General features: G+C 71.6%; 48 protein-coding genes and 2 pseudogenes (2 of these 50 cut by a window edge). 32 read left to right on the top strand and 18 right to left on the bottom strand.

Annotation, left to right across the window (positions count from 1 at the left end; translation table 11 throughout):
- The 6 genes and pseudogenes from ACWCXB_RS14750 to ACWCXB_RS14725 form a co-directional block, all read left to right on the top strand.
- Positions 1–144 carry the end of an indole-3-glycerol phosphate synthase gene (locus ACWCXB_RS14750; protein WP_450722700.1) on the top strand. 327 nt of this gene lie to the left of the window's left edge, so only the last 144 of its 471 coding nucleotides appear in the window; the start codon falls outside the window, past its left edge; the stop codon is at positions 142–144.
- A 155-nt stretch (positions 145–299) separates the two neighbouring features.
- Complete coding sequence (gene murC / locus ACWCXB_RS14745) at positions 300–1694, top strand: UDP-N-acetylmuramate--L-alanine ligase (protein WP_450722698.1); 1395 nt, start codon at positions 300–302, stop codon at positions 1692–1694.
- Positions 1695–1706: 12 nt separating this feature from the next.
- The gene (gene msrB / locus ACWCXB_RS14740) at positions 1707–2114 is read left to right on the top strand and encodes a peptide-methionine (R)-S-oxide reductase MsrB (RefSeq protein ID WP_450722696.1); all 408 of its coding nucleotides are present in this window, start codon (positions 1707–1709) and stop codon (positions 2112–2114) included.
- A 284-nt stretch (positions 2115–2398) separates the two neighbouring features.
- The gene (locus ACWCXB_RS14735) at positions 2399–2725 is read left to right on the top strand and encodes an RHS repeat domain-containing protein (protein ID WP_450722694.1); all 327 of its coding nucleotides are present in this window, start codon (positions 2399–2401) and stop codon (positions 2723–2725) included.
- A 37-nt stretch (positions 2726–2762) separates the two neighbouring features.
- Positions 2763–3299, top strand: a complete 537-nt coding sequence (locus tag ACWCXB_RS14730) for an SMI1/KNR4 family protein (RefSeq protein ID WP_450722692.1) — start codon at positions 2763–2765, stop codon at positions 3297–3299.
- Positions 3300–3400: 101 nt separating this feature from the next.
- A pseudogene (locus tag ACWCXB_RS14725) lies at positions 3401–3610 on the top strand (peptide-methionine (R)-S-oxide reductase); the annotation flags it as partial.
- 61 nt (positions 3611–3671) lie between these two features.
- Here the strand turns inward: ACWCXB_RS14725 and ACWCXB_RS14720 are convergent.
- Positions 3672–4655, bottom strand: coding sequence for an intradiol ring-cleavage dioxygenase (locus tag ACWCXB_RS14720; protein WP_450722690.1), 984 nt, complete (start codon positions 4653–4655; stop codon positions 3672–3674).
- Positions 4656–4793: 138 nt separating this feature from the next.
- Between ACWCXB_RS14720 and ACWCXB_RS14715 the strand changes: the two genes are divergently transcribed.
- A complete protein-coding gene (locus ACWCXB_RS14715; protein ID WP_450722688.1) occupies positions 4794–5024 on the top strand; it encodes a FitA-like ribbon-helix-helix domain-containing protein in 231 nt (76 codons plus the stop codon).
- A 5-nt stretch (positions 5025–5029) separates the two neighbouring features.
- Entirely contained in the window at positions 5030–5434 is a 405-nt protein-coding gene (locus ACWCXB_RS14710) for a type II toxin-antitoxin system VapC family toxin (RefSeq protein ID WP_450722770.1), read from the top strand.
- A gap of 41 nt (positions 5435–5475) precedes the next feature.
- On the opposite strand, the gene ACWCXB_RS14705 is transcribed toward ACWCXB_RS14710, so the two are convergent.
- The 3 genes from ACWCXB_RS14705 to ACWCXB_RS14695 all read right to left on the bottom strand — a co-directional run bounded on the left by ACWCXB_RS14705 (position 5476) and on the right by ACWCXB_RS14695 (position 8881).
- Positions 5476–7812, bottom strand: a complete 2337-nt coding sequence (locus ACWCXB_RS14705; protein ID WP_450722686.1) for a helicase-associated domain-containing protein — start codon at positions 7810–7812, stop codon at positions 5476–5478.
- A 62-nt stretch (positions 7813–7874) separates the two neighbouring features.
- A complete protein-coding gene (locus tag ACWCXB_RS14700; protein WP_450722684.1) occupies positions 7875–8063 on the bottom strand; it encodes a DUF397 domain-containing protein in 189 nt (62 codons plus the stop codon).
- Complete coding sequence (locus tag ACWCXB_RS14695) at positions 8060–8881, bottom strand: helix-turn-helix domain-containing protein (RefSeq protein WP_450722768.1); 822 nt, start codon at positions 8879–8881, stop codon at positions 8060–8062. Before ACWCXB_RS14695 ends, ACWCXB_RS14700 begins: the two co-directional genes overlap by 4 nt.
- A gap of 156 nt (positions 8882–9037) precedes the next feature.
- Between ACWCXB_RS14695 and ACWCXB_RS14690 the strand changes: the two are divergent.
- Positions 9038–9478 (top strand): annotated as a pseudogene (locus ACWCXB_RS14690) (ATP-binding protein); the annotation flags it as partial.
- A gap of 83 nt (positions 9479–9561) precedes the next feature.
- Here ACWCXB_RS14690 and ACWCXB_RS14685 read toward each other — a convergent pair.
- Positions 9562–12285 carry an AMP-binding protein gene (locus tag ACWCXB_RS14685; RefSeq protein ID WP_450722682.1) on the bottom strand — a complete coding sequence of 908 codons (2724 nt, stop codon included), beginning with the start codon at positions 12283–12285 and terminating at the stop codon, positions 9562–9564.
- Between the two features lie 312 nt (positions 12286–12597).
- Between ACWCXB_RS14685 and ACWCXB_RS14680 the strand changes: the two genes are divergently transcribed.
- The 3 genes from ACWCXB_RS14680 to ACWCXB_RS14670 are packed head-to-tail and all read left to right on the top strand — an operon-like array spanning position 12598 to position 16255.
- Positions 12598–13611 (top strand): iron ABC transporter substrate-binding protein, encoded by a 1014-nt coding sequence (locus tag ACWCXB_RS14680; protein ID WP_450722680.1) that lies wholly within the window; start codon positions 12598–12600, stop codon positions 13609–13611.
- Positions 13612–13613: 2 nt separating this feature from the next.
- A complete protein-coding gene (locus tag ACWCXB_RS14675) occupies positions 13614–15212 on the top strand; it encodes an ABC transporter permease (protein ID WP_450722678.1) in 1599 nt (532 codons plus the stop codon).
- Positions 15209–16255 carry an ABC transporter ATP-binding protein gene (locus ACWCXB_RS14670; RefSeq protein WP_450722676.1) on the top strand — a complete coding sequence of 349 codons (1047 nt, stop codon included), beginning with the start codon at positions 15209–15211 and terminating at the stop codon, positions 16253–16255. The genes ACWCXB_RS14675 and ACWCXB_RS14670 overlap by 4 nt, the downstream gene beginning before the upstream one ends.
- Positions 16256–16394: 139 nt before the next feature.
- Here ACWCXB_RS14670 and ACWCXB_RS14665 read toward each other — a convergent pair whose 3' ends face one another.
- The 3 genes from ACWCXB_RS14665 to ACWCXB_RS14655 all read right to left on the bottom strand — a co-directional run bounded on the left by ACWCXB_RS14665 (position 16395) and on the right by ACWCXB_RS14655 (position 19257).
- Positions 16395–17963 (bottom strand): hypothetical protein, encoded by a 1569-nt coding sequence (locus tag ACWCXB_RS14665; protein WP_450722674.1) that lies wholly within the window; start codon positions 17961–17963, stop codon positions 16395–16397.
- A gap of 76 nt (positions 17964–18039) precedes the next feature.
- Positions 18040–18582 (bottom strand): hypothetical protein, encoded by a 543-nt coding sequence (locus ACWCXB_RS14660; RefSeq protein WP_450722672.1) that lies wholly within the window; start codon positions 18580–18582, stop codon positions 18040–18042.
- A gap of 252 nt (positions 18583–18834) precedes the next feature.
- Positions 18835–19257, bottom strand: coding sequence for a VOC family protein (locus ACWCXB_RS14655; RefSeq protein ID WP_450722766.1), 423 nt, complete (start codon positions 19255–19257; stop codon positions 18835–18837).
- Between the two features lie 81 nt (positions 19258–19338).
- Between ACWCXB_RS14655 and ACWCXB_RS14650 the strand changes: the two genes are divergently transcribed.
- Together ACWCXB_RS14650 and ACWCXB_RS14645 are read left to right on the top strand one after the other, a co-directional pair.
- A complete protein-coding gene (locus ACWCXB_RS14650; protein WP_450722670.1) occupies positions 19339–19962 on the top strand; it encodes a nucleoside/nucleotide kinase family protein in 624 nt (207 codons plus the stop codon).
- 74 nt (positions 19963–20036) lie between these two features.
- A complete protein-coding gene (locus ACWCXB_RS14645; RefSeq protein ID WP_450722668.1) occupies positions 20037–20507 on the top strand; it encodes a GNAT family N-acetyltransferase in 471 nt (156 codons plus the stop codon).
- A 95-nt stretch (positions 20508–20602) separates the two neighbouring features.
- On the opposite strand, the gene ACWCXB_RS14640 is transcribed toward ACWCXB_RS14645, so the two are convergent.
- On the bottom strand, positions 20603–21091 hold the full coding sequence (locus ACWCXB_RS14640) for an SAM-dependent methyltransferase (protein ID WP_450722666.1): 489 nt from the start codon (positions 21089–21091) through the stop codon (positions 20603–20605).
- A gap of 153 nt (positions 21092–21244) precedes the next feature.
- Between ACWCXB_RS14640 and ACWCXB_RS14635 the strand changes: the two genes are divergently transcribed.
- Entirely contained in the window at positions 21245–21715 is a 471-nt protein-coding gene (locus ACWCXB_RS14635) for a GNAT family N-acetyltransferase (RefSeq protein ID WP_450722664.1), read from the top strand.
- A gap of 134 nt (positions 21716–21849) precedes the next feature.
- On the opposite strand, the gene ACWCXB_RS14630 is transcribed toward ACWCXB_RS14635, so the two are convergent.
- Complete coding sequence (locus tag ACWCXB_RS14630) at positions 21850–22656, bottom strand: CTP synthase C-terminal region-related (seleno)protein (RefSeq protein ID WP_450722662.1); 807 nt, start codon at positions 22654–22656, stop codon at positions 21850–21852.
- A gap of 76 nt (positions 22657–22732) precedes the next feature.
- Here ACWCXB_RS14630 and ACWCXB_RS14625 point away from each other — a divergent pair, with 76 nt between their 5' ends.
- The 3 genes from ACWCXB_RS14625 to ACWCXB_RS14615 all read left to right on the top strand — a co-directional run bounded on the left by ACWCXB_RS14625 (position 22733) and on the right by ACWCXB_RS14615 (position 25886).
- Positions 22733–23659: a LysR family transcriptional regulator gene (locus ACWCXB_RS14625; RefSeq protein WP_450722660.1), complete on the top strand. Its 927-nt coding sequence runs from the start codon at positions 22733–22735 to the stop codon at positions 23657–23659.
- 15 nt (positions 23660–23674) lie between these two features.
- Positions 23675–24652, top strand: a complete 978-nt coding sequence (locus ACWCXB_RS14620) for a hypothetical protein (RefSeq protein ID WP_450722658.1) — start codon at positions 23675–23677, stop codon at positions 24650–24652.
- A 103-nt stretch (positions 24653–24755) separates the two neighbouring features.
- Complete coding sequence (locus tag ACWCXB_RS14615; RefSeq protein WP_450722656.1) at positions 24756–25886, top strand: aminopeptidase P family protein; 1131 nt, start codon at positions 24756–24758, stop codon at positions 25884–25886.
- 191 nt (positions 25887–26077) lie between these two features.
- Here ACWCXB_RS14615 and treZ read toward each other — a convergent pair whose 3' ends face one another.
- The gene (gene treZ / locus ACWCXB_RS14610) at positions 26078–27826 is read right to left on the bottom strand and encodes a malto-oligosyltrehalose trehalohydrolase (RefSeq protein ID WP_450722764.1); all 1749 of its coding nucleotides are present in this window, start codon (positions 27824–27826) and stop codon (positions 26078–26080) included.
- Positions 27827–27926: 100 nt separating this feature from the next.
- Between treZ and ACWCXB_RS14605 the strand changes: the two genes are divergently transcribed.
- Positions 27927–29306, top strand: coding sequence for a GH1 family beta-glucosidase (locus tag ACWCXB_RS14605; RefSeq protein WP_450722654.1), 1380 nt, complete (start codon positions 27927–27929; stop codon positions 29304–29306).
- Here ACWCXB_RS14605 and ACWCXB_RS14600 read toward each other — a convergent pair.
- Positions 29295–30575, bottom strand: coding sequence for an MFS transporter (locus ACWCXB_RS14600; RefSeq protein ID WP_450722652.1), 1281 nt, complete (start codon positions 30573–30575; stop codon positions 29295–29297). The genes ACWCXB_RS14605 and ACWCXB_RS14600 overlap by 12 nt on opposite strands.
- Before the next feature lie 94 nt (positions 30576–30669).
- The gene (locus ACWCXB_RS14595) at positions 30670–31554 is read right to left on the bottom strand and encodes a GNAT family N-acetyltransferase (protein WP_450722650.1); all 885 of its coding nucleotides are present in this window, start codon (positions 31552–31554) and stop codon (positions 30670–30672) included.
- Positions 31555–31859: 305 nt separating this feature from the next.
- Between ACWCXB_RS14595 and ACWCXB_RS14590 the strand changes: the two genes are divergently transcribed.
- The gene (locus ACWCXB_RS14590) at positions 31860–32408 is read left to right on the top strand and encodes a DUF1707 and FHA domain-containing protein (RefSeq protein ID WP_450722648.1); all 549 of its coding nucleotides are present in this window, start codon (positions 31860–31862) and stop codon (positions 32406–32408) included.
- A 113-nt stretch (positions 32409–32521) separates the two neighbouring features.
- Here ACWCXB_RS14590 and lpdA read toward each other — a convergent pair whose 3' ends face one another.
- The gene (gene lpdA, locus ACWCXB_RS14585) at positions 32522–33934 is read right to left on the bottom strand and encodes a dihydrolipoyl dehydrogenase (protein ID WP_450722646.1); all 1413 of its coding nucleotides are present in this window, start codon (positions 33932–33934) and stop codon (positions 32522–32524) included.
- 85 nt (positions 33935–34019) lie between these two features.
- On the opposite strand from lpdA, the gene ACWCXB_RS14580 reads away from it, so the two are divergent.
- The 5 genes from ACWCXB_RS14580 to ACWCXB_RS14560 all read left to right on the top strand — a co-directional run bounded on the left by ACWCXB_RS14580 (position 34020) and on the right by ACWCXB_RS14560 (position 40738).
- Positions 34020–34955, top strand: coding sequence for a LysR family transcriptional regulator (locus ACWCXB_RS14580; protein ID WP_450722644.1), 936 nt, complete (start codon positions 34020–34022; stop codon positions 34953–34955).
- A gap of 73 nt (positions 34956–35028) precedes the next feature.
- Positions 35029–36060 (top strand): phosphogluconate dehydrogenase (NAD(+)-dependent, decarboxylating), encoded by a 1032-nt coding sequence (gene gnd / locus ACWCXB_RS14575; RefSeq protein WP_450722642.1) that lies wholly within the window; start codon positions 35029–35031, stop codon positions 36058–36060.
- A 111-nt stretch (positions 36061–36171) separates the two neighbouring features.
- A complete protein-coding gene (gene zwf / locus ACWCXB_RS14570; RefSeq protein ID WP_450722762.1) occupies positions 36172–37575 on the top strand; it encodes a glucose-6-phosphate dehydrogenase in 1404 nt (467 codons plus the stop codon).
- A 20-nt stretch (positions 37576–37595) separates the two neighbouring features.
- Positions 37596–38339: an HAD family hydrolase gene (locus tag ACWCXB_RS14565; protein WP_450722638.1), complete on the top strand. Its 744-nt coding sequence runs from the start codon at positions 37596–37598 to the stop codon at positions 38337–38339.
- Positions 38336–40738, top strand: coding sequence for a glycoside hydrolase family 65 protein (locus ACWCXB_RS14560; protein ID WP_450722636.1), 2403 nt, complete (start codon positions 38336–38338; stop codon positions 40736–40738). Before ACWCXB_RS14565 ends, ACWCXB_RS14560 begins: the two co-directional genes overlap by 4 nt.
- A 3-nt stretch (positions 40739–40741) precedes the next feature.
- Here the strand turns inward: ACWCXB_RS14560 and treY are convergent, their stop codons facing one another.
- Together treY and glgX are read right to left on the bottom strand one after the other, a co-directional pair.
- Entirely contained in the window at positions 40742–43072 is a 2331-nt protein-coding gene (gene treY, locus ACWCXB_RS14555) for a malto-oligosyltrehalose synthase (protein ID WP_450722634.1), read from the bottom strand.
- Positions 43073–43214: 142 nt separating this feature from the next.
- Complete coding sequence (gene glgX / locus ACWCXB_RS14550) at positions 43215–45335, bottom strand: glycogen debranching protein GlgX (protein ID WP_450722632.1); 2121 nt, start codon at positions 45333–45335, stop codon at positions 43215–43217.
- 128 nt (positions 45336–45463) lie between these two features.
- On the opposite strand from glgX, the gene ACWCXB_RS14545 reads away from it, so the two are divergent.
- The 4 genes from ACWCXB_RS14545 to ACWCXB_RS14530 all read left to right on the top strand — a co-directional run bounded on the left by ACWCXB_RS14545 (position 45464) and on the right by ACWCXB_RS14530 (position 49895).
- Complete coding sequence (locus ACWCXB_RS14545) at positions 45464–46288, top strand: Tat pathway signal sequence domain protein (protein WP_450722630.1); 825 nt, start codon at positions 45464–45466, stop codon at positions 46286–46288.
- 168 nt (positions 46289–46456) lie between these two features.
- Positions 46457–47782, top strand: coding sequence for a copper amine oxidase (locus ACWCXB_RS14540; protein ID WP_450722628.1), 1326 nt, complete (start codon positions 46457–46459; stop codon positions 47780–47782).
- A 101-nt stretch (positions 47783–47883) separates the two neighbouring features.
- The gene (locus ACWCXB_RS14535) at positions 47884–49116 is read left to right on the top strand and encodes an SAV2148 family HEPN domain-containing protein (RefSeq protein WP_450722626.1); all 1233 of its coding nucleotides are present in this window, start codon (positions 47884–47886) and stop codon (positions 49114–49116) included.
- 56 nt (positions 49117–49172) lie between these two features.
- The gene (locus tag ACWCXB_RS14530; protein WP_450722624.1) at positions 49173–49895 is read left to right on the top strand and encodes an exonuclease domain-containing protein; all 723 of its coding nucleotides are present in this window, start codon (positions 49173–49175) and stop codon (positions 49893–49895) included.
- A gap of 166 nt (positions 49896–50061) precedes the next feature.
- Here ACWCXB_RS14530 and ACWCXB_RS14525 read toward each other — a convergent pair whose 3' ends face one another.
- A complete protein-coding gene (locus ACWCXB_RS14525; protein WP_450722622.1) occupies positions 50062–52992 on the bottom strand; it encodes an ATP-binding protein in 2931 nt (976 codons plus the stop codon).
- 326 nt (positions 52993–53318) lie between these two features.
- Here ACWCXB_RS14525 and ACWCXB_RS14520 point away from each other — a divergent pair, with 326 nt between their 5' ends.
- Entirely contained in the window at positions 53319–54491 is a 1173-nt protein-coding gene (locus ACWCXB_RS14520) for an isoafricanol synthase (RefSeq protein WP_450722620.1), read from the top strand.
- Positions 54492–54493: 2 nt separating this feature from the next.
- Here the strand turns inward: ACWCXB_RS14520 and ACWCXB_RS14515 are convergent, their stop codons facing one another.
- Positions 54494–55345, bottom strand: a complete 852-nt coding sequence (locus tag ACWCXB_RS14515; protein WP_450722618.1) for a phosphotransferase enzyme family protein — start codon at positions 55343–55345, stop codon at positions 54494–54496.
- Between the two features lie 116 nt (positions 55346–55461).
- On the opposite strand from ACWCXB_RS14515, the gene ACWCXB_RS14510 reads away from it, so the two are divergent.
- Together ACWCXB_RS14510 and ACWCXB_RS14505 are read left to right on the top strand one after the other, a co-directional pair.
- Complete coding sequence (locus ACWCXB_RS14510) at positions 55462–56403, top strand: carbohydrate ABC transporter permease (protein WP_450722760.1); 942 nt, start codon at positions 55462–55464, stop codon at positions 56401–56403.
- 2 nt (positions 56404–56405) lie between these two features.
- Positions 56406–56892, top strand: partial view of a carbohydrate ABC transporter permease gene (locus ACWCXB_RS14505; protein WP_450722616.1) — the 5' portion only. 347 nt of this gene lie beyond the right edge of the window; only the first 487 of its 834 coding nucleotides appear in the window; it begins with the start codon at positions 56406–56408; its stop codon lies off the right edge, out of view.

Here is a 56892-nt window from a genome sequence, read left to right as displayed (position 1 = left end):
GTCGTCGAGGAGTCGGGCGCCGACGAGGTCATCGTGCTCACCGCGCCCCACTACGTGGAGGAGTTCTTCCACCGCGACTGGGCCTCCCGGGCCCGGCACAAGGTCGGCGTACCGGTGCTCAAGCTCTTCGCGCACAGCGAGTGAGCGCGTAGGCGTACCGGAGCATCTCCGGCACGACCCGGCACGGCGTGGGGCACGACCCCTCCGGGATCCACCGAGCCGTGAGCAAGGAATTAGGCTGGGGGCTTCGTACGAGCACGACGTCGCATCACGCCCCTCGCACCCTGGGAGACACAGACATGGCATCCGGCATCCCCCACGCCATGGAACGGCCGCACTTCATCGGCATCGGCGGCGCCGGAATGTCCGGGATCGCGAAGATCCTCGCCCAGCGGGGCGCCAAGGTCGCGGGCAGCGATTCCAAGGAGTCCGCCACCGCCGAGGCGCTGCGAGCGCTCGGTGTGACCGTTCACATCGGACACGCCACCGAGCACCTCGCGGACGACGCCTCCTGCGTCGTCGTCTCCAGCGCGATCCGCGCCGACAACCCCGAGCTGGCCCGCGCCGCCGAGCTGGGCGTGCCCGTCGTGCACCGCTCCGACGCGCTCGCGGCGCTGATGCGGAGCGCACGCACGATCGCCGTCGCCGGCACGCACGGCAAGACCACGACGACGTCGATGCTCGCCGTCGCCCTGACCGAGCTCGGCCTCGACCCCTCGTACGCGATCGGCGGCGACCTCGCCGGACCGGGGACGAACGCCCGCCACGGCGAGGGCGAGATCTTCGTCGCCGAGGCCGACGAGAGCGACCGCAGCTTCCAGAAGTACGACCCGGACGTGGCGATCGTCCTCAACGTCGAACTCGACCACCACGCCAACTACGCGTCGATGGACGAGATCTACGAGTCGTTCCAGGCCTTCGTCGCCAAGATCCCGGCGGGCGGCACGCTGGTCGTCGGCGAGCACGCGGGCGCCCGGGAGCTGGCGTCCCGCGTCGGTGCCCGCGAGGACCTGACCGTGGTCCGTGTCGGCGAGTCCGCGGACTCCGACGTCCGGATCCTCGGGATCACCCCGAACGGCATGACCAGCGAGGTCACCGTCGCCCTTCCGGACGACAGCGAGCTCACCTTCACCGTCTCGGTCCCCGGCCGCCACTACGCCCACAACGCCGCCGCCGCCCTCGCCGCCGGCGTCCGCATGGGCATCGACCCGGCCGACCTGGCCCGCGCCCTCACCGCGTACACCGGCGTCGGCCGCCGCCTCCAGCTCAAGGGCGAGGCGAAGGGCGTCCAGGTCATCGACTCGTACGCGCACCACCCCACCGAGATGACCGCCGACCTGGAGGCCATGCGAGCCGCGGCGGGCGACCGGCGCCTGCTGGTCGTCTTCCAGCCCCACCTCTTCTCCCGCACCCAGGAGCTCGGCACCGAGATGGGTCAGGCCCTCGCCCTCGCCGACTCCTCCGTGGTCCTCGACATCTACCCGGCCCGCGAGGACCCGATCCCGGGCGTCACCAGCGCACTCATCACCGACGCGGCCACCGCGGCGGGGGCCCGGGTTACCCCGGTCCACGACAAGGCGACCGTCCCGGACGTGATCGCGGGAATGGCCGCACCCGGTGATCTCGTTCTCACCATGGGCGCGGGCGACGTGACGGATCTCGGACCGGAGATCCTGGCCCGCCTCGCCGACTGAGGGAGAGCGAGCATGGCGTACGACGTCGACAAGCCGGACGAGCAGTGGCGCGCGGAGCTGACCCCCGCGGAGTACCAGGTCCTGCGTCAGGCCGGCACCGAGCCCGCCTTCCGCGGTGAGTACACGGACACCAGGACAAAGGGCGTCTACTCCTGCCGGGCCTGCGGCGCCGAGCTCTTCACCTCGAACGAGAAGTTCGAGTCCCACTGCGGCTGGCCGTCCTTCTACGACCCGAAGGACACGGACGCGGTGGAGCTGATCGAGGACCGCTCCCACGGCATGGTCCGCACGGAGGTGCGGTGCGCCAGGTGCGGCTCGCACCTCGGGCACGTCTTCGAGGGCGAGGGCTACGCGACCCCGACGGACCAGCGGTACTGCATCAACTCGATCTCGCTGCGGCTGACGCCGGACGAGGGCTGAAGCGGCAGCCCGCTCCGATCGGGAGGTGCCGGGGCTGGCAGTGGGCTTGGGTCCTCAATGGGAGCCGTATTTCAAGGCCGGTCATGCCGTACCCGGCGTACAGCCCGACTCGTCTGTCATGGTGGCCCTGACCAGGGAAGACATCCTGGCCAGGGCCACCATGCATCCCGACGCCGACATCATCGCCTCCTGCAAGCAGCGGATGGCGGCCTTCGGGAAGCGACGGAGTCCCGGGATTCCCGCGGATCGGTGACCCGCAGTGACGCGACAAGCTCGGACGCCCTGTGGCCGTCACCTTGCCCGACTACACGCCGCCGGGCGGCTCGAAGATCACCGCCGTCTCGCGGACTGAGTACGACGCACTCGGCCGGATGACCGCTGCCACTGATCCGCTGGGCCGCACGAGCCGCTTCGTCTATGACCAGTTCGGCAACCTTGTGCAGCAGACCGTCCCTGTGGCCGGCGGTACGCCCAGCCTCGAAGGGCCCAGGGGACGCTACGTGGGCGTCGACGTCAACCTCATTTACGCTGCCGGCCAGGGCTGGAAGAACCTGGGCACCGCGATCGACAGTCGCACCGGTGCCGACGTTCCCCTGCCGGGGCAGCCGTGAGCCCGGCCCTCCCCCCAGTACCCGAAGGGAACCCCGCATGCCCCACCCCGCTGTCGCCCGCCTGCGCGAGCTGCTCCCGCCGCCCGTCTCTGGCGGCGACGCGGTGGATTGGGAAGAGATCGAGCGGACGACGCGCCTAGCGTTCCCGGCCGACTATCGCGAGTTCGTGGAGTCGTACGGCGGCGGCGAGATCGACGAGTACCTGTCCGTCGGCACGCCGCCGGTCTCCGGCTCGGCGTACGGGGATCTCCTGGACAGAGTCGATCCCTCCCTCTCGGACCGGGACCGTGAAGAGTTGGGTGCCCTCTTGCCGGGAGGCGCGCTGCCGCCACTGCTGCCCTTCGCGGACTCGGCGAGCAGCGATGTTGCGTTCTGGCTGCGCGAGGGCGCTCCCGACGACTGGCGGGTGGCCGTCTTTCGGAGGCAGGCGCCATACGGGATGAACCGCTGGACCGTGTTCGACGGTGGTATGGCGTCGTTCTGCGTGGCGGTTCTGACCGGCGAGGTGAACCCGTTCAGCGAACGGCTCTCGGCGGGGGACCGGCATGAGTTCATGAGCTGGCGCGGGGTGTAGGGCCCTGGCCGGTAAAGGCGGATCACGCCGATGACGCGCTCGCTCATCTCACCATCCCTGGTGTTGTGGCTGTGGCCGTGGAATGTGCTTCCACGAAGCAAGGATGGCCGTCCTTCTACGACCCGAAGGACACGGACGCGGTGGAGCTGATCGAGGACCGGTCCCACGGCATGGTCCGCACGGAGGTGCGGTGCGCCAGGTGCGGCTCGCATCTCGGGCACGTCTTTGAGGGCGAGGGGTACGCGACCCCGACGGACCAGCGGTACTGCATCAACTCGATCTCGCTGCGGCTGACGCCGGACGAGGGCTGAGACAGGGTAGGGCCCGGAAGCGAACGGCTTCCGGGCCCTTCCGTATGTCGTACGGCGCGGCTCAGGAGGCCGGAGCCGATGCGCCGGGCTGGACGCCGGCGTCCGTGCCGTCGTGGGTCGCGTCCGGCTCGACGCCCATGGTGATCGTGCCGACGACACCCCGGTCGATGTGCCCCTTGCGGTACTTCAGTTTCAGCAGACCGCCCGTGACCCCGCTCTGGTCGTAGATGGTGTCGTCCTGGAGCTTCGTGCGCTCGGTCGTGCTGGTGCTGTACGGGGCGACCTCGGCGGAGGCCAGGACCGACTCCTCGTCGAAGAAGAACTGGCCGGTGTGGCAGGTGTGGCCGCCCTCGTAGCCGGAGTCCGTGAGCGTGCCGCCCACGTGCACCTTGGTGTGGATGTGCACGGTACGGCCGCGGTACCAGCCGGGGAAGATCGTCCGGACCTCGACGAAGCCGCCGCGGTCGGTGAGCTGGGTGCCGCGCAGGTAGCGCTTGTCGTCGGTGGGCTCCTCATGCCCGCCTCCGCCTCCGCCACCGCCGGGGCCTCCGGACGGGGGCGCGCCGGTAGGCGCACCGGTCGGTGCGCCGGTGGGGGGTTCGCCGGTCGGCGTGCCCTCGGGAGGTGTGCCGCCGCCACCGCCGCCACCCGTACTGAGGCTCTCGTAACCCGAGTAGATGCCCAGCGCATCGCAATGCCAGATGTCAACGGCGGCATTGCGCAGTGGCTTGCAGGTCTCGGCGTCGATCACCTTGAGCCGCAGGGTGAGCGGGATGCCCTCCTTGCCCTCGGTGATGTCCTTGCGGATCTTGTCCGCGTCGATGTAGTACGGGCCCTCGGTCGTCTCCGACGTGAGCTTGTAGCACGCCTCACCGGTGGCTTCGGCGCCCTTGCTTTCCTCTCCTGCGGACGCCGTCGTCACGGCCACAGCGCCGATTCCGGCTGCCGCGACTGCTGCCCCGCCCGCCAGGAGTACCCGGCGCCGCGACATGGTTCGCTTGTGAGCCGGTCCCGGTCCCTGTCCCTGTCCCTGTGTTTCTGTCATGTGCAGGGACGTTAGGCAGCGGAGCTGAGAGGGGCGTGGGCGCGAGCTGTGAGTTCCTGTGAGCCCAGCCCGCGCCAGGGCCCGAGGCGGCGCCGGGCTTCGCTAGCAGAATGCTGGCAATGCGACTAGTCTTGTTGCATGGCCACTCTCTATGTGCGGGACTTGTCCGAGGAAGCGCTCACCGAGCTGAAGATAAGGGCTGCTCGTAACCGGCAGTCCCTGCAGGCGTACGCGCGGACCTTGCTGGAGCAGGAAGCGGCCACCCCGGCGCTTGAGGACGTCATCGCGCGCATCCGCGCCCGGGTGACCGCTCGTCTCTCCACGGATGACGTGCTGCGGGACGTCGACGAGGGAAGGCGCCACGAGTGATCGTCATGGACGCGGGCGCGCTGGTGATGCTGCTCGCAGACGCCGGACCCGTGGGGGAGGCGGTACGGGACCGAGTGGTGGGCGAGCGGTTGCTCGCCCCTCACCTCGTCGATGTCGAGGTGGCCTCCGTGCTCCTCGGTCGGCATCGCGCGGGCAAACTGACCGATGCGGAACTGGACGACGCGTTGTCCGCATTCGCGGCTCTGCCGATCCGGCGGCAGGAGCATCTGCCCTTCCTGCCACGTGTGCGTGAACTCCGCACCAATCTGACCGCCTACGACGCCACTTACGTCGCTCTGGCAGAAGGCTTCGGAGTCCCACTTGTGACCAGCGACGGGCGGATCAAGGACGGAGTCCGGGCCGCGCGGGCGAAGTGTGTGGTCGAGGTTTTCAACGAGAAGACCGTCTGAGCCGAGCGCTCGAGCGCCGAGAGCGGGCCCGGGGCGCCCGGCTACGCGGGCAGGACCGCCTGGATGCCGGAGAGGGTGAAGACCCGCTCGTCCTCGCGCAGATGGCAGTACGCGTAGAGGTGGGGCGGGTCGAAGTCCATGCCGCTCACCGTACGGACGGTGCGGCTGCCCGAGGCTGCGATGTACTCGATCGTGATGGGTTCGCCCTCGTGGATGGCGTGGGCGAGCTGCCGGATGTCCGTGAGGGTGAGTGCCTTTGCGCAGCCCGCCAGGATTTCCTCGGTGTCGCTGCCGAAGGGGATGCCGCGGCCCGGGTCGGGGTGCGGTTCGCGGTCCGGGGCCAGGAGCAGGCGGTCGGGGAGGTCGGAGGCCGGGGCGAAGGGGTGGGTGGCCTTTCGCGGGCGGGGGAGGGGGTGCGTGGCGCGGAGCTGCTGGGGGCGTTCGATGCGGACCGAGCCGTCGTCCGCCTCGGCCACGGGTGCGTATCCCTCTTTGCGCAGGGCGTCGAGGGCCTTGGGCAGCGGGGTGCGGCAGAGCAGCACGGTGGGGGCCAGTGCGCGCAGGCCCAGGGGCGCGAGCCCCCGGTGGACGGCGATCTCGGCGAGCAACGCCGCGTCGTCACTGTGGATCACACATGCCGCGGGTGCGAGACGGAGCTGCCCGTGCCGGCGTGCGGTGTCGGCGATCAGGTACGTGAGGGCCTGGGGCAGCGGGCCGTCCGAGGCGTCCGCGAGGTCCGCCTCGATGTCGGCCGGTGTGCGGCCCGCGTCCAGCGCGCGGCGCAGCGACGACGGGCCGAAGCGCCAGACGGAGGCCGTGCCGTGGGCCTCCCGGTCGGCGAGCGAGTCCAGGAGCGCGGCGAGCCGGGCCGTGGGGGTGCCGGTCACCACCGCGGTGAGGTCGGCCCCCATGCGGACCTTCCCGGAGGCGCCCGGCAGCAGATCCGCGGCACGCCGGTCCAGCAGCGCGAGGTCGTCGTCCAGCAGTGCTGTCCCGAACGGCGACAGGGCGCCGCGGGCGAGGACGCCCAGCAGCCCGGCCTCGTGGATCAGTGCGGCGAACGGTGTGCTGTCCTGCGGAAGTTCATGGGCGAACGGCCGGTACCAGGCCACGAGCGCGCCCAGGGAAGCCGTATTCCGTACGCCATGTGAGCCGGGAAGGCCGGCCGCGGCGGTCAGCAGTCCCTGACGGGCGACCAGACAGCCGGAACAGGGTGCCTTCCGCGCCACGGCGGGAAGGGCCTTGCCCTCGTCGTTCCGTGCAGCGGAGGGCGTGGAGCCGAGCGGCCACCAGGCCCGGAGCAGTTCGCCGTACCGGTGGGCGGGTTCCTGTACCGCCCAGTCGTCGTAGGCATCGGTGACGAGCAGGTTCCGGTCCTCGTACGCCAGCAGCCCGGCCGCGTACGCACACTCCAGCACCAGCCGCACCACCGGCTCCTCGGCCTGAACCGCCTTGCCGATACGGCCGAGTTCACGCGCCCCGATCCCGCCGGACTTCAACGCGGCCGCAGGCCGGGCCGCGCACTCGGCGAGCACCGCTGCGGCCTGCCCGGCGAAGGCGGTGGCCGCTGCGGTGGCCTCGCGCTCCACCTCGGCCGTGGTGAGCGCCACGAGCGGAGGGTCGGAGGGCACCGGGTCGAAGGGTGCGTGCCAGTCGGGGCCCCGGAGCGCCCGCGTGACCTCGGCGGGCACCCTCGCGGGCTCCGGTGGCCAGTCCAGGCCCACGAGCAACGCCCGCTCCAGCAGCCAGCGTTCGGCGACGTCGTCCGACGTGCGGGAGGAGCTGTACATGATGAGAGGCTGATCCGGGGCCGAGCCTCGTTCCAGCAGCTCGCGGGCGCCCGGCGGTGCGGAGTCGATCAGCGCCCGCAGTCTGTCCGCATCGGCATGGTGATCCAGTACGGCGTCGATGCGCTGCTGCTTCGTTGTGCCCGGTGCCAGGCCGAGAGCCCTCGCGATCCCGCGGAGGTCCTCGGACGACAGGGCGGGCAGCAGTTCGTCGAGCCCGGGACCGAGGCCGAGGGGCGCTTCCCAGGCCCGGCGCAGAGCGGGCGCCATGTGCAGCTCACCGGTGGGTCCAGGCCAGACCAGCGCGTGATCGGCGAGGGCGCGGAGAACGGGCTCGAGTTCGCCCGCGTCCGTGTCGAGCAGGCGGTCCAGCTCGGTACGGGCGACGGGGGCGGGCAGGGCCGCGAGCGCCTGGGCGACCTGCAGGCAGGGCAGCGGCAGCCGGGCCAGGGCCTGTACGACCGAGCCCGGCCGCTGCAACCGATCGGCCAGCTCACCGAGGGTGCGCGGCTCCGGCGCCCGCGTACTGTCGGGTCGTGCGTCCAGCACACGGCGCAGCCCGTCGGTGTCGAGGGTGCGGAGCCAACGCATCAGCGTCGAGCCACGAGAACTACCGATGGGAATCACCTGTGGTGCGGTGGTGGCGTACGGGGTCAGTCCTGGGTCGCGTAGGCGACGAAGCCGATCCACGCGGCGGAGGAGAGGGCGAGCTGGGGGCCTTGCTCGTCCTTGGAGTCGCGGACGTGGACGTTGGTGGGGGAGAGGGCGACCTCGACGCAGGCGTCCCCGTCGGAGCCGCTGTAGCTGCTTTTGAACCAGGCCAGCTCGGTGGTGGTGCTCATAGCGCTCCTCGCATTCGCCTCAGCAGGCTCCGGGAGTCCTCCAGGGAGAGAGCCTGTGAGCGCAGTTTTGCATACCGCTGGAGCATGATGCTGACCTCCTTGGGCTCGGAGATCAGCGTCCCGCCGCGTTGACCCTCGGCGTAGCCGAACCACTTGTTGTCTGGCGTCTCCAGCGTCATCAGAGGCCCGTCGAAACCTGCATGTTCGGGCTGCCGCAGAGGCATGAGCTGGAACTCCACGTTGAATTGGCCCGATCGTTCCAGCAGGTGGTCGATCAGCTCTCGCGTCACGTCCACACCGCCCGTGCACCGCTCGATCAGTGCCTGTTCGACGATGAAGCTGAACGCGATCGGCGGCCGCCGCCGGAAGAGCTCCTGACGCTCGAGCCGAGCTGCGACTTGGCGGTTCACCTGCTCCTCGTCCTTGACGGGCGGAACGCTGGCGGTGACCGCCCGGGCGTATGCCTCGGTCTGCAACAGTCCTGGCACGACCCGGCATTCGTAGGTACACAAACTGATCGCCGTCGCCTCCAGCCTCGCCCAGCGCCGGAACCACGCCGCCAGCCCCGGCTGCCGCGACAGATGCAGCGCCGCCTTTCGCAGCGCCCCCGTGTTGCCCAGGGCGGCCTCCGCGAGCTCCACGAACTCGTCGTCCGGCATGCGGCGCCCCAGTTCGACCGACGCCACCGTGTGCTTGGAGAACCGCACCATCGGCGCGAACTGCTCCCGGCTGAGCCCAGCGTGCTCGCGCAGCGCCTGAACCACCGCGCCGAACGTCCTCAGACTGTCCGAGGATTCCGGCTCCACACCGTCCGTCATGTCGGCCACCTTCCGCACTCCTGCCCCGCCGCCACTCTCAACCGGCCCATCGTCACGGTCAGTTACGCGTACTGTCCACCCCGCGTGCGCGTACGCTGACGCAGCGTACGCGGCTCCTGCCTGGAGAAAGGCCTGCGCACAGGCCACATTGGGGCCATGACGTCCCCCATCACTCATCAACCGCCGGTGACCGTACGTGTGTTCACGCAGCGATTCAGCTCGACCCCGCGCGGCGCGCGGCTCGCCCGGCATCTCGCGCTCCATCAGCTGGACAGCTGGGGCATCCCGCACGGGACCGAGGCCTCCGACATCCTCGCCGTGCTCGTCGCCGAGCTGGCGGCGAACGCCGTGACCCACGGCCGCGTACCGGGCCGGGACTTCGAGCTGCGGATCGCCCGCACTCCCGGAACCGTCCGCATCGAGGTCTCGGACACCCGCGGCGAGCGCCGTCCGCCGGGGCCCGGGGAGGTCGCCCTGCCGTCTCCGGGCTCGGAGAGCGGCCGGGGGCTGGTGCTCGTGGCCGCGCTCGCCGACCGGTGGACGGTGCTCGACCGCGTACCCGTCGGGAAGACGGTCCGCGCGGAACTGGACCTGCCGTGCCAGGGCCTGTTCCCCCGTTCCGGTCCTGAGGCAGGAGGGCAGGGGCTGGACACGCCCCTCCGAGGACCGGGCGCCACCCGTCAGTCGACCGCGCGCCGCGGGGCCGGCGCGGAGGCCGGCTCCCGCGGCGGCGTGGGAGACGGCGCGAAGGCCAGCGAGGACAGGAAGGACAGGGACCTCAGCGAGGACAGGGAAGTCCGCGCAGGCAAGAGCGGTAGGCCCCGCATCAGCCGTACCACCGCGGTCCCGTAGGCGATGCCGAAGACCAGCGAGACGAGCAGGGCCAGGTGCTTCGAGAGCCCGTCGATGAGCGGGTAGATCTGCCAGTGCGTCAGATAGATGTACATCGAGCTGGTCGCCATGAGACCGGCGACCTGGTTGACGCGCTCCCGGCTGGGGAGCGTGGGCACCCACACCAGCAGCGTGAACCCGGCGACGACGATCGCCTCGCGCCAGGGCTCGCCGGGGAAGAACCCCGGCACGGTGGCGATCGCGGCCGCCGTGACCAGCAGCCGCTGCGGCACCGTGCGGGACTTCGCCGCCGCCCAGCCGAGCGCGAACAGCCAGAAGACGGTGACCGCGTCCGTCATCTGGGAGCGCTGCGGGAGGCCGACGAGTTCGTAACGGGTGAGCAGGCCGAGGCCCGCGAGCGCCACGGGAAGGCCGTACGGGAAGCGCCGCTCGGCCCGGTCCACGGCGGGGACGCAGAGGACGGCGACGACGGCGATCAGGATGTAGACCAGGGCCTCGATGAACCAGGTGTGGATGCCCGACCCCATGTCCTGCGGCCTCAGGGCGTTGTGCAGGAGGAAGAGGTTGTCCCACGTGTAGTCGTCGCTGATGAGGAGGGCGAAACCGATCCAGGCCATGCTGGGCAGGGCGATGCGGGTGATGCTGCGGCGGACGCGGCGGAAGCGTTCGCGCCGTCCGGCGTCGGTGAGGTGGAAGCGGGCGAAGTTGTACCCGGCGACCGCGAGCAGCAGATGGGCTCCGCCCCTGATCGTGAAGACGCCGATGTGCGAGCCGACGACGCAGAAGATCGCGGCGGCGCGCAGGGCGACGCCGGTCTCCAGCGTGCGTCTTCGGGAACGGGAGGACCGGGAGCGGGACCGTGCGGAGGGGGGCTTCTGCTCGGGCGGCCTCACCAGATCGCGGATCGACGTCGTGTGCCAGTCGTGCGGCAGATGGCCGAGCCGGTCCTCCAGGTGGATGGACATCTCCACGTACGACAGCGAGTCGCCCCCGAGGCCGACGAAGGTGCTGTCCTCCGTCACGTCCGTCCGGTCGAGGATCTGCGCGTACAGCTCGCACAGGGCCTCAGCGGCGTCGCCGGTGGAGGGGGTGTTCGGGATGCCGTCGCAGTCGGGGTGGTGGGCGAGCGCGAGTACCGCCCGGTAGTCGGGCTTGCCGGTGGGCAGGCGGGGCAGCTCGTCCACGACCTGGACGTGGACTGCGCCTGTCGGCAGGCCGCACTCGTCCGCGACCAGCCGTCGTATGCGCCGTTCGTCGAAGGCGCCGGGGTCGCGCGAGTCGCCCGTGTCGCCCGTGTCGCCCGACGCGACGACCGCGACGGCGAGGGCGTCGTCGTCGCCGGTGCACAGAGCCGCGACCCCGTGCCGTTCGAGCATCGCCTCGACGCGCTGCGGGTCGATCCGCAGGCCGAGGATCTTCACGAACCGGCTGCGGCGCCCGACGATCTCGTACAGCCCCTCGGGGGTGCGCCGTGCGATGTCACCGGTGCGCAGTTCGTCGACGGTCCGGCCGAGCGAGAGGTCGTCCGGGGTGCGGGCGTAGCCCAGCATGACGTTCGGCCCGGAGTACACAAGCTCCCCGGTGTCCGCGCCGGGGTGGTCCTCGACCGGTTCGAGGCGGAACGAGCCGCCGGGGACCGGCACGCCGATCGACGCGGGGTGCGCGGCCGCGAGATCGGGCGGCAGATAGGCCATGCGGGCGGTCGCCTCGGTCTGGCCGTACATGACGAACAGGTCCCACCCGCGGCGTTCGCCCAGTGCGGCGAAGCGCGCCACACGGTCGGGCGCCAGCCGGCCGCCGGCCTGGGTCACGTACCGCAGATGCGGCAGGTCCATGTCGGCGAAGCCGACCCGGTCGAGCAGGTCGAAGGTGTACGGGACGCCGGCGAGGGAGGTGCCGCGAGCCCGGCGGAAGAGGTCCCAGAAGCAGGAGTCCGCCACCGACAGCCCGGTGAGGACGAGGCCCGCGCCGCGCAGCAGATGGCTGTGGACGACGGAGAGTCCGTAGCAGTAGTGCATCGGCAGGGTCGTCGCGGCCCGGTCGGTGTCGCGGATGCCGAGATACGTGGCGATCGCCTCGGCGTTCGACTGGAGGTTGTCGTGCGAGAGCCGGACCAGCTTCGGCGACCCGGTCGAACCGGACGTGCTGAGCAGCAGGGCGAGGTCCGGGTGCAGGTCGTGGGTGGAGACCGCGCGCCGCTCCTCGATCTCCCACGCTCCGGGCGCCGGCCGTACGACGACATCGGGGTCGTATGCCGCGGTCAGCGACTCCACGGCCTCCGGGTGGTCGCCGGGGACGAGGAGCAAGGGATGTCCCATCGACAGCGCGGCCAGATGGACGATCAGGGCCTCGGCGGTGTTGGCGCCGGGCAGCAGCACGAGCCGCCGCTCGGTGCCCAGGCGCAGCGCGGCGTCGGCGACCCGAGCGGCGAGCTCGCGGTAGGAGATCTCGCCGTCGGCGGTGATGAGGGCGGTGCGGTCGCCATGCGTCGCGAGGCGATGGGCGAGGAGCAGCGTTCTGCCGCCGACGGGCGGTGCGGGGTGGAGCGTCACGGGCGCATCGTAGGTAAGCCTTCCCTTATCGGGAAGGGGGTGGGTCGTCGTTCGCCGAGGCGGCGGGGACGGGGAATTTCCCGGCGTCCGTCAACTGCCATGGCCTGTAAGGGTGATGAGGCCGGAGGGCCTGGTGGATCGTCCGCGCCTCGCTCCCTGTGTCCAAGCCGTTACCGATGACCCTATTGACTCTTAGGTGAGGTTTACCTTACCAATGCTCTGATTCATTGGTTCTCTCCCCGGCACCGGTCGCGCCCCACGCGGCATCGCCCCGCGTGACGGCGGTGAGCACGTCAGGAAGGCTTCACCCTCATGCGACGCCTGTTGGCCCGCAGTCTCGCCGCCGCCGCGGCAGCCCTGTTCCTGCCTGCCCTCGCCGGCTGCAGCGACGAGCCGGCCGGGCTCGTCATCTACTCCGGCCGGAACGAGAACCTCGTCGGGCCCCTCATCGAGAAGCTGGAGGAGCACCTCGGCACCACCGTCGAGGTCCGCTACGGCGACAGCGCCGAACTCTCGGCACAGCTCCTCGAGGAGGGCGACAAGACCGAGGCGGGCCTCTTCCTGTCGCAGGACGCGGGCGCGCTCGGCGCGTTGTCCGAGGAGGGCCGGCTCGCGCCGCTGCCGCAGACGACTCTCGACAAGGTCGCACCGACCTACCGCAGCGCCGCCGGTGACTGGGTCGGCGTCAGCGGGCGCGTCCGCGTCATCGCGTACAACTCCGAGAAGGTGACCACGCCCCCGGACAGCGTGCACGACCTGGTGAAGCCCGAGTGGAAGGGCAAGATCGGCTACAACCCGACCAACGCCTCCTTCCAGGCGTTCGTCACCGGCATGCGCGTCCTGGAGGGTGACGACGCCACCCGCGCCTGGCTGGAGGGCCTGAAGGCCAACAAGCCGAAGGCGTACGAGAGCAACCTCAACGTCCTCGACGCCGTCGACTCCGGCGAGGTGTCCCTCGGCCTGCTCAACCACTACTACTGGTACGAGAAGGCGGCCGAGAAGGGAGCGGACAAGCTCAAGGCCAAGGTGCACTACCTGCCCAAGGGCGACCCGGGCGGCCTGGTCAACGTCGCCGGGGTGGGCCTGATGAAGGGTGCCGACAAGCAGCAGAGCGCGTACGCACAGAAGGCCGCCGACTTCCTGCTGTCCGCCGAGTCGCAGCGCTACTTCGCCGAGGAGACCAAGGAGTACCCGCTGGCCGCGGGCGTCAAGCAGGCCGAAGGCGTGCCGCCGCTGGACTCCCTCCAGCCGCCGAAGATCGACCTGGGCCAACTCGACTCGTTGAAGGCGACACTGGCCATGCTCCAGGACGTCGGAATGGTCTGACCGTGACCACACCGGAATCCCCCGTCCGGACGCGTCACGACACCCGCCCGTCCCGCCCGGCAGGCGCCCCCGCGCCCGCCGGGCGGCCGCGCGCCGTGGTCCGGCCCTCCTGGCCGCTGCTCCTCCCCGCCTGTGTGGCCGCGGCGCTCGCCGTGCTGCCGCTCGGCTACCTGGCCGTACGGGCACTGGAGCGCGGCCCCGCCTTCGCCTTGGACGTCGTCGCCGACGAGCGGACCGGGCTGCTCCTCCTGCGCAGCCTCGGACTCGCCGCCGTCGTCGTCGCGGCCTGCCTGGTGCTCGGCGTGTCCCTGGCCTGGCTGACCGTGCGCACGGCGCTGCCCGGCGCCCGCGCCTGGTCGGTACTCGTGACGCTGCCGCTGGCAGTGCCCAGCTATGTTGCGGCGTTCTCCTGGCTGTCCGCCGCGCCCTGGCTCGTCGGGTTCACCGGGGCCGCACTGGCGATGACCCTGGTCAGCTTCCCGTACGTGTACCTGCCCGTCGCCGCCGCGCTGCGCGGCATCGACCCCGCGCAGGAGGAGGTGTCCCGCTCGCTCGGGCACGGCCCGCTGCGCACGTTCCTGCGCGTCACGCTCCCCCAGTTGCGACCGGCCGCCGCCGGTGGCGGGCTGCTGGTCGCGCTCTACGTCCTGTCGGACTTCGGTGCGGTGTCACTGATGCGATATGACACCTTTACCCGCGGCATCTACACCTCGTACCGGGCGAGTTTCGACCGCACCCCGGCCGCCGCGCTCAGCGCCGTACTCGTGATCATGACCGTGGCGCTGGTGGCGGCGGAGGCCCGCACCCGGGGCCGCGCCGGACATGCCAGGACCGGCACGGGCACGGCACGCCCGGCGGTGCCCGTCGCGCTCGGCCGGCTGCGGCTGCCCGCGCTCGCCTGGTGCGGGACCGTCGTCGTCGTGGCCGTCGGCTTCCCGCTGGCCGTGCTCGGCTACTGGCTGGCCGTCGGCTCGTCGGCGACCTGGGAGCCCGCGCTGCTCACCGACACGGCGCTCACCACGCTGGGTGTGGCCGCGGCGGGCGCCGCGCTCACCACCCTGCTCGCCCTGCCGGTCGGCGTGATCGCGGCCCGCCACCGCGGCCGGACCGCGCAACTGCTGGAGCAGGCCGCGTACGCGGGGCACGCCCTGCCCGGCATCACCGTCGCCCTCGCGCTGGTGTTCTTCGCGGTCCGCTACGCCCGCCCGCTCTACCAGGAACTCCCGCTGCTGGTCTGTGCGTACGCGGTGCTGTTCCTGCCGGTCGCCGTGGCCGCCACCCGGGCGGCCGTCCTCCAGGCTCCGCCCGTGCTGGAGGACGTCGCCCGCTCGCTCGGCCGTTCACCGCTGGGGGTGCTGCGCGAGGTCACCGTGCCGCTCGCCGCGCCCGGTGTCGCCGCCGGAGCCGCTTTGACCTTCGTGGTCTGCATGAAGGAACTGCCCGCGACCCTGCTGCTGCGGCCCACCGGCATGGACACCTTGGCCACCCGCCTGTGGACGGAGACCGGCGCCGGATCGTACGCCGCCGCGGCCCCCTACGCCGCCGCACTGATCCTTCTGGCCGCCGTCCCGTCCTACCTCCTCGGAAGGCACAGAACATGACCGACCTCCACATCACGGGAGTGGCCAAGGCATACGGCCCCGGCGCCGCGGTACTCGACGGACTCGACCTCACCGTCCCGGCCGGCTCGCTGGCCGCCGTCCTCGGCCCCTCGGGCTGCGGCAAGACCACCCTGCTGCGCATCGTCGCCGGCTTTCTGCGCGCCGACGCGGGCACCGTCACGCTCGGTGGACGCACCCTCAGCGCCCCTGGCGTGCATCTGCCGCCGGAGCGCCGCCGTATCGGCATCGTGCCCCAGGAAGGTGCCCTCTTCCCGCACCTCAGCGTGGCCCGCAACGTGGCGTTCGGTCTGACCGGCCTGGACCGGGACGGGCGCGGGCGCCGCGTCGACGAGATGCTGAAGCTGGTCGGGCTCGGCGGCTACGGAGACCGTATGCCGCACGAACTCTCCGGCGGACAGCAGCAGCGCGTCGCCCTCGCCCGCGCCCTGGCCCCGGAGCCCCAGCTCGTCCTGCTCGACGAGCCGTTCAACGCCCTGGACAGCGCGCTGCGGGCCGGCGTACGCGCCGATGTGCGCGCCGCCCTCCGGGCCACCGGCGCCACCGCCGTCCTGGTCACCCACGACCAGCAGGAGGCCCTGTCCACGGCGGACCTCGTCGCAGTCGTCCGGGACGGCCGCGTGGCGCAGTGCGCCGCCCCCCAGGAGCTGTACCACCGCCCCGCCGATCCCTGGGTGGCCGCGTTCGTCGGCGACGCGGTCCTTGTCACCGGCGCCGCGGACAACGGCACAGCGACGACCCCCCTCGGCCGCATCGCCCTGGCGGGCCCGCCCGGCGGACTCCGCGAGGGCCGGGTGCTGCTCCGTCCGGAACAGCTCCAGCTGACCGACCCCGCCTCGGCGGACGTCCGGGGCACGGTGACCGACGTCCGCTTCTACGGCCACGACGCCATGGTCACCGTCGCCGTCGACGGCGTGGACGGGCCGATCGACGTCCGGGTCCCCGGTCCGGTGCCTGTGGGCGCGGGCGGGCAGACCGGTATCCGCGTGACGGGAGAGGCGACGCTCCACCCGGCGGCCGGTTGAGGGGGCGACTGGCCGGCGGTGTCGTCGGTTGAGGGGGTGACTGCCTGGCGGGCGGCCGCTTCTTGACGTGGCCGACCGGCCGGCGGGGGCGTTGCATACGGGGCGGGCCCCGATGGTCCGAGCTCTTGTGGGCGGATCGTCAAACGTCGAGGCCGCGCTGACGCGGCAGCCGCGCCACCGCCCACTTCGCCTCCTGGGCCAGCGGCCCAAGAGCCGTGCGCCCGGGCTCGGCGATCTCCTTGAGCAGCGCCTTGCCGTGGGCGATGGCCCCGCGGGCCAGTGCCGCGTCGCCCGACTCCGCCGCGGCGAGAGCGAGCTGGAGGTACTCCTCGGTGATCACTCCGCCGAACCGGCGCCGTCGCCGCCAGTCCGGCACGGCGTCCTGGTCCTTGGTGGCGGGCGGCGGCTCGATGCCGAGGTCCAACTGGAGCTGATCGGGATCGTGATCCTGACCGGGGGCGCTCGCCGGGGACGGCTCCAGGGCGACGACCACGCGCTCCAGCGCACGGCAGGCTCCGGCGAGGTTGCCGGCGCACCTCTCGTACGTGGCCAGATCGAGGCCCGCCGATGCCCGGTCCCATGCCGTGTCCTGCAGTGATGTGACGTTGTACTGCGCTCGCGCGGCCTGGGCGCAGTCGCCGAGCAGTGCCAGCTCCCGGGCGATGCCGCTCAGCCGGGGCGCATCGGGGCCCGTGTCGTCCAGCATCCGGATCAGGGCGACCCGGGCGTGTTCGGTACGGCCCTGGAGACGGGCCAGGGTCACCCACGTCAACTCCGGCGCGGCGGACAGGTCCTCGCCGTAATGCTTCGCGTCGTGCTCGCGCGCCCACTCGGCGCGAGCGTCCGGCTCCTTCGAAAGCCACAGCGGCGCCCCGCACAGCAGCGCGGCGTCCTCGGTCAGTCCATGGCGGCCCACCAGCACTGCGGCGAGGCGCAGCTCGTCACCGTGTTCCGTGTCGGCGATCTCCCGCTCCAGCAGGTGCCGCAGGAGCGGGAGATCGCCGTCCTTGCGGTCGTACTGGGCTGCCCGCAGCACGGTCGCCCGCCGCGCCGCGTCCCCGGCCACCTCGTCCCACGCGCCGCGGTCGGCCCGCATCCTGGCCAGGTCCGTGCGGCCCGGCGCGAGGACGAGCTCCCGGAGCGGAGTACGCGGATGGGGGTCGAGCAGCTCGTACGCCAGGCCCTCGTCGGCGTTGAGCAGCACGTACTCGGGCTCGGTGCGCAGCAGCGCGGCGTGCAGCCGGGTGATCAGCTCGACGGGGGAACGTTCCGTGAGCCCGAGCGCGGCCCGCAGCTCGGCGCGCCGGGCATTCAGTTCGGGGGCGTACGCATCACGGATCTCGCCCTCCTGCTCTGCGACCGCCGCGAGGATGCGCTCCTCGCCCGCGTCCGGCGCCAGACCCACGTAGTCGTACCAGCCCGGCAATCCGATCAGGATCTCCAGCGCCTCGCTCACACTGTCACCGATCAGCCCTGCCGTGCCCTCCGACGACGCGTACAGCACGGGTCCGTCGGGGCCGCCGCAGAGGAAGTACGTTCCGCCCGTGTCGTCCCCGGCCATCGGCTCCAGCGCCGCCCCCGACGCAAGCCGCACCGCCTCCCCGTGCTCCGCACGCCCCAGGTCGAAGTCGAAGGGAAACGCGGCGAGTTCGGCGAGGCGCGGCTGCTCCCGGAGCAGGTGGAGCGGCCGGAGAGTGAGGTCCGTCATGGACCCGTACGCTACGCGGCCGGAGACGGTGAGGGGACGGCAGCGTGGGGCTGTCGTTCGCCACGACGGCAGGTCCTCACTCGGCGCCGACGTCGCGGCTGTGCGGGGAACGGCGCCGGTGGTAAGAGACGGTGACGGCGGCGAGCAGGGGACCCCAGAGGAACAGTGGCTGATAGAGGATGCCGACCACGAGGTTGCCGGTGTCGGTCATGTCCTCGTGCGGGTAGGTCCACCACCAGGGGACGTTGGCCCAGAGTCCAGTCAGGGCAATCGCGCCCAGCGCGGCAGGGACGACGGCAGCCATCGGGCGGACCGCACGGCCGCCGATGACCGGTATCCAACCCGGTACGACCTCGCCCCACGGCTTCACCAGGCCGATTGTCAGGAAGGCCAGCAGCTCGCAGACGACACTGAGCGTCAGCATCCAGACCTTCGCGCCCGGCGACTGGAAGCCCGCGAAGCCCTCGTGGGTGTAGCCGGCCGGATAGCCGAGTACCAGGGCGATACGCCACAGACCGCTCGGTAGAACGACCAGCGTGGTCAGATGCGCCGCCCATACCGCCCAACGGGGCGGCTGCGTCGGGGCACTTGCGATTGCGGTGTACTTCTGAGTGGGCATGCGGCTCACCCTGCCGCGCTGCCCATCGCATTCCATCAGCCTGTACGCCTGACCAGGGTGGTCCGGGGAGACGACCCCTGGACAGCGAGCTCAGCCATGCGGCGGAACGACCGTCCGACTCCGGGGCGACCTGCTCGGCAATGTGGCCGCGCTCTTGGAACTCGCCGAGACCGCTGAGGGTTTCGACGGTGTGCCGGGGCTCAGGCTCCGGCCGGGACATCCATGCGTCGACCGGTGTTCCGTGTGACTGGCTTACGCCGGCTGCAGCAGGTCCCAGCGGTTGCCGTACAGGTCCTCGAAGACCGCCACCGTTCCGTACGGCTCGTGGCGCGGCTCCTCCAGGAAGCGCACCCCGGCCGTGGTCATCCGGGCGTGGTCGCGGGCGAAGTCGTCGGTGTGGAGGAAGAAGCCGACCCGGCCGCCGGTCTGCGCGCCGACGCTCGCCAGCTGCTCGTCGCCCTTCGCGCGGGCGAGCAGCAGATCGGTACCCGCGCTCGTATCCGTATCCGTATCCGTATCCGTGTCCTTGCCCCCGCCGGGGCGGACGACGACCCAGCGCGAGCCGTCGCCGCGGTCCGTGTCCTCGACCAGGGTGAAGCCGAGGGCGTCCCGGTAGAAGGCGATGGCCTCGTCGTAGTCACGCACGACCAGCGTGATCAGGGCGATACGGGGCAGTGGCGCGGACATCGGTTGCTCCTTGGTGCGGGGCGCACCAGTATCGCCGACGGCTGCCGCGTGCCGGGCACAATGCCTGGCATGGACCCGTCGATCGAGCAGCTCACCGACCGCGCCCGGCACCTCGCGCGCCCCGGTGCCCGCCACATCCTCGGCATCGCCGGGCCGCCCGGGGCCGGAAAGTCGACGCTCGCCGAGGAGCTCGTGGCGCGGTTGGGCGGGCGCGCCGTGCTCGTACCCATGGACGGGTTCCATCTCGCCCAGGCCGAACTGGAACGGCTCGGCCGTGCAGCCCGCAAGGGCGCGCCGGACACCTTCGACGCCGCCGGCTATGCCGCCCTGCTCGCCCGGCTGCGCGCCCCGGAGGCGGGCACGACCGTGTACGCGCCCGCCTTCGACCGCGGCCTCGAGCAGCCGGTGGCCGGCAGCATCCCCGTCACGCCGGACGTCCCGCTCGTCATCACCGAGGGCAACTACCTCCTGCACGACGAGGGGCACTGGGCGCGGATCCGCGCCCTCCTCGACGAGGCGTGGTACCTGGACCTGGACGACGTACGACGCGTGCCGCGTCTCATCGACCGGCACGTCCGCTTCGGCAAGGACCGCCCGTACGCAGAGCGCTGGGTCAGGGACTCCGACGAGGCCAACGCTCGCCTCGTCGCGCACGGCCGGCACCGGGCCCATCTGACGGTGCGGCTGGACTAGGTCTCGTCACGACTGTGGCTGCGGACGCGGCTGCGGCCGGAAATTCGCTTGATCCACCTTTCTATGGTTTCCCCATGACGACCACACCTCGCCTCGAGAAGATCACCCCGGACAACTTCGACGCCGCGATCGGCCTGAAGGTCCGCCCGGACCAGGAGCATCTCGTCGCGCCGGTCGTGAAGTCCCTTGCCGAGGCGTACGTGCACCCCGACATCGCCTGGCCCCGACTCATCCTCGACGGCGACCGGCCCGTCGGCTTCCTCATGGCCTTCTTCGACACCGACTGGGCCGGCGACGGCAAGGGCACCGACATCCGCTCCGGCCTCTGGCGCCTCAACATCGCCGCCGGAGAGCAGGGCCACGGATACGGCCGCTTCGCGGTCGAGTCCGTGGCCGCCGAGATCCGCCGCCGCGGCGGCACGCGCCTGACGACCACCTGGCACCCGGGCGAGGACGGTCCCGAGGGCTTCTACCTGGGGCTCGGGTTCCTGCCGACGGGCGAGACGAGCGGGGACCAGAGGGTGGGCGAGCTGGAGTTGGACTGAGGCCCGGTGCGGCACTGCCGTCGCGGCGGCGGATCTCGGCGGCCATTCCGTCCGGCCACCGCTCCCGTCGCCGACCGCCCGGTCAATGTCCGCTGTCAGTAGTACTCGCCCATCAATTCAACGGACCACTGGGGCTGTCCGACTTCTCCACGCGGACCGAACTCGCGGAGGTAGGGCTTGATGTCGAGCACCGGCGTTCCATCGACTGCGTCCAGGCCGAGGACGTGAATGTCTGTGCCGTCGACCTTGACCAGCGTGCACCGCGAGACCCCCAGCCGGTTGGGCCGGTTCTTACCGCGCTGGGCGAAGATACCTACCAGCGGCCAGTCGGTGTTGCCCCGTGGATGCCTGGCGCCGGTCTCGATCTTCTCCTCGGGTACGCGGTGGAAGTGGAAGACCACTTCCAGGTGGGAGAAGTCCTCCAGCCCAAAGAGTGTCTCTTCGCCGTAGCGAGCCGTGTCGAGTCGGATCACGGCAGGGACGTCTCCCCAGTTGTCGTCAACGAGGTCGCCCCGCGGGCTCACCACCCACCCGATGGGCTGCAAGGTCACTGCGTCGGGCTGATCGTGAGTGGTTCGGTCCATTCAAGTCTCCCGGGTAGGCATGTTCCGCCGGTGCCGCATCATCCTTGCACCCGGGCTCCCGGTCCTGATTCCTCGCCTCCAATTGCCAGGCATTCGTCGTCATCGCCTGGAACCAGGCTTCTGTAAGCGGCAGAATTGCCATAGACTCATTACATGTCACATGTGCGCCAGGCAGTGGAGGGTGACGTCGCGGAGCTCGTACGCTTGCGGGCGTTGCTGTTCAAGACCCTCGGGGGCGACTTCTTCAACCCCTCATCGGGAGAAGGTGACTGGCGGGACACCCTTGCCGCGGTGCTGAAGGAACAGTTGACAGCGGACGCCGTGCGGATCCTCGTCGTGGACGGCGACAGCGGCCTCGCCGCCTGTGGCATCGGCACCGTCGAGCAACGGCTGCCCGGCCCGCACCTGCGCAACGGCCGGATCGGACACGTGATCGGCGTGGTTACCGATCCGCCACATCGGCGGCGCGGCCACAGTCGCGCGGTCATGCAGGGCCTGCTCGACTGGTTCCGGGAACGTGAGGTCTCCCGAGTGGACCTCTACGCCTCTGCCGACGGTGAACCGCTCTACCGTGCACTGGGGTTCGTCGACCATCCCGACCCCTCGCTGTGCTGGCGTCCGTGACGCGCGACACGCACCGGATGCCTCTGATGCGGCCTGATCGGTCGACCGATGAACCGAGCGGTTGTCGACGGGCCGGCGTCCCGGGCATTGCGCGGCGACCAGGGCAGCCGCAGTAGTGACGTTCAGGCATCGTGTCAGCAGCCACTGACACTTGTCTGAGCGTGCGCCACCGCTGTCTGAGCGTGCGCCACCGCGGCCTCCGCCAGGGCCCGCACGATCGGGTGGGGGCGGGTGCCGTCGCCGTACAGCTCGGGCTGGAACAGCGTTGCCAGGAAGAACGGATGGTCGTGGGACGGCAGCTCGGCGATACGGACCTGGCCGAGCTCGTCCTCACCGCTGAAGCGCAGCCCGTGCTCCCGCAGCACGTCGAGCCGGGGGCCCAGCGGGGGGCCGTACGAGCAGTGGTAGCGCTCCAGGGACTTCTCCGCGCCCAGTACCGCCTCCGCCCGGGATCCCGGTGTGAGCCGGACGAGGCCCTCGTGGCCGACGAGGGAGCAGGAGAGCGGCGTGATCAGCAGGTCCTCCGGGGAGGCGTCCGGGTCGTTCTCGGCGTGGGCGGCGCGGGGCAGTCCGCAGACGCTGCGCGCGAATTCCAGCAGGGTGTGCTGGAAGCCGCCGCAGGTGCCGAGGAACGGGATGCGCTGCTCGCGGGCGGTGCGGATCGCGGCGAGCACGCCCACCTCGCTGCGGTACGGGCTGCCCGGGAGCACCCACACCGCATCGAAGCCGGCGACGGCGCCGTCCACGGACGCCGCCGCTTCCGTTTCCGCGTCCTCGGTCGGGATCCAGTAGGCGTCGAGGAGCAGACCGTCCTGCTCGGCGAGCGCTTCGAGGAGTACGGGGATGCGGGCGTGGGACTTCACGTGCGGGGATCGGTCGCCGACCAGGGCGATCCGGGCCACTCGGGCCGTCCGGGGAATCCGTGCGGTGTTGGCTGGCATGCCCTCCATGCTGCTGACCGGCTCCCTTCACGTCCAACGATGGTTTCTGCACCTTCCATCAGTGATGCTTATGGGCGTGGATCCGCACCTCCTCCGTACGTTCGTGACCGTCGCCCGCCTCGCGTCCTTCTCCGAGGCCGCCCGCGAGCTCGGGTACACCCAGTCCGCGGTATCGCAGCAGATCGCAGCCCTGGAGCACGACCTGGGGATGCCACTCCTGGTACGGAGGCCCGTCACGCCCACCCGCGCGGGCGCCCGGCTCCTGGAGCACGCCGGCTCCCTGCTGCTGCGCCTCGACGCCGCCCGTGCCGACCTCGCCCGGATGGCCGCGGAGCCCGGGCAGGAGCTGACCCTGGCCGCATCGCCGCTCGCCCTGCCGAGCCGAGGCCTCGCCGCGTTGCCCGCGTCAAGCGTGACATTGCACGTCCTGCCCCGGGAGGAGATCCCCGCCGTCGTCGCAACAGGCGCCGCGGACCTGGGACTTGTCGACGGGCTCGCCGCCCCCAGCGATCCACTGCGGCTGCCCGACGTCGCCCCGCTCACGGCCACGGGAGTGGCCGAGGAACCGCTCGCCGTCCTGCTCCCCGCCGGGCACCCCCTCGCCCGCCGGCGCGGACTGCGGCTCGGCGACCTGGCCGACGCCCGCTGGCTGGACGCACCCGCGGCCGGACTCCCGCTCGACCAACTGCGCGCCGCCGCGCACGGCGCCCCTCCCGCCGGTGGATTCCGCTCCGCCCTCCGCTACGAGGGCACCGACGTCCGTACGCTGCTCGCCCTCGCGGCCGCCGGCCACGGACTGACCCTGCTGCCGCTGTCGGTCGCCCGCACCGCCGACGGCATGACGCCGGTCCCGCTCACCGAGCCCCGTCTTGTGCACCGCATCGAGCTCCTGCACGGCGGAATGCCGGCCGGTCCGGCCCGGACCGTCGTCCAAGCGCTCCTGGGCCTGAAGAGCGCGGCCGAAGGGGAGGTCGGTACGCTCGAAACCAGAGCACACACATGAGGAGCGGGGGCTGACGTGGGGCTGTTCCGGCGAGGGCCGAAGCGTGACAGGGACGATGCGCCGCGGGACGAGGAGTTCTCCTACTTCTCGACTGCCGAGGGTGCGCGCTTCCGCGGCCAGGTACGGGAGGCGTTCGCCGAACAGGGCCTCGAGGTCACCGTGTACGCCGACGTCGTCACCGACAGCGCCGGCCGGCAGTTCGGGCTCGGCAACCTCGCCGCGGTCTGCCACAACGACGAGCGCGGCCCGCGCGTATGGCCCGAGGTGATCCGCGGACACGTCGCCATGGTCCTGCGCACCATGGACGCCCCGTCCGCACTGGACACCCTCCCGCCCGACCAGATCCGCTCCCAGCTCTACCCCCGGGTGATCGGCTCGGAAGGCCTCGACCCGGACACCTTCGGTTACGCGCGGACCCTCGCCCCGGGACTGTGCGAGGTGCTCGCCCTCGACCTCCCCGAGAGCGTCATGATGCTCACGGACGAGGCCCTGGAACCGCTCGGGGAGGTGCCGCAGCTGCGGGAGCGCGCGATGGACAACCTGCGCGGGCTGCCCATAGAGGGCCACGAGACCATCAAGGACGCCGGGGGCATGTGCTTCGAGGTGGTGGTCGGCGACTCCTTCTACACCGCGAGCCGGGTCCTGGTCCTGGACGCGCTCGTCCGCCAGGTCACCGGGCAGCACATCACCGCCGACGGCGCCCTCGTCGCGCTGCCCTTCCGGCACCAGGTCGCCTTCCACGTCATCCGCGACGCGAGCGTCATCCCCACCCTGAACGGCATGGCCGCGTTCGCCGCCTCCGGCTACGCGGACACGCCGGGGGCCATCACGCCGTACGTCTACTGGTGGCGGGCCGGGACGCTGACCCAGCTCAGCGACCGCGACGAGGACGGCGAGGGGCTGCGGATCGTCGTCGGGGAGGACTTCCAGGAGCTGCTGGAGCGGCTGGTCATCCAGGAGCGGTACGGCGAGAGCGGCGAGGACCAGGACTGACCGTACGCCCGGACCGGCCGTATCGACCGGCTGACCGGACCGGCCGTACCGACCGGCTGACCGGGCTGACCGTACCGACCCGAGGGCCCACGAGGAGAAGCTCATGACGACCGCAACGTCCGAACCCGCGCCCTTCACCGCCGCCGACTACCGCGCCCGGATGGCCCGCGCCGCCCGCTACGCCGCCGATGCCGGACTCGCGGGCCTCCTCGTGGCCCCCGGCCCCGACCTGGTGTACCTCACCGGCTACCAGCCCGTGACCACCGAGCGGCTCACCCTCCTCGTGCTCACCCAGGGCCGCGACCCGGTGCTCGTCGTGCCCACCCTCGAGGCCCCCGACGCCGAGCACGCGGCGGGCGCGCCCGCGCTCACGCTCCGCGACTGGACCGACGGCAAGGACCCGTACGGCGTCACCGCACCCCTGCTCGACGCAGCGGGCCGCTTCGGGGTCAGCGACAACGCCTGGGCGATGCATCTGCTCGGCCTGCAGAAGCAGCTCCCGGACACCTCCTACGTGGCCCTCACCGAGGCCCTCCCGATGCTCCGTGCGGTCAAGGACGCGGCCGAGCTCGCGCGGCTCGAAGCCGCGGGCGCCGCCGCCGACGAGGCGTACGGCGAGATCCTCAAGGTCCGCTTCTCCGGCCGCAAGGAGACCGACATCGCGGCCGAGCTCGCCGAGCTGCTTCTCCGCTTCGGCCACTCCCAGGTCGACTTCACGGTCGTCGGCTCGGGCCCGAACGGTGCCAATCCGCACCACGAGGCCGGCGACCGCACCATCGTCGAAGGCGACATGGTGGTCCTCGACTTCGGCGGCCTGAAGCACGGCTACGGCTCCGACACCACCCGTACCGTCCACGTCGGCGAGCCGAGCACCGAGGAACAGCACGTCCACAACGTGGTCCTCGCCGCCCAGCAGGCGGGATGCGACGCGGTACGGCCCGGCGCCGCCTGCCAGGACGTCGACCGGGCGGCCCGCAAGGTCATCGCGGCGGCGGGATACGGCGAGTACTTCATCCACCGCACCGGACACGGGATCGGTGTCACGACGCACGAGCCGCCCTACATGATCGAGGGGGAGGAGCGGGAGCTGGTGCCGGGCATGTGCTTCTCCGTCGAGCCCGGGATCTATCTTCCGGGGCGGTTCGGGGTCCGTATCGAGGACATCGTGACGGTCACGGAGTCGGGGGGCCGCCGCTTCAACAACACGCCGCGGGAGATGGCGATCGTGGAGTAGGGGCGGGGGAGGGGGTAAGGGCGTGCCCGTACCCCCGCGACCCAGGCGCCGGCGGGGCTGGGTTTCAGCCGTCCGGCGTTCGAGGACGGACACCCGGGCCCGCCCGGCGGTTCCGGGCCCGCCCCGGGGGCCTGGGGCGCAGCCCCGGTTCGGGAAGGGGCGGGAGGGGAGAGGTCCCGTGCAGCGGCATCTCACTCGTCCGACAGCACCACGCACGACTCGCCCGGCAGTTCCAGCACCCCGTCCGCCCCCGGCTCCCGCACCCCGTCCCAGACCGCCAGCACCCGGGCGCCACCGCCCAGGGGGATCGTCGCGGGGGCCTTGGCGAGGTTGACCGCGACGCGCAGGTCGCCGCGGCGGAAGACGAACCAGCGTGCGTCCTCGTCGTACGCGACGCGCACCGCCGCCAGGTCCGGGTCGGAGAGGTCGGGCTGGGTGCGGCGCAGGGTGATCAGTTCGCGGTGCCAGGCGAGGAGGCGGGCGTGGGGCTCGCGGGTGCGCTCCGAGCGGTCGAGACAGGAGCGGTCGCGGGTGGCCGGGTCCTGCGGGTCCGGGATGTCGTCCGCGGCCCAGCCGTACGCCGCGAACTCCCGTCGTCTGCCCTGGCGTACCGCCTCCGCGAGCTCGGGGTCGGTGTGGTCGGTGAAGAACTGCCACGGCGTGCAGGCGCCCCACTCCTCGCCCATGAAGAGCATCGGCGTGAACGGCCCGGTCAGCACCAGCGCCGCCGCGCAGGCCAGCAGGCCGGGGGAGAGGTGCGAGGAGAGGCGGTCGCCGAGGGCGCGGTTGCCGATCTGGTCGTGGGTCTGGGCGTAACCCAGGAAACGGTGGGCGGGGGTGCGTGTGAGGTCGACGGGCCGTCCGTGCGTGCGGCCACGGAACGTCGAGTACGTACCGTCGTGGAAGAAGACATGGCCCATGGTCTTGGCCAGCGCGGCGAGTGGCGCGCGCGCGAAGTCCGCGTAGTAGCCGCGCGATTCGCCGGTCAGGGCGGTGTGCAGGGCATGGTGGAAGTCGTCGCTCCACTGGGCGTGGATCCCGAGCCCGCCCTCCTCGCGGGGCGTCGTCGTCCGCGGATCGCACAGGTCCGACTCGGCGATCAGGAACAGCGGCCGCCGGACATCGGCCGCGAAGCCGTCCACCGCGGCCGACAGCTCCTCCAGGAACGTCAGCGCCCGGCTGTCGGCGAGTGCGTGGATCGCGTCGAGACGCAGCCCGTCCATGCGGTAGTCGCGCAGCCAGGCCAGCGCGCTGCCCAGCAGATACGCCCGCACCTCGTCCGATCCCGGCGCGTCCAGATTGACCGCGGAGCCCCACGGGGTGTGGTGGGTGTCCGTGAAGTACGGCCCGAAGGCGGGCAGATGGTTGCCCGAAGGGCCCAAGTGATTATGGACGACGTCCAGGATCACCCCGAGCCCGAGACCGTGCGCCGTGTCGACAAAGCGCTTGAGCGCCTCGGGTCCGCCGTACGGCTCGTGCACGGCCCACGGTGACACGCCCTCGTACCCCCAGCCGTGGGTCCCCGGAAAGGGGCACACGGGCATCAGCTCCACATGGGTGACGCCCAGGTCCACCAGTTCGCCGAGTTGCCCGGCCGCGGCGTCCAGCGTGCCCTCGCGCGTGTACGTCCCGATGTGCAACTCGTACAGGACCGCGCCCGCGAGCCCCCGCCCCTGCCAGTCGTCGCTCCGCCAGACGTACGTGTCGGGCGCGACGACCGCGCTCGGCCCGTCGGGGCCCTCCGGCTGGCGGCGCGAGCGCGGATCGGGCCGCAGCGGACCGTCGTCCAGCAGAAAGCCGTACCGCGCCCCGTCGTCCGCCGCCGCCTCGGCCGTCCACCACCCCTCCCGCACGGGATCGCGTTCCATCGCCAGTCGCGCACCCTCCAGCCACAGTACGACCCGGTCCTGGGCGTACGGCGCCCACACCTCGAACAGCACGGCTTCCCCTGTTGTGTCGACAGCACTCGATGGCACTCACAGCCATCCTGGCAAGTCCGGGGTCTGGAGGCGGCCTACTCGCCAGTACTAGGGTCCGGCCATGACACCGCCTCCTGTACCCTCCGCGAGCACGTTGCCCGTTTTTCCGTCCGGCTTCCTGTGGGGTGCGTCCGCGTCCGCCTTCCAGACCGAGGGCGCCGTCGACACCGACGGCAAAGGCCCTTCCGGCTGGGACGCGTTCGCCGCGCAGGGCCGCATCAAGGACGGCGCCGACGCCGCGCGCGGCACCGGATTCCACGAGCGCTACCGCGAGGACGTCGCCCTCCTCGCCGGACTCGGCGCCGGAGCCTTCCGCTTCTCCGTCAGCTGGCCCCGCGTCGTCCCCGGAGGCAGCGGCCCCGTCAACCCCGCGGGCCTCGGCTTCTACGACCGTCTCGTCGACGAGCTCTGCGCCCACGGCATCACCCCGGCCCCGACCCTCTACCACTGGGACACGCCGCTGCCCCTGGACGAGGCAGGCGGCTGGCTGAACCGCGACACGGCCGCCCGCTTCGCCGAGTACGCCGCCGTCGTCGCCGAGCGCCTCGCCGACCGCGTACCCATGTGGATCACCATCAACGAGCCGGCCGAGGTCACCCTGCTCGGCTACGCGCTCGGCGAGCACGCCCCGGGAAAGCAGCTCCTCTTCGACGCCCTGCCGGCCGCCCACCACCAGCTGCTCGCCCATGGCCTCGCCGTCCAGGCCCTGCGCGCCGCCGGCGCCGACAACGTCGGCATCGCCGTCTCCCATTCACCCGTACGGACCGCCGGCGACACCGACGAGGACCGTGCGGGCGCCGAGATCTACGACATCCTCACCAACCGGCTCTTCTCCGACCCGCTCCTCACCGGCAGCTACCCCGAGGGCTTCGACGGCCTCATGCCGGGTCCGGTCGCCGACGACCTCGCCGTGATCTCCCAGCCGCTCGACTGGTACGGCGTCAACTACTACAGCCCCATGCTCGTCGGGGCCCCCGCGCCCGACGCGCTCGACTCGTACGCCGGACTCGGCATGCCCGCCGGGCTCCCCTTCGGCCTGCGCGAGATCGAGGGCGTCGAACGGACCCACTTCGGCTGGCCCGTCGTCCCCGACGGGCTCCGCGAACTCCTCGTCACCCTCAAGGAGCGCTACGGGGACCGCCTCCCGCCCGTCCACATCACCGAGAACGGCTGCTCGTACGACGGCCTGGACGACACCCGCCGCATCGCGTACCTGGACGGCCATCTGCGCGCCCTGCACCGCGCCGTCGAGGAAGGGGTGGACGTACGCGGCTACTTCGTCTGGTCGCTGACCGACAACATCGAATGGGTCGAGGGCGCCTCGCAGCGCTTCGGGCTCGTCCACGTCGACTACGACACGATGGAGCGCACCCCGAAGGCGTCGTACGCCTGGTACCGGGACGTCATCCGCGCGCAGCGGGCCACGGCGTCAGGGGACTGAGCGGATCCGCCACACCAGCACCCCGCCGATGACCGTCACCACCGTGGACGTGAGATACAGACCGGCGTACCCGCCCGCGTAGGCCACGATCGGCGCCGCGAGCGCCGGACCGAGGACCTGGGGAGCCGAGTTGGCGATGTTGATGACCCCCAGGTCCTTGGCCCGGTCCCCGGCACTCGGCAGCACCTGCGTGATCAGCGCCTGGTCCACCGCGATGTACGCCCCGAAGCCGAGTCCCAGCAGCAGCGCCGCGGCCATTGCCACCGGCCAGGTGTGCCAGAACGTCAGCAGCAGCGAGGCCACGGCCATGACCACCGAACTCACCGACACCAGCGCCTTGCGCCGCCCCCACCGGTCCGAGACGACCCCGCCGCCGACCGCCGTCACGACGACCCCCGCCGTGTAGAGCAGGGTGAGGATCAGGACGCCCTCGTCCGGATGTGCGTAATGCACCGCGTCCTTCAGGAAGTACAGCAGGTACAACGTGCCGATGGCATTGCCGAGCATGACCAGGAACCGGGTGAGCCACGCCCACCCGAAGTCCGGATACGCGCGCGGACTCACCCAGAAGTCCGCGAACCGCACCGCCCGCGTCTGCCGCACCGCCCGCGTCTGCCGCGCCTCCCGCGTCCGCCCCGCCTCCTCCCGAGCCTCGCGCGACACCTGCGGATCGCGGGTGAGGAGCACGAACGGCAGCGCGGACAGCACCACGAGGACCGCCAGCAGCAGATAACCGGCCGCCGTCCCCGTCACGACCATCGTCACCAGCAGCGCACCGACCACCAGTCCCAGCGTCTGCGGGATCCCGATCCAGCCGGAGACCGCCGCACGCTGTTCCACCGGCACCTGGTCGGGGACGACGGCATTGGCGCCGGCGAGCATCGCGTTCAGCCCGAGCTGGGCGAGACACCAGCCGAGCGTCACCCCCACGATCGTGGTCTGCGCCGACGTGACCGCGAGTCCGGCCGCGCCGGCCGCCGCCCCGCCCAGGATCCACGGGTGGCGGCGTCCGAGGCGGCTGCCCGTACGGTCCGAGAGCGCGCCTGCCAGCGGGTTGGCGACGACGGCGACGAGCGCGCCGACGCCGGTCGCCCAGCCGAGCGCGAGCTCCTTGCCCGAGGGGTCGATGGCGTCGATCTGCTCGGCGAGCAGCACCTGGATCGGGGTCAGGAAGGCCATGTACAGGCCGAGGTTGGCCAGCACGAGCCCGGATATCCAGCCACTGCCGACGCGGATCCGCGGCTCGGAGTGCAGCTCTTCCGTCGTCATGGGCGGCTCGCCATCAGCTCGGGGGTGTCCGGAGCCTACGGACACCCCCGAGTCCGATCAATACATCGGATCGGACGGTCGGATGGTCAGGTGGTCAGACGGTCAGGTGGATCCGCTCCTGCACCACCGGATGCCCGGCCTTGGCGAAGTTCGCCGCCATCGGGAAGTTGCCCTGGTCGGTCGCACCCGCGATGAACTCCGCGCCCTGCTCGGCCAGGAAGTGCGTGCACTCGGCGAGCAGGTCGTACGCGTAGCCGCGGCCGCGCTGCTCCGGTACGACCCCGATGAAGCCGACGCACGGCCCCGACGGATTGTGCGCGGGAACGTGCAGGCCGACCAGCTGCCCCTCCGGCGTGTACGCCAGCTGCCACCAGGCGCGCGGTGACGGACACCAGTGGAAGAAGTCCAGCTCCTCCTGTGCGGCCCGGTCGATACCGCCCTCGGCGATGGCGCGCAGCGCGTGCGCATCGAGCGTCACCGAGTGGATGCGGCGCAGGGCGTCGAGGATGACGGCGTCGTCGGGCTCGGGCCGGAACTCCAGCCGTCCGGGCCGCTCGGGCAGCCCGCACGCGGGCGTCCACCGGTACTGGAAGCGCTCCACGAGCACCTCCATCCCGGCCGCCCTCGCGGCCCGCAGCCGCGCCTCGCCCGCGGCACGGGTCACCGGGTCGTCGCGCCAGCCGGCGGGCAGGATCAGCTCGTACTCGACCTGGAACGGGGAGGTGCGCAGCAGCTCGGTGCCCGCCTCCTCCTCGCCTTCGGCGACATCGAACCAGTTGAGATTGACGGGAGTCGTGTCGTCGGGCCCGCCCCACCAGGCGGCCCGTGCGACGACCCTGCCTTCGCGCAGGGCGACCCGCTTCCACTCGGGGCGGTGCGTGGCACGGGCCAGCGCGCGGCCCACGCCGAGCGGATCGGGCAGGGTGTCGAAGAGATGTGCGTCGTGCGCGGTGAGCGCACGGATGACCACATCGGTCATGAGGAAGTCCTCCGGGACGTTGCGTGCGTGATGCGCTCCCGGTCGGACAGAGTCAGACGCCGAACGCCGGGGGGACGGGGCGGGAGCGCGGGAATCGTGTGGACTGCACTGCACTCGCCTCCTTCCGTCGGTCTCGGGCGTCGCGAGAACGCTAGACGGCTCCGGAGGAGCCGTCCAGTGCTTTTCCGTCGATGAGTGGACGTGCTCACGGCCGTTTCCCGCGTTCGACGAGCGCCCGGACCGCGGCAGTGATCTTCACCGGCCCTTCTGGACACCTATGGGCACTCGGCCCGACAATCACGGTTGTGACGTCCTCCTTCGAGTTCCAGACGTATCCCGCGCGGCTCTCCGACGCCGAGCGGGATCGTGTCCTCGGGGTGCTCAGGGAAGGCGCCGCCCAGGGCAAGTTGTCGCACGACACGTTCGTGCGGCGGATGGAGCTCGCGCTGGCCGCCCGGCGGCCCGACGAACTGCGGGCGCTCACCGCCGATCTGCGGCCCGAAGGCCGGCTGTCGAAGGGGCTGTTCGGCGCGGTCGCCAAGATGTCCGCGTTCTCCGTGCGCCTCAGCCGCGCCTGGCAGGCCGAGCGGCTGCCCCCGCTGCTGCTGCCCGAGCCGGGACCGTACCCCCTGCGCATCGGCCGTGACCCGTCCAACGGGCTGCGGCTCAGCCATGAGACGGTCTCACGCCTGCACGCCGAACTGGCCCTGCGCGACGGGCTCTGGGTGCTGCGCGACCTCGGCTCGACCAACGGCACCACGGTCAACGGCCACCGCGTGACCGGGTCGGTCGTGGTCCAGGCCGGGGACATGGTGAGCTTCGGGCGGATGAGCTTCCGCCTCGCCGCGCGCTGAACGCGCCCGCCGCGCGGCCACGTCACCGCCTGCGGACGCGCGGCGCGGGCGCGTCACCGGCCGTGGACGCGCGGCGCGGGAACATCACCGGCCGCGAACGCGCCGCGGGCTCGTCACTGCTGGTGGAGCCCCCGCCCGGCAAGCGTCAGGAACGTCTCCCCGACCGCCTCCGACAGCGTCGGGTGAGGGTGGATGTAACGGGCCACATCCGACGGCTCCGCGTCCCATCCCACGATCAGCTCGCTCTCGGCGATCATCTCCGAGACGTTCGGGCCGACGAGGTGGACGCCCAGGACCTGGCCCCCGCCCTGCTGCGCGACGACCTTCACCACCCCGCCCTGGCCGTGGACCATGCCCTTGGCCACGGCGGTCAGCGGCATGGTGTTGACCATGACCTCATGGCCGCGGTTGCGTGCCTCCGCCTCGCTCAGCCCGACCGACGCCGTCTGCGGCGAGGAGTACGTCACGCGGGGGACCGTGGCGTAGTCGATCGGCGGGGACGGCAGGCCGGCCAGGGTCTCCGCCACCAGCAGCCCCTCGGCGAACGAGGCGTGGGCCAGCCCGAGTGACGGCGGCGGCAGCAGATCGCCCACCACATGGATGCCGGGCACCGCGGTCTCCAGCCGCGCCCAGTCGGCGGGTGCGACATAGCCGCGGTCGTCGGTCGCGAGCCCAGCCGCCTCCAGACCGAGCCCGTCGGTCACCGGTGCCCGGCCCACCGCGACCAGCAGCCGCTGCGCCTCCACGGTCCGCGTCTCGCCGCGCGCGGTGCGGACCGTGGCCCTGATCCCGTCCTCCAGCACCTCCGTCCGCTGGAGCAGGGCGCCCGCCTGCACATCGATGCCGCGCTTCTTCAGACCGCGCGTCAGATGCCGGGACACATCCGCGTCCTCGAGCGGTACGAGCCGATCGAGGGCCTCGACGAGCGTCACCTCCGCGCCCATCGAGCGGTAGAACGACGCGTATTCGACGCCGATCGCCCCACCGCCCACCACCAGCACGGAAACCGGCAGCCCGGGCGCGAAGAGGGCGTCGTCGCTGTTGACGACACGACGGCCGTCGGTGACGAGGCCCGGCAGCATCTGGGGGCGGGAGCCGGTCGCGAGCACGATGCCGCGCCCGGCCGTGACCTGCCCGTACCCTTCGACCGTCGCCGAACGCGGGCCGGTCAGCCGGGCGCTGCCGCGGGCGATCTCGACGCCCGCGTGCGCCAGATGGGCCTCGACGCCCTTGTGGTTGCGGGACACGATGTCGTCGCGTGTCGTCACGAGTGCGGTCCAGTCGACCGAGTCCAGGGTCGCCCTGACGCCCCATCGCTCGCGCCCCTCCGCGATGCCGTCGACCAGCTCGGCCGCGTGCAGCATCGCCTTGCTGGGGATACAGCCGCGGTGCAGGCAGGTACCGCCGATCTTGTCGCGCTCGGCGAGCACGACCCGGAGGCCGAGCGCGGCGGCACGCAGGGCGGTGGAGTAGCCGCCGGTGCCGCCGCCGACCACGAGGACATCGGTCTCATACGTGTGTGTCATGCGACCAGCCTCCGCCCGGCCTTGTCATGAGTCCAAGGCAATGTTCTTGTGGACCTGATGCACAGCCTTTATGGGGGACGGGGTCATGAGCAGCCTGCGGCAGATGGAGTACTTCGTCGCCGTCGTCGAGCAGTCGTCGTTCACCCGCGCCGCGGAGCTGCTGCATGTCACGCAGCCCGCCCTCTCGCACCAGATCAGGGCCCTGGAGAGGTCCGTGGGCGGGGAGCTGCTGGAGCGGATGCCGCGCGGGGTGCGGCTCACGCCGATGGGCCGCGCCTTCCTGCCGCACGCCGAACTCGCCGTACGCAGCGCCGCGCAGGCCCGGCGGGCGGCCCGCGCGGCGGCCGGGGCGGAGGGCGGCGAGCTGCACATCGCGACCGTCCATGCGATCGCCGTGGGCGTCCTCCCCGACGTCTTCGCACGCTGGCAGCGGGCACACCCCGGGGTCACGCTCGTCCTGCACGAGTACGCCACGACCGACGCGCTGGAGGAGGCCCTGGAGCGCGGCACCGCCGACCTCGCCGTCGGGCCGCCGCCGCAGCGGCCGCAGGGGCCGGTCGTGCCGGTCGGCGAGGAGGAGATCGTCCTGGTCGTCCCCTTCGACGACGGGCTCGCGGGCCGGTCGTCGGTCCGTCTGGAGGAGCTGTCCGGCCACACCTGGATCCGCTGCGCGATGGAGCCCGTCGTAGACGGCCGGCCGTTCCTGGACCTGGCCTGTGGCAGGGCCGGCTTCGCACCCCGTACGGCGGTGTGGACGGAGCACACCTCCACGGCCGTCCGTATGGCGGCCGCGGGGGTCGGAGTCGCCACCGCCCCCGCGCACGTCGTGCAGGGCGCAGTCGGCGAGGACTGTGTGCTCCTGAGCGTCGATCCGCCCTGGCGCCGGGCCCTCACGGTCTTCTCGCGGGTCCCGCTGACCGGCGCGGCGGAGCGTTTCACCGATCTGCTGCGCACGTCCTGGCCGTACGGAGCGGCGTCCGACTCCGCCTCCGGGCCCGGGGACACCGCTTACTGTCCGTAATTTTTGGAATCGCGCCGTTTCCGGTGAATGGGTAATTTCTTGATTCCGGCAGGAGGCGACGGAGAGGTCGGCCATGACCACTGACACACCTATGCAGCTCGGCATGATCGGGCTCGGCCGGATGGGCGCCAACCTCGTGCGCCGGCTGATACGGGACGGCCACCGCTGCGTCGTCTTCGACCTGGACTCCGAAGCCGTACGGGAGTTGGAGAAGGAGGGGGCGATCGGGGCGTCCTCGCTCCACGACCTCGTCGACAAGCTGGAGCAGCCGAGAAACGTATGGCTGATGCTGCCCGCCGGTGTGGTGCAGTCGACCCTCGACCAGCTGGCGGCCCTGCTGGCCGCCGACGACACCGTCATCGACGGCGGCAACTCGTACTACCGGGACGACATGGCCCGCGCCCGGCAGCTCGCCCCCGGCCGTGTCCACTACGTCGACTGCGGAACCTCGGGCGGTGTCTGGGGCCTCGAGCGCGGCTACTGCCTGATGATCGGCGGCGAGGCCGAGCCGGTGGCCCGGCTCGACCCGATCTTCCGCACCATCGCCCCCGGAACGGGGAGCGCCGAGCCCACCCCGGGCAGGACCCGCACCGACGGGACCGCGCCCGAGGGCTATCTGCACTGCGGGCCGAGCGGCGCGGGCCACTTCGTGAAGATGGTCCACAACGGAGTCGAGTACGGGATGATGGCCGCCATCGCCGAGGGGCTCAGCATCATCAAGCACGCGGACGCCGGCCTGCGCTCGCGGTCCGTCGACGCCGAGACCGCCCCGCTGCGCGAGCCCGAGGCGTACCAGTACGAGATCGACGTGGCCGAGGTCGCCGAGGTGTGGCGCCGCGGCTCGGTCGTCGGTTCCTGGCTGGTCGATCTCGTCGCCGACGCACTGGCCCGCTCGCCGGAACTCGACTCCTACACCGGCCGGGTCTCGGACTCCGGGGAGGGCCGGTGGACGGTCCTCGCAGCAGTCGACGAAAGCGTGCCGGCGTCCGTCATCAGCGCCGCGCTGGCGCAGCGGTACGAATCGCGCGGGCTGGGCGAGTTCACCGACAAGGTGCTGTCCGCGATGCGCGGCGAGTTCGGCGGTCACGCCGAGAAGGCGGGGTGAACCGTGGCCGGCCGCGCCCGACCGGAAGGCCAGGCAAGCCCGGAAAACCGGGAGAGGTCCCACAGCGCGGGAAGCCCGGGGAGCCCTGGCCCCGTCCCTGACGACCACGTCATCGTGCTGTTCGGCGCGACCGGCGACCTCGCCCGGCGCAAGCTCCTGCCGGGGCTCTTCCACCTCGCCAAGGCGGGGCTGCTGCCCGCCCGCTACCGCATCGTCGGCTCGGCGCCGTCCCAGGCCGCGCTCAGCGACGACGACTTCCGCAAGCGGGCGCGGGACGCGGTCGCCGAATTCGGCAGGTCGAAACCCGCAGGCAGGGCCTGGCAGGAGTTCGAGGAGGCGCTGTCCTTCGGCGCGGCCGACCCCGACGATCCAGAGCCGCTCCTCGCGGCCGTACGGGAGGCCGAGCGGGCCGTCGGCGGCAGCCCGCGGCGCCTGTTCCACCTGGCGGTGCCGCCGAGCGCGTTCGCCTCCGTCGTCGAGATGCTCGGCGCGACCGGTCTCTCCGACAACGCCCGGCTGATCGTCGAGAAGCCCTTCGGCACGGACCTCCCCTCGGCCCGGGCCCTCAATGCGACGATCCACGCCGTCTTCGACGAGTCCCGTGTCTTCCGCATCGACCACTTCCTCGGCAAGGAGTCCGTCGACAACATCCTCGCCCTCCGCTTCGCCAACGGTCTCCTGGAGCCCGTCTGGAACCGCGACCACATCAGCCATGTGCAGATCGACGTACCGGAGAAGATCGGCATCGAGGGCCGCGCCCAGTTCTTCGAAGGGACCGGGACCTTCCGGGACATGATCGTCACTCATCTCTTCCAGCTCCTCGGCTTCGTGGCGATGGAACCGCCGACCACCCTTGCGGCGAAGCCCCTGCGGGACGAGAAGGAGAAGGTCTTCGCGAGCATGCGGCCGCTCGATCCGGCGCATGTCGTCCGCGGCCAGTACGAGGGCTACCGCGACGAGCCGGGCGTCGACCCCCGCTCCGACACCGAGACATTCGTCGCGCTGCGCGTCGAACTCGACAACTGGCGCTGGGCCGGGGTGCCCTTCTACCTGCGCTCGGGGAAGGCGCTCGGGCAGGGGCGGCACGTCGTGACGCTCGGATTCAGGGAACCGGCCCTGCGCATGTTCCCCCTGGCCGCCCGGAGCGGTGCCGGGATCCGCAGCAACGAGCTGGTGATCGACTTCGACGACCCGGGACGGATCTCCGCCCGCTTCCTGGTGAAGGCGCCGGGCCCGGCCATGCGCCTGAGCGAGGCCGAGATGGTCTTCAGCTACGCCGAGTCCTTCAACACGATGCACGCGCTCGAGGGATACGAACGCCTCATCCTGGACGCAATGCTCGGCGACCAGAGCCTGTTCACCCGCTCCGACGGCATCGAGCGCCTCTGGGAGGCGTCCACCCCGCTCCTGGAGAACCCGCCGCCGGTCGAGCCCTACGCCCCCGGCTCATGGGGGCCCGAGGGCATCCGCAGGCTCATCGCACCGTACCGCTGGAGCCTGCCGGACCGGCACTGACCATCTGAGGGAGCGATCGCATGCTGGGGCTTCCGGATCACGTACGCACATGCCTCTTCGACCTCGACGGCGTCCTCACCCGCACCGCGAAGGTGCACGCGGCCGCGTGGAAGGAGATGTTCGACGACTACCTGCGACGGCGCGCCGAACGCGAGGGCGCGCCCTTCGTGCCGTTCGACGCCGTCCGTGACTACAACGAGTACGTGGACGGTCGCCCCCGCGAGGACGGGGTCCGCACCTTCCTCGCCTCGCGCGGTGTCGAACTGCCCGAGGGCTCGCCCGACGACGGCCCGGACGCGGAGACGGTGAACGGCCTCGGCACGCGCAAGAACGACCTCGTGCTCCGCAAGATCCGCGACGAGGGCGTGGAGGCGTACGAGGGCTCGGTGGCCTATGTGCGCGCCGCCAGGGACGCCGGCCTGCGGCGCGCCGTCGTCTCATCGAGCGCCAACTGTCATGACGTGCTGGTCGCCGCCGGCATCGACGATCTCTTCGAGGAGCGCATCGACGGGATCGTCGTCCGGGAGCAGCGGCTGCGCGGCAAACCCGCACCGGACACCTATCTGGCCGCCGCCCGCGCTCTGGGGGCCGAGCCGGGCGCGGCGGCGGTGTTCGAGGACGCACTGGCCGGTGTGGAGGCCGGCCGGGCGGGGCAGTTCGGCCTCGTCGTGGGAATCGACAGGACCGGGCAGGCCGCGGAGCTCCGGCGGCACGGCGCGGACGTCGTGGTGAAGGACCTCGCCGAACTGCTGGAGGCACGGTGATCACCCATCCCAGCTATGTGGTCGAACCATGGAGCCTGCGCGAGACCGAACTGAACCTCGACGTCCTCGCCCAGAGCGAGTCCGTGTTCGCCCTGGCCAACGGCCACATCGGATGGCGCGGCAATCTCGACGAGGGCGAACCGCACGGGCTGCCAGGCACCTACCTCAACGGCGTCCACGAACTGCATCCCCTGCCGTACGCCGAGGCGGGCTACGGCTACCCGGAGTCCGGCCAGACACTGATCAACGTCACCGACGGGAAGATCATCCGGCTTCTCGTCGACGACCACCCCTACGACCTGCGCTACGGCGAACTCACCGCGCACGAGCGCGTACTGGACTTCCGCACCGGCGTCCTGAGCCGCACCGCGGAGTGGACGTCCCCGGCCGGACTCGCCGTGCGCATCACCTCGCACCGGCTGGTGTCCTTCACCCAGCGGGCCGTCGCCGCGATCGCGTACGAGGTGGAGCCGCTGGACGGCCGGACCACCGTGGCGGTCCAGTCCGAGCTGGTCGCCAACGAGCAGATGCCGCACGACGCCGGCGACCCGCGGGTCGCGGCGGCGATCGACTGCCCGCTCGTGGCGGAGGAGGACTTCGGCCATGACACCCGGCTGCGCCTGGTGCACCGCACCAGGCGGAGCGGTCTACGGGTGGGGGCGGCGGCCGACCACATCGTCGAAGGCCCCGAGGGGACGACCTGGTCGGCCGAGAGCGAGCCCGATGTCAGCAGGCTCACGGTCACCGCCGCACTCGAGCCGGGGGAGCGCCTGCGACTGGTGAAGTTCGTCGGGTACGGCTGGTCCGCCACGAGGTCGCTGCCCGCCGTCCACGACCAGGTCGACGCCGCGGTCGCCGCCGCCCGGAGCACGGGCTGGGAGGGACTGCTCGCCGAGCAGCGGGCCTATCTGGACCGCTTCTGGTCCAGCGCGGACGTAGAGGTGGACGGTGACGCGGAGATCCAGCAGGCGGTGCGCTTCGCGCTCTTTCATGTGCTGCAGGCAGCGGCGCGCGGCGAGGAGCGGGCGATCCCCGCGAAGGGCCTGACGGGCACCGGCTACGACGGGCACTCGTTCTGGGACGTGGAGTCCTTCGTCCTGCCACTGCTCACCTTCACGGCCCCGCAGGCCGTCGCCCCGGTCCTGCGCTGGCGGCACGCGACACTGCCCGCGGCACGGGAGCGGGCCCAGCAGCTCGGCCTGGCGGGAGCGGCGTTCCCGTGGCGGACCATCTCCGGCGCGGAGTGTTCCGCCTACTGGCCGGCGGGCACGGCCGCCTTCCACATCAACGCCGACATCGCCGTCGCCGTGGAGCGGTACGTGAACGCCACCGGCGACGAGGAGTTCGAGCAGGGGCCGGGACTCGAACTGCTGGTGGACACCGCTCGGCTCTGGCGTTCGCTCGGCCACCACGACCCCGAGGGCGTCTTCCACATCGATGGAGTCACCGGACCCGACGAGTACAGCGCGGTCGCCCGCGACAACCTCTACACCAACCTGATGGCGCGGCGGAACCTGCTGGCCGCCGCGGAGACGGCGGTGCGCCACCCCGAGCGGGCGGAGGAACTGGGAGTGGACGACGAGGAGACGGCTGCCTGGCGCGACGCCGCGGCCCGGATCGCCGTGCCTTACAACGAGACGCTCGCCGTGCACGAGCAGTCGGCCGGATTCACCCGCTTCCAGCGCTGGGACTTCGACGCGACACCACCGGAGCAGTACCCGCTGCTGCTGCACTTCCCCTACTTCGATCTCTACCGCAAGCAGGTCGTCAAACAGGCGGACCTGGTGCTCGCCATGCTGACGTGCGGCGACGCCTTCACGGCCGAGGAGAAGGCCCGCAACTTCGCCTACTACGAGCCGCTGACGGTACGGGACTCCTCGCTCTCGGCGTGCTGCCAGGCGGTCACGGCCGCCGAGACGGGGCATCTCAGGCTGGCCTACGCCTATCTGGGCGAGGCGGCCCTGATGGATCTGGAGGACCTGGAGCACAACACCCGCGACGGGCTGCACATCGCGTCCCTCGCGGGCTCCTGGATCGCCCTGGTGCTCGGGTTCGGGGGAATGCGCCAGTACGGAGGAGGGGAGGACGGCACGCCGGCCCGTCTCAGCTTCAGCCCCCGGCTGCCCGAGCGTCTCTCCGGCCTGAAGTTCACCGTGCTGGTGCGAGGGCGCACGCTGCGCGTCGACATCCGCAGCTCCGCGGCCCGCTACACGCTGGTGGAGGGGGACCCCCTCCCCCTCCTGCACCACGGTGAGCCGTTCACCGTGACGGAGTCCAGGCCGGTGGAGCGTCCCCTGCCGCCCATGCCCGTACTGCCCGAACCGCAGCAGCCCAGGGGCCGCCGCCCGGCCGACCGCGTGGGCGGCGGAGCGACGGCCGAAGGGGAGCCGGTCGGCTGAGGTTCACCCCCGCAGGCCCCCACCGCCGGCCTTCCGCTCCAGCAGCGCCACCGGACGGTCGGCGAAGAGCTCGGACAGTGCCACGGGCCCCCCGCCCGCGAACTCCCGCTCCGGGGCCAGCAGATCCGTCCAGCGGCCGTCCGGAAGCGCCAGCGACGTCTCGCCCCAGCCGCCCGCCTCGTCCAGTCGCAGCGAGAGCCGGGTCACCGCCGTGACCACCTCACCCGAGCGGCAGAAGGCCAGGCAGTTCCCGGCCGCCGGGCCCGCCGCCTCCAGCGGTGCGTACGTTCCCGCGTCGCCGAACACCTCCGGGCGCCGACGGCGCAGCATCAGTGCGGCGCGCGTCACCTCGGCCTTCTCGTCCGGCCGCCGCTCCTGGAACGACTGCCGGTTGTCCGGGTCGACGAGCGCCAGATACTCGCACTCCGTGCCCTGATAGAGGTCGGGTACTCCCGGCATCGTGAGCTGCACGAGCGCCGCGCCGAGCGCGTTGGCCCGTGCGTGCTCGTCGAGTTCGCGGGCGAACAGCGCGAGTGTGTACATCGGCGGCCCCGCGGGCCCGGCCTCCACGAAGTCGCTCACGGCCCGCTCGTACGACGTGTCCGGCTCGGTCCAGCTGGTGTGCAGCCCCGCCTCCCGCACCGACTTGAGCAGGGCGGGCCCGATCCGGTCCGGCCGTGGAATCCCGAAGCCGAACGCCGTCTGCCACGCCACCCACGCCAGATGGTGATCGGGCGCCGGCACCCAGGCCAGCCCGGTCAGCACGCGCTCCCACCGCTCCGGGCACTCCGACAGCACCGCGATCCTGGCCCGGACGTCCGCACTCCGCTTCGTGTCGTGCGTGGACAGCACCGTGCCCGTCGTCGGCCAGTCCCGGGCGATGCGGGCGCAGTACGCATGGAACTCCTCCGGGCTCACCCCCGGGCAACCCGGATCCCCGCCCACCTCGTTCGACGAGATCAGCGGGGTGTAGCGGTAGAACGCCGTGTCCTCGACGGATTTGGCGTGCAGCGCCGAGGACGTCTGCGCGAAACGGGCACGGAACGCGTCCTGGTCAGGTCCGTCCCCGAGCAGCCCGAGCGCCAGATCCCGGATCACATCGACCGCCTCCGCCTCCTCGGCGACCGTGAACGCCGCCTTCGCGCGCAGCGCCGCGTCGGCCGTGAGGACCGCCTCGCCCCCCGTGCGGTACGGCCGGTAGACGGGCACCCGTACCAGCAGCTCCCGCAGCGCCGTGCGCAGCGCCCAGGGCGCGTGGTCGCGCGTCGCCGGGTCCGCCGCGCACACACGTTCCGCGATACGGGCGAGCGCCTCGGTCTCCGCGACCAGCTCATGGGTCACCACCTTGTGCGCGGCGCGTCGCACGGTCGCGCCCCAGTAGCCGCCACGGTCCCCGCCGGGCGAGGCGAAGTCCTGGTAGGCGCGGAGCAGTTCCTCGGCTCCGTCGGGGTCGGTGAACAGCCCGTCGATCCGGTGGAGCGCGTCGTAACCGGTCGTACCGTCCACCGGCCAGGCGGCCGGGAGGTGCTCGTCCCGGGTGAGGATCTTCTCCACGACCGTCCAGCAGCCGCCCGTGGCCTCGTTCAGCCGGTACAGATACGCCTCCGGGTCGGCCAGCCCGTCCGGATGGTCGATCCGCAGCCCGTCGACGACGCCGTCCCGGACCAGCTCGAGGATCTTGGCATGGGTGGCCGCGAAGACCTCCGGGTCCTCGACGCGCAGCCCGATGAGGCCCGAAATGGTGAAGAACCGCCGGTAGTTGAGCTCGGTACGGGCCAGCCGCCACCAGGCGAGCCGGTACCACTGCGCATCCAGCAGATCCGGCAGCGGAAGCGACTCGGTGCCCTCACGCAGCGGGAACAGGTGTTCCCCGTAGCGCAGGGTCCGTCCCTCCACCCGCAGCGCCGCGAGCTCGTCCCCGAGCCGTCTGCCCAGTACCGGCATGAGGACCTTGCCGCCGCCCGCGTCCCAGTCGATGTCGAACCAGCGCGCGTACGGTGAAGCCGGGCCTTCCCGCAGCACCTCCCACAGCGCGCGGTTGTGGCGGGGCGCGGCGGCCATGTGGTTGGGGACGATGTCGAGGACGAGCCCGAGGCCGTGCTCCCGCGCCGTGCGGGCGAGCGACCGCAGCCCCTCCTCGCCGCCGAGCTCGGCCCGTACGCGTGCGTGGTCGACGATGTCGTACCCGTGTGCCGAACCGGGCATCGCCTCCAGCACCGGCGACAGATGCAGATGGGAGATCCCGAGGCCGGAGAGGTACGGCACCGCTGCCTCGGCGGCCGAGAAGGGGAAGTCCGGCTGGAGCTGAAGCCGGTAGGTGGCGGTGGGCGTCATGCGAACGTACGTACCCGCATCACGGGGATCTCTGTCATCGGCTCATGCACCGGTACGGACGGATCGGGCCACGTTCACCTGATGTGACGAACGGCCCCGGGGGATTCACCGGCCTCCTCGGGGCCTGTCCTGTGGCTCAGCCCTATGCCGGCCGGCGCAGCACCACCAGACTCCGCCCGATCATCCGCAACTGTTCACCGGCCGCCACCTTGGGCCCCTGCCCCGGGGGCACCCCCTCGGGCCTGGCGGTGTCCACGACCACCTGCCACTGTCGGCCGTGGTTGACCGGCACCGCGAATTCCATCTCCTCTGCGCTCGCGTTGAACATCAACAGGAACGAGTCGTCCGAGATCCGCTCGCCCCGCGGCCCCGGCTCCGAGATCGCGTGCCCGTTCAGGAACACCGTCAGGGCCTTGGCGTGCGCGGCCTGCCAGTCGCGCTGCGTCATCTCCACACCCTCCGGGGTGAACCAGGCGATGTCGGACAGCTCGTCGTGCGTCCCCTCCACCGGCCTGCCGTGGAAGAAACGCCTGCGCCGGAACACCTGGTGGTCGCGGCGCAGCCACACCATCGCCCGGGTGAAGGCCAGCAGCGAGCCCGGCTCCTCCTCGGTCGACGACGGCCAGTGCACCCAGGACAGCTCGTTGTCCTGGCAGTACGCGTTGTTGTTGCCCTGCTGGGTGCGGGCGAACTCGTCCCCGTGGCTGAGCATCGGCACGCCCTGGGACAGCATCAGCGTGGCGATGAAGTTGCGCATCTGGCGGCCGCGCAGCTCCCGCACCTCCGGGTCGTCGGTGTCGCCCTCGGCCCCGCAGTTCCACGACCGGTTGTGGCTCTCGCCGTCCCGGTTGCCCTCGCCGTTGGCCTCGTTGTGCTTCTCGTTGTACGAGACGAGATCGCGCAGCGTGAAGCCGTCGTGGCAGGTCACGAAGTTGACCGAGGCGAGCGGGCGTCGCCCGTCGTCCTGGTAGAGGTCGGACGATCCGGTCAGCCGGGAGGCGAACTCGGCGAGCGTGCGCGGCTCGCCCCGCCACAAGTCCCGTACGGTGTCGCGGTATTTGCCGTTCCACTCGGTCCACAGCGGCGGAAAGTTCCCCACCTGGTAGCCGCCCTCGCCGACGTCCCACGGCTCGGCGATCAGCTTCACCTGGCTGACCACCGGATCCTGCTGGACCAGGTCGAAGAACGAGGACAGCCGGTCCACCTCGTGGAACTGCCTCGCCAGCGTCGCCGCGAGATCGAAGCGGAAGCCGTCGACGTGCATCTCGGTCACCCAGTAGCGCAGCGAGTCCATGATCAGCTGGAGCACGTGCGGCGAGCGCATCAGCAGGGAATTGCCGGTGCCGGTGGTGTCCGTGTAGTAGCGGCGGTCCTCGGAGAGCCGGTAGTACGAGACGTTGTCGAGACCCCGGAAGGAGAGCGTCGGCCCGAGGTGGTTGCCCTCGGCCGTGTGGTTGTAGACGACGTCGAGGATGACCTCGATGCCCGCCTGGTGCAGTGCCCGGACGGCGGACTTGAACTCCAGCACCTGCTGGCCGCGGTCGCCCCAGGACGCGTAGCGGTTGTGCGGTGCGAAGAATCCGATCGTGTTGTAACCCCAGTAGTTGTTGAGGTCCGCGTCGACCAGCCGGTGGTCGTTGACGAACTGGTGCACGGGCATCAACTCCAGTGCGGTGACGCCCAGTTCCGTGAGATGGGAGATCACCGCGGGATGCGCGAGCCCCGCGTACGTCCCGCGCAGCTCGGGCGGCAGCGCGGGATGCAGCATCGTCAGGCCCTTCACATGGGCCTCGTAGATGACCGTGCGGTGGTAGTCCGTCCGGGGCGGGCGGTCGTCGCCCCAGTCGAAGTACGGATTGACGACGACGGACGCCATCGTGTGCGGGGCGGAGTCGAGGTCGTTGCGCGAGTCCGGCCTGCCGAAGTGATAGCCGTACACGGCCTCACCCCAGTCGACACGTCCGCTCATCGCCCGTGCGTACGGATCGAGGAGCAGCTTCGCCGAATTGCACCGGTGCCCGCGCTCCGGTGCGTACGGTCCGTGCACCCTGAATCCGTATCGCTGACCGGGCATCACGCCCGGCAGATAGGCATGGCGGACGAACGCGTCCGTCTCACGGAGCTCCACCGCCGTCTCCGAGCCGTCGTCGTGCAGCAGACAGAGCTCGATTCGGTGCGCGGCCTCCGAAAAGACCGCGAAGTTGGTGCCGGCGCCGTCGTACGTGGCGCCGAGGGGATACGCCTGTCCCGGCCAGACCTGCATAGATATGACTCTTCCACTTCTGATCCGGGTGCTGGGGACCACTTGGGCCAGATCCTCCCCGAAAGAAGGGCAACCTCCTAGGACTTACCACCGTCCTACCGGGTGACCACAGGTAAGAGGGGGGAAAAGTGCGCAGATTAGTACGCCGCCATCTGGGCAAGGTGGTGGCGGGCACGGCCATTGCGGTGACGGGAACCGCCGTGATGGTCGGAATCACCCTGCCGGGCACGGCAGGAGCGGACGGCGGCCCCGGGGGCGGAACGGGGGGCCGCGCCGCCGCGTCCCAGGGCCTCGGCCAGGGCACAGGGGCCCCGGCCCCCGACCCCGGCGTCATCGCCGCGGCCGCCGACGAGGGCGAGAAGGGCATCGGGCGTGACCCGCTCACCGACGACGAGCTGAAGCGCGCCGAACAGCTGGCGACGGCCCCTGCCGCACGGGACGGCCGGGACGCGGGGGGCGGACGCGGCCCGCAGCACCTCACCACCGATCTGGCCGAACCGCAGCCGTCCGAAGCGGGTCTCGCAGCGCCTCCGCGCCGCGCCGTCGTCTCGTACTACGACTACCGGACCGACCGGCTCGTCACGTCGACGGTCAACCTGACCTCGGGGAAGGTCGAGCAGAGCGCCGCCCAGCAGGGCGTGCAGCCGTCGCCGCACCGCGAGGAGCTGCGCGAGGCGGTCGAGCTGATCCTGGCGAGCCCGCTCGGCTCGGGGCTGAAGGCGGACTACAAGGACGCCACCGGAAACGCGCTCACCTCTGCGGAGCCGCTCACGCTGAGCGGATTCGTCTACCGCAAGGACCGGGAGGCACGGATTCCGGAGCAGCTCGCCGACTGCGGGGTGCACCGTTGCGTGCACGTCATCACCAAGATCACGAACGGGCCGTGGATCGACACGCGGGACCTGGCCGTGGATCTGAGCGCCCGCACGGTCGTCCGTACGCCGACCGGCTGACGCCGCCCGGTTGACGCCCCGGCTCCGGTTCCGGGGCCGACCACCTCGATCGGACCGCCTCCCGGCTCGGACCGCCTGCCGCGGCCGACCGCATTCACGTCATTCACGTCATTCCCGTCCGTACGCCTTCCGTCTTCCGCACGAACGTCCGAGGGAGTTCCTCTTCGCATGGACAAGAGCAGATTTCCGCATGCCCGCAAGCCGGCCTCTGTGCTCGCCGCCGCCGTCCTGCTCGGCGGCGCGCTGACCGCCGCGGGCCCGGGCGCGGCGACCGCCGCCACCGCCACCGCCACCGCCAGGGCCCCGCAGGCCCCCGCCCCGGCCCTGCCGTGCAGCGCGCCCTACCAGATCAGCTCGACCCTCACGGGCGGCACCACGTGGCGCATGTGCTGGCACTACGACTCCTCCGCCGGCCTCGTCCTGGACAAGGTCAGCTATCAGCCGAAGGGTGAGCCCCGCCCGATCCAGGTGCTCACCAGCGCCAAGCTCGCGCAGATCCACGTCCCGTACGACAACGGGCAGGCCGAGTACGACGACCTCACCGGCTTCGGCTTCGGCTACGGCCTGCAGAACCTGAAGCCGACCGAGTGCCCCGGCGGCACCATCAAGAAGGTCAAGGTCCCCGAGGCCGGCCAGGTCAACGGCCTGTGCATGACCACCCGCTCACGCGGCCACGCCTACCGCCTCGCGAACGACGAGGGCACCAAGGTCTGGCACGCCGAGGGCAAGGACCTGCTGCTCTACACCGTCAACAAGGTCTCCTGGTACGAGTACATCACCGAGTGGCGCTTCTCGTCCGACGGCACGATATCCGCCAACGTCGGCGCCACCGGCAGCCTCTCGCCGGGTGACTACGACGCGGGCGACGGCCGGGGCTGGCCCATCGGCAAGGGAGCCAAGGACTACGCCACCAGCCACAGCCACAACGTCTTCTGGCGGCTGAACTTCGGCCTCGACGGCAGCGCCAAGGACCGGATCGAGCAGTACGACTCCAAGGTCACCCCGCCCACCGGCAACGGCAGCCCGACGACAAGGACCACGCGTACGCCGGTCACCAAGGAGCTCGCCGGGGACGCGAAGGCGATGCGCTGGTGGCGTGTCGTCAGCGCGACCGGCAAGAACAAGGACGGCCACCCGCGCTCGTACGAGATCGTGCCGGGCTCTTCCGCGAAGCACGCCGGCCGCGGCTTCACCAAGCACGACGTCTACTTCACCCAGAACCGTGCCTGCGAGCAGTTCGCCAGCAACAACACCCTCAACTGCGGGCGGGGCGCCCCCGACAGTGTGGACAACTGGGTCAATGCCGAGACCCTGGGCAATCCGGTCGTGTGGGTCAACATCGGGTTCCACCACATCGCCCGGGACGAGGACCAGCAGCCGATGCCGGTCCACTGGCAGGGCTTCCAGCTCGCGCCGAGGGACGTAACCGCTATGAATCCGCTCACTCCGGCCGAACTCGCCAACCAGAACGGTGCGCCTGCGCTGGGGAGTTGAGAGACCAGCCTGTCGATCCGGCTGCACCGGCTCCCGCTCGCGGAGTACCCTTCCTTGATCGTTGGAGACGGGTGTGTCCAGGAGCTGGAGGCGGTGCGCGGGTGAGCTCGGGAGGGCTGGAGCTTCCCCCCGGTGACGCTGGTCACGAGGGGGACTCCGCCGACGTCCCGCCCGGCGCGGTATCGCTCGCCCGGCCGGTCGAGATCGGGGCGGAACTGGACTGGGGCGCGGACGCCTGGAGCGAAGTGCGTACGCGCGCCCAACGGGCCGGGCGGGCCTACATCTGGCTGAACCTGGTCGAGCAGCGACTGCGGGCCGTCGTGGCCGCCGTGCTCCGGCCCATCTACGAGCCCGTGCACGGTGAGGAGTGGGTGGTCGCGGCCGCGGGGCCCGCGGGCCAGGAGTGGGTGCAGCGGGCCGTCGCCGTACGGGAGGTCTCCCGGCGCAAGGGGTATCTGCTGGACCCCGCGGACGACAACGTGCTGAGCTTCCTCACCCTCCCGCAGCTGCGGGAGCTGCTGGTCCAGCACTGGCCCTGCTTCGAGCCGTACTTCGACGACCGGCGCGATGTGGAGCTGGCCCTGGACGAGCTGGAGGTCGCGCGCAATGTCGTCTCCCGCAACCGCGCGCTGAACGAGGCCGTGCTCGCCCAGGCCGAGCGGGCGTCGGCGCGGCTGCTGGAGATCCTCGGCGGCGGCGCCGGCGTGCCATCGGCGGACCGGCTGCCCGTGGACGCGGTCGAGGACCTGGTGGGCGAGCGGTACGCGGACGTGGTGTCCGTGCATCCGGACCGGGTGAGGCTGCAGCGACAGCTGCCGGCCGAAGACCTGTTCGGGGGCGCACGCCGGCTCGACGCCATCGGCATAGGCCTGAACCTGCTCGTGCAGAACTTCTCCGGGCGGCGGCTGGTCCGGCTGGCCGAATCCGGCTGCCGGGTGCGGCTGCTCTTCCTCAATCCGGCGAGCAGTGCGGTCAAGCGGCGCGAACGGGAACTCGGCCTGAAGAAGGGCGAACTGAGCCGCTCGGTGGAGATGAACATCCTCCATATGCGGCGGGTGCGGTCGAAGCTGCGCGACCCCGGGGCGTTCGAGATCCATGTCTTCGACGAGACGCCGCGCTTCACGGCCTATCTGGTGGACGGGGACGGGCCCGACGGGCTGGCGGTCGTGCAGTCGTACCTGCGGCGTGCGCGGGGCATGGAGGCGCCGGTGCTGGTGCTGCGGGGCGCGGGCCGGTCGGTGGTGAGATCGGGTCAGGACGCCGAGCACGGGCTGTTCCAGACGTACCGGGAGGAGTTCGAGTCGGTGTGGACCGACTCGCGCCCGGTGTCCTGACTGTCAGTGCGGCGTGCGAGAGTTTCCGTCAGCACCACTGACGAGGGGGGAGCGCCATGACGTGGCACCGTGAACCACTTGCCGGTTTCGACCTGGAGACGACCGGCACCGATCCGCTGGACGCGCGCATCGTGACCGCGGCGGTCGTGGTCGTGCGGGGCGGTGAGACGACCGAGCGGCGGACCTGGCTGGCGGACCCGGGGATCCGCATCCCGGAGCAGGCGTCCGCGATCCACGGCATCAGCAGTGAGCGGGCGGCCGCGGAGGGCCGCCCGGCGCGCGAGGTCGCGGACGAGATCGCCTCGACCCTGGCGGATCACTGGGCCCAGGGCATCCCGGTCGTGGCGTACAACGCGGCCTTCGACCTCACCCTGCTCTCCGCGGAGCTCGCCCGCCACGGGCTGCCGTCCCTGTCGGAGCGGCTCGGGGGCGGGGCCATCGGCCCGGTCGTCGATCCGTACACGATCGACCGCGCCGTCGACCGCTACCGCCGCGGCAAGCGCACCCTCGAGGCGGTCTGCGCGGAGTACGGCGTCGTCCTGGACGACGCCCACGAGGCCCTCGCGGACGCACTCGCCGCGGTCCGGGTCGCCCATGCGATAGCCACCCGCCACGCCTCGGTCGCGGCGCTGACGCCCGCGGAGCTGCACGCCCGGCAGGTGCGGTGGTACGCCGAATGGGCGGTGGACTTCCAGGCCTTCCTCCGCCGCAAGGGCACGCCGGACGCGGTGGTCGACGCGTCCTGGCCCCTGCGCGAGCCGGTCGCCAGCGCGCGCTGACGAAGGACGTTCCCGCGCGGCTCCGCCGCGGTGGGGGCGAGCCCGCCCTGATCCCCGGCGCCGTCCGGTGGGCCCGGGCGTCCGTCCTTGGGTTCGCCCGGAGCTTTGCCCATCGCCGCCCCGCGACACGGGAGGACGGACGGGCCGCGTCCCGCGCGCGGGCGGCTCAGTCGCTCGATGCCGGCGGGGCACCACCCTCTCTCCCGATCAGCCGAGGCAGCCCCGCGTGGTCGGAGCCGACCTTGCGGTATATGTCCGACAACAGCCGGGTCACCACCGTGTCCTGGGCGCCCAGCTCTTCGGCGATGCGGGCGTTCGACCAGCCGCGGGCGGCCCATTCGGCCACGGTCCGCTCCTGCGCGCTGAGCGGCTCCGTGGCCGCGGTGCGCAGCTGGAGCGGCCACAGGCCGGCCGCGTCCAGTTCGTCGCGGGCCCGCGCCGCGAGGCCGTCGGCCCCGCACTGCACGGCGCCTTCCAGCCCACGGTGAAGCTGCTCGACGGCCTCCCGCGGCAGCCCGGCACGGCGCAGCGCCATGCCGTGGTCCACCAGTGCACACGCCAGGTCGTACCCGGCAGGGGAGCGCTCGAGGTGCTCGACGGCCTCGGCCAGCAGGGCGACCTGCTCCGCGCCGTGGGCCACCGAAGCCTGGGCGAGCAGCGCCTGTCCGATCACCGACTGGGTGCCGAACTGGCGGGCCCTTCGTACGCCTTCGGAAGCGAACTCGAGGGCTCGCGCCGGATCGGACGCCTCCAGCGCGCGGGCCAGATGGAGCTGCCAGGGGCACCACGCGGGGTTGCGCATGCCGCGCGGATCGAGCCGCTCACCGACCTGGACGAGCTGCCGCTCGGCCTCGCGCCGCATGCCGCGTGCGAGCAGCAGCTCGCTGTGGACGGTCTGGGAGTCGGGGTACACCACGGCGCTGGGCACGATGGTCCCGTAGCTGTACCGGGTGGCCAGCTCGTGGGCGTCCTCGGTGCGGCCGCGGGCGAGCAGGATCTCGATGAGGATGCCGATGGCGAAATACTGTGCGGGCACCTGGTGTCCGACCCGGTCCGCGATCCGCAGTCCGCCGCGGACCAGGGACTCGGCTTCGTCGAGACGCCCGCGGCGATAGCGGATGTAACCCAGAAGGGTGAACCCGAACGACAGGTGGGCGCCGCGCCAGCCCTTCTTCTCGCATTCCGCAATGCCCCTGTTGAAGAGCTCCTCCGCTCGTCCGGGCTGGTCGCAGTACATGAAGGTGAGCGCGACCAGGACCGGGACCTCGAAACCCCACTGCTCGTCGGTCCAGCTGAGGCCTTCGCCGAGGGCTTCCTCCGCATGGTGGAGCGCGGTGGCCGCAGGCTCGCCGCGCACCATGGCGTCCCAGGCACGCAGGCCCAGGATGTACCGCTCTGCCATGCTCCGGCCGGTGAGGTGCTCGGCCAGCCGGGTCAGTCGGCGGGAGCGGGCGGGCGAGTCCTGTTCGTCGGCCCGGAAGGCGTTCCACATGAACTGCTCCGCCTGCATGCGCAGCCGTGTCCTGGCGTCGGTGGCCCCTCGTGCGGCCTCGGCGACCGTCTCGGCCGCTTCCGCCATCCGGTCCGAGTGGCCGAGCGCCTGTGCCAGCCGGTAGACGATCGCCTCGCGCAGGGCCGGCTCGAGGACGGGCTCCTCCAGTGCCGCTCGCAGATGGTTGACCGTGGTGGCAGGCTCGGTCAGCAGGGCGGAGCAGCCGAGTTCGAACAGGACGTCGGCGCGCTCGTCCAGGGCGGGTGGCTCGCGGAGCGCCCGGGCGAGGCAGCGCCGGGCGGCCTCGGGTGCACCTGCCCTGAGGTATTCGCGGGCGGCCTGCCGGAGTTGCTGCACGGCCCAGGGGTCGCTCTCGGGGTGCATCTCCAGCAGATGGCGGGCGGCCGTGGTGGCGCCCAGGCCCGCGCCGGCGACCACTGCGGCGGCCTGGCCGTGCATGGCGACGCGGAACGCCGCGGGAATCGCCCGGTAGACGGCGGTGGCGACCAGCGGGTGGAAGAACTCCAACGGGTCGTCATCAGAGGCGCCGGGAGCGCCCTCGGCGAGGATGCGGGCCTCCCGCAGCCTGGCGACGGCATCAATGGACTCGGCCTCGCCCAGTCCGCCGACGCTCGCGGCCAGGTGGCGGGACGCCTCGGCCCCCAGCACGGCGGCACTCCAGGCGAACCGGACTGCGGAGGTGCCGAGCCGCTCCAGTCGCTCGACGAGCCCGCTGCCCTTCACCGCGGAGGCCAGCTCGCGCAGTTCGGGTACGTGTACGACCTGCGGCTTCAGCCCGCGGTCGGCGACCTTGGCGGCGAGTTCGACGGCCTCGAAGGGGTTACCTCCGGTGACGGCCCAGGTCTCACGGCAGAACGCCTCGTCGGCCTCCTCGCCCAGGGTGTCCCGGACGATGCGGCTGACCGCGCCGGGGGTGAGCGGAACGAGGTCGAAGGGGCGCGATCCATGGCGGTCGGCAAGTCGGCCGAAACCGGCCGCGTCGATCGGGAGTTCATCGGGACGGTAGGCCACGACCAGCAGCATCGGGAGTTCGGTGACCCGCGGCGCGAAACCGGTGAGCCAGGCCAGCGACTCGGCGTCGGCCCAGTGGGCGTCGTCCAGGATCACCACCAGTGGCGCGTGCTGCACGGCGAAGCGGGTGACGATCCAGTCCAGGCCGTCCCGTACGCCCTGGGGGTCGGGTGATGCGACGCTGTTCTGCGCCACCAGGCCCAGCGCGGGGGCGACGATGTCGTACCAACTGCCGAGTATCTCGCGCTGTTCCTTCTCCGTGCCCGCCGCGAGCACGGGCTGGACCAGCTGGCGTACGACATGGAACGGGAGGCCCTGCTCCTGCTCCCCTCCGCGGGCGAAGAGCGCCGTGCAGCCGCGGGCCACGGCCCGCCTGCGCACCTCGGTGAGGAGTGAGGTCTTGCCGAGTCCCGCCGGCCCGGCGAAGGCGAGTAACCCGCCCGTGCCGGGTACGGCCGAGCCCCTCGAGGCCCCGCTCAGGTCGGTCAACAGGGTGTCGAGCGCCGCCAGTTCCGCATTGCGTTCCAGCAGTAGCCGACGCGGGTGTCCCGGCCGGTCTCCTGTGTAGGCCACATCCGTTCCTTCGGCCGTGTGTCGTCCTCGGGTACGCGAAGGGTACGCCTGTGAAGACGCTCGGTCGTCTTGTGTGGAGGTAATGCCCGCACGAAGCGATAAAATTCTGATAATACCGGCCAACGCGTTTCCGGTTCTGTACCTTCATGCCCCCTCGCCGCTCTTGGGGGCGCGTGCGCCGTCGCGTGCGCCGGCTTCGCGCCCCATGACACCCGTCGCGAGCGGTCGTTCGGCTCGTGCGACGCCTAGCCTCTTAGGGCGGCGAGAACGCGTCACGACCGCTCCGCCGAGCCGGTGGGATGCGCTGCGACGCCCAGGGGGTGCGTATGGCGAACGCAAGGCCTTCCGGCTTCCGCCCGGTGCCCTCTGACCCGACGCGGCGCACCGCCGCCATCAGGATCCCGTTCTCCCCCCGCTTCAGTCCGCACGCCGAGCGCGCTCGCCGGCACACGCTTCAGTGGCTGCTGGAGACGGGCCTGCTCAACGAGGAAGCCGAGGTGGCGGAGTACGACGCGCTGCGGCTCGAGCGGCTGATGGCGTATTTCTACCCCGACGCCACGGGCGGCGACCTCGAGCTCGCGGCCGACTTCAACGCCTGGTTCTTCATCTTCGACGACCAGTTCGACGGTGGGCTGGGAACGCGGCCCGAGGCGATAGAGCGCGTGGTGGACAGCCTCGTACAGACGATGACGCTGGACGGACCCGCCCCCCAGCAGCGCGATGGCCACGACCCGCCGCTCGTCCGGGCGTTCCAGGACATATGGCGCCGGGCCACCGTCGGCACCCCGTACGACTGGCAGAGCCGGTTCCGTGCGCACTGGCGGGACTACATGGCCGCCCACCAGGGCGAAGCGCACAACCGGAACGCGGACCGCCTGCCCACCCTGGAGCAGTTCCTCGAGGTGCGGCGGGACTCCATAGGCGTACGGCCCTGCCTCGACTTCACCGAGCGGTGCGGTGGCTACACCCTGCCGGACGAGCTGCTCTGCTCCTCCCCGCTGCGGGAGATGCGTCAGATCACGGGCGATGTGGTGATCTTCGTCAACGACATCGTCTCGCTCGTGAAGGAACTGGCGGCGGGGGATGTGAACAACAGCGTCGTCGTCCTTCGCGAACAGGAGGGCTGCACGCTGGAGCAGTCCGTCGAGCGCATCGCAGCCCTTGCCAACGCACGGACAGCACGCTTCGCCCAGCTCGCCGCGGCCCTCCCCAAGGGGATGAGCGAGCGGGGCGTGCTTCCGGAGGTGCGCGGACACATCGAGCACTACGTGGAGGGCATGGGCCACCTGATGGCGGGCAACCTCGCCTGGTCCCTTGCGACCTCCCGATACGACGAGACCGGGATCGCCGCCGTCAGCGGCGGGCGGCAGCGTCCCTGGGCGCATCTCACCTCAGTACCCGAAGCCCGTGCCTCCCGCGCCGAAGGCGTGTCACCCGCCGGCGCCGGTGCCGACCCGTCGGCGCGGTCCGTGACCCGGGATGTCCGTCCTCGACCATGAGGTCAGAACGGGTACCAGCGCACCTGCGCGTCACCCTCGCGCAAAGAGGCCACGCGGCGGCGGAATTCGGCCAGCGCCTTCGGGTTGGCGGGAGCGTGCTGTGCCACCCATGCGCAGCTCGCCGTCTCACGGGCGCCCCGCAGGACCGCGCAGCCGTCCCAGTCACGGACGTCCCACCCGTACGCCTCCGTGAACCCGTCGTACGCCGCCGGATCGAGCCCGTACCGGTCGCGGGACAGCGCCAGGACCACCAGATCGTGCTCGCGCAGATCCGAGGAGAAGGTCTCCAGGTCGACCAGCACCGGACCGTCGGGGCCGACATGCACATTGCGGGGGAGCGCGTCACCATGGATCGGCCCCGGCGCCAGATGCGGGGTCAGCGCGGCCGCCGCCTCGGCGAAACCGTCCCGCCGTTCCCGCAGGTACGTCGCGTCCGCCGGATCGATCGCGTCCCCCGCAAGCCGCAGCCAGCGCTCGACGCCCGCGAGCAACTCCCGTCGCGGCAGCGCGAACGGCGCCGCCGGCAGCGCGTGCACCTGCCGCAGCAGTAGCGCCAGGTCCCGCGGCTCGGCCGGCCGCACGGCATCGGGGAGCCGGTGCCACAGCGTCACCGGATGCCCCTCCACCAGCCGAGCCTTCGGCTCCACGGCCCGTACGGCAGGGACGCCCGCCTCCTCCAGCCACCCGGCCACCACCAGCTCGCGCTCCGCACGCTCCAGCAGCTCCGCGCTCCGCCCGACCTTGACGACGACGTCGCCCGCGCCGAAGACCGCGTTCTCGCCGAGGGCCAGGAGCGCCGCGCCCCGCGCCAGTCCCGCCGCCGCCAGCACCTCGCGTGCGCGTGTCTCGTCCATGGCCCGAATTCTCGCATCCTCGCAGGTGGTGTTGACGAACCGACGGAGCGTCAGCACGATGACGGAGGCCGAGGCCCGGTCCGGATCCACGTCATAAAGGGGGCGAATCCGTGACACTGGCGAGTGCAGCAGCGGCACGGTCGGACGGCAGGGCGAGCCCGCGTCGCCCGAACCCGGGCCGGGGGCCCCGTACCGACCATGGAGCCTGGTTACTGGTGCTCCCGGCCCTCATCCCGATCCTCGTCCTGAGCGTCGGCCCCCTCCTCTACGGCATCGCGCTCTCCCTCACGGACGCCCAGTCGGGCCGCACCCAGGCCACCCGGTGGACCGGCACGCTCAACTTCCAGGACCTGCTCCACGACACCCTCTTCTGGGACTCGTTCCGGATCGGCCTGCTCTGGGCGGTCGGCGTCACGGTCCCCCAGTTCTTCCTCGCCCTCGGCCTCGCCCTCCTCCTCAACCAGGACCTGCGCCTGCGCCGGTTGGCCCGGGCGCTCGCGATCATTCCCTGGGCCATGCCCGAGGTCGTCGTGGGCATCATCTGGCGCCTCGTCTACAACCCCGACGCCGGCATCCTGAACGAGACCGTCCGTGACCTCGGCCTCGGCGACGGCCGCGACTGGCTGAGCGGGCTGGCCACCGCACTCCCCGCCGTGATCGTCGTCGGCATCTGGTCCGGTATGCCCCAGACCACCGTCGCCCTCCTCGCCGGGCTGCAGAACACCCCGCAGGAGCTCCACGAGGCCGCGGCCCTCGACGGCGCGGGAACCTGGCGCCGCTTCCGCACGGTCACCTGGCCCGCCCTGAGGCCCGTCGCCCTCGCGATCACGGCGCTCCAGTTCATCTGGAACTTCAATTCCTTCGCGCTGGTCTACGTCCTGACCAGCGGGGGACCGGGCGGCCGGACCCGCCTTCCCATGCTCTTCGCCTATGAAGAGGCATTCCGCTACGGCCAGTTCGGATACGCCGCGGCCATGGGCTGCGTCATGGTCGCCGTGATCTCCGTGATGCTCGCGCTGTATCTCGTGGGCCGGCTGAGGGACGGTGGGACGAAGTGAGCATGCGCACCAGCAGGGCCGGGCGTGCCGGCCGGTACGCCGCGCTCCTCGGCTATCTCGTCTTCCTCGCCTTCCCCTTCCTCTGGCTCGTCTCCACCGCCTTCAAGCCGCCCCGCGAACTCGGCTCACTCCACCCCACCTGGATTCCCGAGGAGCCCACACTCGTCAACTTCCGCCAGGCCTTCGACGAACAGCCGCTCCTCCAGGCCGCCGCCAACAGCCTGCTCATCGCCCTGAGCGCGGCGGTCGTCGCCGTCGTCGTCGCCACCCCGATGGCGTATGTGATGGCCCGTCACCGTACCCGGCTCGCAAAGGCCGCCACCGGCTGGGTCGTCGTCAGCCAGGCGTTCCCGTTCGTCCTGCTGATCATTCCGCTGTTCCTGATCCTCAAGAACCTCCGGCTCGTCAACACGTCGGCCGGTCTGGTCCTCGTCTACGTCGTGTGGTCGCTGCCCTTCGCCCTCTGGATGCTCGTCGGATACGTACGGG

It is taken from the genome of Streptomyces sp. NPDC001514 (assembly GCF_053597075.1).
This window is presented reverse-complemented; position numbering and strand designations above follow the sequence as displayed.

What these genes read in the sequence shown, in the direction of transcription:
- murC (WP_450722698.1), top strand. Translation starts at nt 300, where the DNA reads ATGGCATCCGGCATCCCCCACGCCATGGAACGGCCGCACTTCATCGGC.
- msrB (WP_450722696.1), top strand. Translation starts at nt 1,707, where the DNA reads ATGGCGTACGACGTCGACAAGCCGGACGAGCAGTGGCGCGCGGAGCTG.
- ACWCXB_RS14730 (WP_450722692.1), top strand. Translation starts at nt 2,763, where the DNA reads ATGCCCCACCCCGCTGTCGCCCGCCTGCGCGAGCTGCTCCCGCCGCCC.
- ACWCXB_RS14720 (WP_450722690.1), bottom strand. Translation starts at nt 4,655, where the DNA reads ATGACAGAAACACAGGGACAGGGACAGGGACCGGGACCGGCTCACAAG.
- ACWCXB_RS14715 (WP_450722688.1), top strand. Translation starts at nt 4,794, where the DNA reads ATGGCCACTCTCTATGTGCGGGACTTGTCCGAGGAAGCGCTCACCGAG.
- ACWCXB_RS14710 (WP_450722770.1), top strand. Translation starts at nt 5,030, where the DNA reads ATGGACGCGGGCGCGCTGGTGATGCTGCTCGCAGACGCCGGACCCGTG.
- ACWCXB_RS14705 (WP_450722686.1), bottom strand. Translation starts at nt 7,812, where the DNA reads ATGCGTTGGCTCCGCACCCTCGACACCGACGGGCTGCGCCGTGTGCTG.
- ACWCXB_RS14700 (WP_450722684.1), bottom strand. Translation starts at nt 8,063, where the DNA reads ATGAGCACCACCACCGAGCTGGCCTGGTTCAAAAGCAGCTACAGCGGC.
- ACWCXB_RS14695 (WP_450722768.1), bottom strand. Translation starts at nt 8,881, where the DNA reads ATGACGGACGGTGTGGAGCCGGAATCCTCGGACAGTCTGAGGACGTTC.
- ACWCXB_RS14680 (WP_450722680.1), top strand. Translation starts at nt 12,598, where the DNA reads ATGCGACGCCTGTTGGCCCGCAGTCTCGCCGCCGCCGCGGCAGCCCTG.
- ACWCXB_RS14670 (WP_450722676.1), top strand. Translation starts at nt 15,209, where the DNA reads ATGACCGACCTCCACATCACGGGAGTGGCCAAGGCATACGGCCCCGGC.
- ACWCXB_RS14665 (WP_450722674.1), bottom strand. Translation starts at nt 17,963, where the DNA reads ATGACGGACCTCACTCTCCGGCCGCTCCACCTGCTCCGGGAGCAGCCG.
- ACWCXB_RS14660 (WP_450722672.1), bottom strand. Translation starts at nt 18,582, where the DNA reads ATGCCCACTCAGAAGTACACCGCAATCGCAAGTGCCCCGACGCAGCCG.
- ACWCXB_RS14650 (WP_450722670.1), top strand. Translation starts at nt 19,339, where the DNA reads ATGGACCCGTCGATCGAGCAGCTCACCGACCGCGCCCGGCACCTCGCG.
- ACWCXB_RS14645 (WP_450722668.1), top strand. Translation starts at nt 20,037, where the DNA reads ATGACGACCACACCTCGCCTCGAGAAGATCACCCCGGACAACTTCGAC.
- ACWCXB_RS14640 (WP_450722666.1), bottom strand. Translation starts at nt 21,091, where the DNA reads ATGGACCGAACCACTCACGATCAGCCCGACGCAGTGACCTTGCAGCCC.
- ACWCXB_RS14635 (WP_450722664.1), top strand. Translation starts at nt 21,245, where the DNA reads ATGTCACATGTGCGCCAGGCAGTGGAGGGTGACGTCGCGGAGCTCGTA.
- ACWCXB_RS14630 (WP_450722662.1), bottom strand. Translation starts at nt 22,656, where the DNA reads ATGCCAGCCAACACCGCACGGATTCCCCGGACGGCCCGAGTGGCCCGG.
- ACWCXB_RS14615 (WP_450722656.1), top strand. Translation starts at nt 24,756, where the DNA reads ATGACGACCGCAACGTCCGAACCCGCGCCCTTCACCGCCGCCGACTAC.
- ACWCXB_RS14605 (WP_450722654.1), top strand. Translation starts at nt 27,927, where the DNA reads ATGACACCGCCTCCTGTACCCTCCGCGAGCACGTTGCCCGTTTTTCCG.
- ACWCXB_RS14600 (WP_450722652.1), bottom strand. Translation starts at nt 30,575, where the DNA reads ATGACGACGGAAGAGCTGCACTCCGAGCCGCGGATCCGCGTCGGCAGT.
- ACWCXB_RS14595 (WP_450722650.1), bottom strand. Translation starts at nt 31,554, where the DNA reads ATGACCGATGTGGTCATCCGTGCGCTCACCGCGCACGACGCACATCTC.
- lpdA (WP_450722646.1), bottom strand. Translation starts at nt 33,934, where the DNA reads ATGACACACACGTATGAGACCGATGTCCTCGTGGTCGGCGGCGGCACC.
- ACWCXB_RS14580 (WP_450722644.1), top strand. Translation starts at nt 34,020, where the DNA reads ATGAGCAGCCTGCGGCAGATGGAGTACTTCGTCGCCGTCGTCGAGCAG.
- gnd (WP_450722642.1), top strand. Translation starts at nt 35,029, where the DNA reads ATGACCACTGACACACCTATGCAGCTCGGCATGATCGGGCTCGGCCGG.
- ACWCXB_RS14565 (WP_450722638.1), top strand. Translation starts at nt 37,596, where the DNA reads ATGCTGGGGCTTCCGGATCACGTACGCACATGCCTCTTCGACCTCGAC.
- treY (WP_450722634.1), bottom strand. Translation starts at nt 43,072, where the DNA reads ATGACGCCCACCGCCACCTACCGGCTTCAGCTCCAGCCGGACTTCCCC.
- glgX (WP_450722632.1), bottom strand. Translation starts at nt 45,335, where the DNA reads ATGCAGGTCTGGCCGGGACAGGCGTATCCCCTCGGCGCCACGTACGAC.
- ACWCXB_RS14540 (WP_450722628.1), top strand. Translation starts at nt 46,457, where the DNA reads ATGGACAAGAGCAGATTTCCGCATGCCCGCAAGCCGGCCTCTGTGCTC.
- ACWCXB_RS14530 (WP_450722624.1), top strand. Translation starts at nt 49,173, where the DNA reads ATGACGTGGCACCGTGAACCACTTGCCGGTTTCGACCTGGAGACGACC.
- ACWCXB_RS14520 (WP_450722620.1), top strand. Translation starts at nt 53,319, where the DNA reads ATGGCGAACGCAAGGCCTTCCGGCTTCCGCCCGGTGCCCTCTGACCCG.
- ACWCXB_RS14515 (WP_450722618.1), bottom strand. Translation starts at nt 55,345, where the DNA reads ATGGACGAGACACGCGCACGCGAGGTGCTGGCGGCGGCGGGACTGGCG.